The 55,161-nt window shown below is 72.8% G+C and carries 51 protein-coding genes and 1 pseudogene (2 of these 52 running past the window's edge); 23 read left to right on the top strand and 29 right to left on the bottom strand.

The features are described 5' to 3' along the window. Nucleotides 1-39: the 5' portion of a cold-shock protein gene (locus AB0G20_RS25025; RefSeq protein ID WP_014670069.1), read on the bottom strand. Its footprint begins 165 nt before the window's first position; 39 of the gene's 204 nt are visible here — the first part of the coding sequence; it begins with the start codon at nucleotides 37-39; its stop codon lies beyond the left edge, outside the window. An 832-nt stretch (nucleotides 40-871) separates the two neighbouring features. Continuing rightward, nucleotides 872-1,837 carry a pirin family protein gene (locus AB0G20_RS25020; protein WP_361306152.1) on the bottom strand — a complete coding sequence of 322 codons (966 nt, stop codon included), beginning with the start codon at nucleotides 1,835-1,837 and terminating at the stop codon, nucleotides 872-874. A 112-nt stretch (nucleotides 1,838-1,949) separates the two neighbouring features. Here AB0G20_RS25020 and AB0G20_RS25015 point away from each other — a divergent pair, with 112 nt between their 5' ends. From AB0G20_RS25015 to AB0G20_RS25005, 3 genes are all read left to right on the top strand, one after another. Then, complete coding sequence (locus AB0G20_RS25015) at nucleotides 1,950-2,432, top strand: MarR family transcriptional regulator (RefSeq protein WP_361306150.1); 483 nt, start codon at nucleotides 1,950-1,952, stop codon at nucleotides 2,430-2,432. Then, nucleotides 2,429-2,875 (top strand): MarR family transcriptional regulator, encoded by a 447-nt coding sequence (locus tag AB0G20_RS25010; protein ID WP_361306148.1) that lies wholly within the window; start codon nucleotides 2,429-2,431, stop codon nucleotides 2,873-2,875. The genes AB0G20_RS25015 and AB0G20_RS25010 overlap by 4 nt, the downstream gene beginning before the upstream one ends. 79 nt (nucleotides 2,876-2,954) lie before the next feature. Continuing rightward, nucleotides 2,955-3,314 carry a tetratricopeptide repeat protein gene (locus AB0G20_RS25005; RefSeq protein ID WP_361306146.1) on the top strand — a complete coding sequence of 120 codons (360 nt, stop codon included), beginning with the start codon at nucleotides 2,955-2,957 and terminating at the stop codon, nucleotides 3,312-3,314. Between the two features lie 66 nt (nucleotides 3,315-3,380). Here AB0G20_RS25005 and AB0G20_RS25000 read toward each other — a convergent pair whose 3' ends face one another. Further along, nucleotides 3,381-4,784: a PepSY domain-containing protein gene (locus tag AB0G20_RS25000; RefSeq protein WP_361306144.1), complete on the bottom strand. Its 1,404-nt coding sequence runs from the start codon at nucleotides 4,782-4,784 to the stop codon at nucleotides 3,381-3,383. A gap of 153 nt (nucleotides 4,785-4,937) precedes the next feature. On the opposite strand from AB0G20_RS25000, the gene AB0G20_RS24995 reads away from it, so the two are divergent. Further along, complete coding sequence (locus AB0G20_RS24995; protein ID WP_361306142.1) at nucleotides 4,938-5,582, top strand: peptide deformylase; 645 nt, start codon at nucleotides 4,938-4,940, stop codon at nucleotides 5,580-5,582. A 123-nt stretch (nucleotides 5,583-5,705) separates the two neighbouring features. Here the strand turns inward: AB0G20_RS24995 and AB0G20_RS24990 are convergent, their stop codons facing one another. Further along, complete coding sequence (locus tag AB0G20_RS24990; RefSeq protein ID WP_361306140.1) at nucleotides 5,706-5,885, bottom strand: hypothetical protein; 180 nt, start codon at nucleotides 5,883-5,885, stop codon at nucleotides 5,706-5,708. A gap of 19 nt (nucleotides 5,886-5,904) precedes the next feature. Between AB0G20_RS24990 and AB0G20_RS24985 the strand changes: the two genes are divergently transcribed. Then, on the top strand, nucleotides 5,905-6,813 hold the full coding sequence (locus tag AB0G20_RS24985; RefSeq protein ID WP_361306138.1) for a hypothetical protein: 909 nt from the start codon (nucleotides 5,905-5,907) through the stop codon (nucleotides 6,811-6,813). A 111-nt stretch (nucleotides 6,814-6,924) separates the two neighbouring features. Here the strand turns inward: AB0G20_RS24985 and AB0G20_RS24980 are convergent, their stop codons facing one another. Further along, complete coding sequence (locus tag AB0G20_RS24980) at nucleotides 6,925-8,946, bottom strand: cell wall-binding repeat-containing protein (protein WP_361306136.1); 2,022 nt, start codon at nucleotides 8,944-8,946, stop codon at nucleotides 6,925-6,927. Nucleotides 8,947-9,528: 582 nt separating this feature from the next. Here AB0G20_RS24980 and AB0G20_RS24975 point away from each other — a divergent pair. Then, nucleotides 9,529-9,798 carry a hypothetical protein gene (locus AB0G20_RS24975; protein ID WP_361306134.1) on the top strand — a complete coding sequence of 90 codons (270 nt, stop codon included), beginning with the start codon at nucleotides 9,529-9,531 and terminating at the stop codon, nucleotides 9,796-9,798. A gap of 285 nt (nucleotides 9,799-10,083) precedes the next feature. On the opposite strand, the gene AB0G20_RS24970 is transcribed toward AB0G20_RS24975, so the two are convergent. Continuing rightward, nucleotides 10,084-11,514: an NAD(P)/FAD-dependent oxidoreductase gene (locus AB0G20_RS24970; protein ID WP_361306132.1), complete on the bottom strand. Its 1,431-nt coding sequence runs from the start codon at nucleotides 11,512-11,514 to the stop codon at nucleotides 10,084-10,086. A 119-nt stretch (nucleotides 11,515-11,633) separates the two neighbouring features. Here AB0G20_RS24970 and trxA point away from each other — a divergent pair, with 119 nt between their 5' ends. Beyond that, nucleotides 11,634-12,014 (top strand): thioredoxin, encoded by a 381-nt coding sequence (trxA, locus tag AB0G20_RS24965; RefSeq protein WP_053673779.1) that lies wholly within the window; start codon nucleotides 11,634-11,636, stop codon nucleotides 12,012-12,014. Nucleotides 12,015-12,071: 57 nt separating this feature from the next. On the opposite strand, the gene AB0G20_RS24960 is transcribed toward trxA, so the two are convergent. The 3 genes from AB0G20_RS24960 to AB0G20_RS24950 all read right to left on the bottom strand — a co-directional run bounded on the left by AB0G20_RS24960 (nucleotide 12,072) and on the right by AB0G20_RS24950 (nucleotide 15,534). Further along, nucleotides 12,072-13,508, bottom strand: coding sequence for a benzaldehyde dehydrogenase (locus tag AB0G20_RS24960; protein ID WP_361306130.1), 1,437 nt, complete (start codon nucleotides 13,506-13,508; stop codon nucleotides 12,072-12,074). A gap of 227 nt (nucleotides 13,509-13,735) precedes the next feature. After that, a complete protein-coding gene (locus AB0G20_RS24955; protein WP_361306128.1) occupies nucleotides 13,736-14,773 on the bottom strand; it encodes a LacI family DNA-binding transcriptional regulator in 1,038 nt (345 codons plus the stop codon). Nucleotides 14,774-14,844: 71 nt separating this feature from the next. After that, entirely contained in the window at nucleotides 14,845-15,534 is a 690-nt protein-coding gene (locus AB0G20_RS24950) for a helix-turn-helix domain-containing protein (RefSeq protein ID WP_361306126.1), read from the bottom strand. Between the two features lie 127 nt (nucleotides 15,535-15,661). On the opposite strand from AB0G20_RS24950, the gene AB0G20_RS24945 reads away from it, so the two are divergent. Beyond that, nucleotides 15,662-16,225 (top strand): NAD(P)H-dependent oxidoreductase, encoded by a 564-nt coding sequence (locus tag AB0G20_RS24945; protein ID WP_361306124.1) that lies wholly within the window; start codon nucleotides 15,662-15,664, stop codon nucleotides 16,223-16,225. A gap of 557 nt (nucleotides 16,226-16,782) precedes the next feature. Here the strand turns inward: AB0G20_RS24945 and AB0G20_RS24940 are convergent. The 4 genes from AB0G20_RS24940 to AB0G20_RS24925 are packed head-to-tail and all read right to left on the bottom strand — an operon-like array spanning nucleotide 16,783 to nucleotide 21,554. Beyond that, on the bottom strand, nucleotides 16,783-17,913 hold the full coding sequence (locus AB0G20_RS24940; RefSeq protein WP_361306122.1) for an XdhC/CoxI family protein: 1,131 nt from the start codon (nucleotides 17,911-17,913) through the stop codon (nucleotides 16,783-16,785). Beyond that, a complete protein-coding gene (locus tag AB0G20_RS24935) occupies nucleotides 17,906-20,023 on the bottom strand; it encodes a xanthine dehydrogenase family protein molybdopterin-binding subunit (protein WP_361306120.1) in 2,118 nt (705 codons plus the stop codon). Before AB0G20_RS24935 ends, AB0G20_RS24940 begins: the two co-directional genes overlap by 8 nt. Then, nucleotides 20,020-21,012, bottom strand: a complete 993-nt coding sequence (locus AB0G20_RS24930) for a xanthine dehydrogenase family protein subunit M (RefSeq protein WP_361306118.1) — start codon at nucleotides 21,010-21,012, stop codon at nucleotides 20,020-20,022. Before AB0G20_RS24930 ends, AB0G20_RS24935 begins: the two co-directional genes overlap by 4 nt. Beyond that, nucleotides 21,009-21,554, bottom strand: a complete 546-nt coding sequence (locus AB0G20_RS24925; protein WP_361306116.1) for a 2Fe-2S iron-sulfur cluster-binding protein — start codon at nucleotides 21,552-21,554, stop codon at nucleotides 21,009-21,011. Before AB0G20_RS24925 ends, AB0G20_RS24930 begins: the two co-directional genes overlap by 4 nt. 243 nt (nucleotides 21,555-21,797) lie before the next feature. Here AB0G20_RS24925 and AB0G20_RS24920 point away from each other — a divergent pair, with 243 nt between their 5' ends. Then, on the top strand, nucleotides 21,798-22,376 hold the full coding sequence (locus AB0G20_RS24920; RefSeq protein ID WP_361306114.1) for a TetR/AcrR family transcriptional regulator: 579 nt from the start codon (nucleotides 21,798-21,800) through the stop codon (nucleotides 22,374-22,376). 353 nt (nucleotides 22,377-22,729) lie between these two features. Here AB0G20_RS24920 and AB0G20_RS24915 read toward each other — a convergent pair whose 3' ends face one another. Continuing rightward, a complete protein-coding gene (locus AB0G20_RS24915) occupies nucleotides 22,730-23,635 on the bottom strand; it encodes a LysR family transcriptional regulator (protein WP_361306112.1) in 906 nt (301 codons plus the stop codon). A gap of 115 nt (nucleotides 23,636-23,750) precedes the next feature. Between AB0G20_RS24915 and AB0G20_RS24910 the strand changes: the two genes are divergently transcribed. After that, nucleotides 23,751-23,966, top strand: a complete 216-nt coding sequence (locus AB0G20_RS24910; RefSeq protein WP_361306110.1) for a hypothetical protein — start codon at nucleotides 23,751-23,753, stop codon at nucleotides 23,964-23,966. 139 nt (nucleotides 23,967-24,105) lie between these two features. Here AB0G20_RS24910 and AB0G20_RS24905 read toward each other — a convergent pair whose 3' ends face one another. From AB0G20_RS24905 to AB0G20_RS24895, 3 genes are all read right to left on the bottom strand, one after another. Continuing rightward, a complete protein-coding gene (locus AB0G20_RS24905) occupies nucleotides 24,106-24,807 on the bottom strand; it encodes a hypothetical protein (RefSeq protein ID WP_361306108.1) in 702 nt (233 codons plus the stop codon). Then, nucleotides 24,804-26,453, bottom strand: coding sequence for a protein kinase (locus tag AB0G20_RS24900; RefSeq protein ID WP_361306106.1), 1,650 nt, complete (start codon nucleotides 26,451-26,453; stop codon nucleotides 24,804-24,806). The genes AB0G20_RS24905 and AB0G20_RS24900 overlap by 4 nt, the downstream gene beginning before the upstream one ends. Nucleotides 26,454-26,830: 377 nt before the next feature. Further along, the gene (locus AB0G20_RS24895) at nucleotides 26,831-29,314 is read right to left on the bottom strand and encodes a SpoIIE family protein phosphatase (RefSeq protein WP_361306104.1); all 2,484 of its coding nucleotides are present in this window, start codon (nucleotides 29,312-29,314) and stop codon (nucleotides 26,831-26,833) included. 342 nt (nucleotides 29,315-29,656) lie between these two features. On the opposite strand from AB0G20_RS24895, the gene AB0G20_RS24890 reads away from it, so the two are divergent. From AB0G20_RS24890 to AB0G20_RS24880, 3 genes are all read left to right on the top strand, one after another. After that, a complete protein-coding gene (locus AB0G20_RS24890; protein ID WP_361306102.1) occupies nucleotides 29,657-30,628 on the top strand; it encodes an alpha/beta hydrolase in 972 nt (323 codons plus the stop codon). An 81-nt stretch (nucleotides 30,629-30,709) separates the two neighbouring features. Beyond that, nucleotides 30,710-32,236 carry a helix-turn-helix domain-containing protein gene (locus AB0G20_RS24885; RefSeq protein ID WP_361306100.1) on the top strand — a complete coding sequence of 509 codons (1,527 nt, stop codon included), beginning with the start codon at nucleotides 30,710-30,712 and terminating at the stop codon, nucleotides 32,234-32,236. Nucleotides 32,237-32,436: 200 nt separating this feature from the next. After that, a complete protein-coding gene (locus tag AB0G20_RS24880) occupies nucleotides 32,437-33,627 on the top strand; it encodes a CaiB/BaiF CoA-transferase family protein (protein WP_361306098.1) in 1,191 nt (396 codons plus the stop codon). Nucleotides 33,628-33,649: 22 nt separating this feature from the next. On the opposite strand, the gene AB0G20_RS24875 is transcribed toward AB0G20_RS24880, so the two are convergent. The 3 genes from AB0G20_RS24875 to AB0G20_RS24865 all read right to left on the bottom strand — a co-directional run bounded on the left by AB0G20_RS24875 (nucleotide 33,650) and on the right by AB0G20_RS24865 (nucleotide 36,120). Continuing rightward, nucleotides 33,650-34,630, bottom strand: a complete 981-nt coding sequence (locus AB0G20_RS24875) for a TerC family protein (RefSeq protein ID WP_361306096.1) — start codon at nucleotides 34,628-34,630, stop codon at nucleotides 33,650-33,652. A gap of 84 nt (nucleotides 34,631-34,714) precedes the next feature. Continuing rightward, complete coding sequence (locus AB0G20_RS24870; RefSeq protein WP_361306094.1) at nucleotides 34,715-35,359, bottom strand: phosphoribosyltransferase family protein; 645 nt, start codon at nucleotides 35,357-35,359, stop codon at nucleotides 34,715-34,717. A 101-nt stretch (nucleotides 35,360-35,460) separates the two neighbouring features. After that, nucleotides 35,461-36,120 carry an alpha/beta family hydrolase gene (locus AB0G20_RS24865; RefSeq protein WP_361306092.1) on the bottom strand — a complete coding sequence of 220 codons (660 nt, stop codon included), beginning with the start codon at nucleotides 36,118-36,120 and terminating at the stop codon, nucleotides 35,461-35,463. Nucleotides 36,121-36,238: 118 nt separating this feature from the next. On the opposite strand from AB0G20_RS24865, the gene AB0G20_RS24860 reads away from it, so the two are divergent. From AB0G20_RS24860 to AB0G20_RS24845, 4 genes are read left to right on the top strand one after another with little or no spacing between them, the layout of a single operon-like run. Then, nucleotides 36,239-37,219, top strand: a complete 981-nt coding sequence (locus AB0G20_RS24860) for a DJ-1/PfpI family protein (RefSeq protein WP_361306090.1) — start codon at nucleotides 36,239-36,241, stop codon at nucleotides 37,217-37,219. Nucleotides 37,220-37,224: 5 nt separating this feature from the next. Continuing rightward, nucleotides 37,225-37,827 (top strand): DJ-1/PfpI family protein, encoded by a 603-nt coding sequence (locus AB0G20_RS24855; protein ID WP_361306088.1) that lies wholly within the window; start codon nucleotides 37,225-37,227, stop codon nucleotides 37,825-37,827. Nucleotides 37,828-37,882: 55 nt separating this feature from the next. Continuing rightward, nucleotides 37,883-38,338, top strand: a complete 456-nt coding sequence (locus tag AB0G20_RS24850; protein ID WP_361306086.1) for an archease — start codon at nucleotides 37,883-37,885, stop codon at nucleotides 38,336-38,338. A gap of 33 nt (nucleotides 38,339-38,371) precedes the next feature. Then, nucleotides 38,372-39,475 (top strand): CapA family protein, encoded by a 1,104-nt coding sequence (locus AB0G20_RS24845; protein ID WP_361306084.1) that lies wholly within the window; start codon nucleotides 38,372-38,374, stop codon nucleotides 39,473-39,475. A gap of 19 nt (nucleotides 39,476-39,494) precedes the next feature. On the opposite strand, the gene AB0G20_RS24840 is transcribed toward AB0G20_RS24845, so the two are convergent. Next, nucleotides 39,495-40,514, bottom strand: coding sequence for a sigma-70 family RNA polymerase sigma factor (locus tag AB0G20_RS24840; RefSeq protein ID WP_361306082.1), 1,020 nt, complete (start codon nucleotides 40,512-40,514; stop codon nucleotides 39,495-39,497). A gap of 107 nt (nucleotides 40,515-40,621) precedes the next feature. Here AB0G20_RS24840 and AB0G20_RS24835 point away from each other — a divergent pair, with 107 nt between their 5' ends. After that, nucleotides 40,622-41,074, top strand: coding sequence for a YbhB/YbcL family Raf kinase inhibitor-like protein (locus AB0G20_RS24835; RefSeq protein ID WP_361306080.1), 453 nt, complete (start codon nucleotides 40,622-40,624; stop codon nucleotides 41,072-41,074). Nucleotides 41,075-41,216: 142 nt separating this feature from the next. Beyond that, entirely contained in the window at nucleotides 41,217-42,476 is a 1,260-nt protein-coding gene (locus AB0G20_RS24830) for an MFS transporter (RefSeq protein ID WP_361306078.1), read from the top strand. 74 nt (nucleotides 42,477-42,550) lie between these two features. On the opposite strand, the gene AB0G20_RS24825 is transcribed toward AB0G20_RS24830, so the two are convergent. Beyond that, a complete protein-coding gene (locus AB0G20_RS24825) occupies nucleotides 42,551-42,979 on the bottom strand; it encodes a VOC family protein (RefSeq protein ID WP_361306076.1) in 429 nt (142 codons plus the stop codon). A gap of 322 nt (nucleotides 42,980-43,301) precedes the next feature. Here AB0G20_RS24825 and AB0G20_RS24820 point away from each other — a divergent pair, with 322 nt between their 5' ends. Further along, entirely contained in the window at nucleotides 43,302-43,679 is a 378-nt protein-coding gene (locus AB0G20_RS24820) for a peptidase M23 (RefSeq protein ID WP_361306074.1), read from the top strand. Between the two features lie 233 nt (nucleotides 43,680-43,912). Then, nucleotides 43,913-45,094: a hypothetical protein gene (locus AB0G20_RS24815; RefSeq protein WP_361306072.1), complete on the top strand. Its 1,182-nt coding sequence runs from the start codon at nucleotides 43,913-43,915 to the stop codon at nucleotides 45,092-45,094. Nucleotides 45,095-45,166: 72 nt separating this feature from the next. Here the strand turns inward: AB0G20_RS24815 and AB0G20_RS24810 are convergent, their stop codons facing one another. The 4 genes and pseudogenes from AB0G20_RS24810 to AB0G20_RS24795 all read right to left on the bottom strand — a co-directional run bounded on the left by AB0G20_RS24810 (nucleotide 45,167) and on the right by AB0G20_RS24795 (nucleotide 49,161). Beyond that, nucleotides 45,167-46,720, bottom strand: a complete 1,554-nt coding sequence (locus AB0G20_RS24810; RefSeq protein ID WP_361306070.1) for a serine/threonine-protein kinase — start codon at nucleotides 46,718-46,720, stop codon at nucleotides 45,167-45,169. Beyond that, nucleotides 46,717-47,514, bottom strand: coding sequence for a serine/threonine protein kinase (locus tag AB0G20_RS24805; RefSeq protein WP_361306068.1), 798 nt, complete (start codon nucleotides 47,512-47,514; stop codon nucleotides 46,717-46,719). Before AB0G20_RS24805 ends, AB0G20_RS24810 begins: the two co-directional genes overlap by 4 nt. 87 nt (nucleotides 47,515-47,601) lie before the next feature. Further along, a pseudogene (locus tag AB0G20_RS24800) lies at nucleotides 47,602-48,218 on the bottom strand (class I SAM-dependent methyltransferase). 7 nt (nucleotides 48,219-48,225) lie between these two features. Further along, nucleotides 48,226-49,161, bottom strand: coding sequence for a hypothetical protein (locus tag AB0G20_RS24795; RefSeq protein ID WP_361306066.1), 936 nt, complete (start codon nucleotides 49,159-49,161; stop codon nucleotides 48,226-48,228). Between the two features lie 347 nt (nucleotides 49,162-49,508). Between AB0G20_RS24795 and AB0G20_RS24790 the strand changes: the two genes are divergently transcribed. Beyond that, nucleotides 49,509-49,958, top strand: a complete 450-nt coding sequence (locus AB0G20_RS24790; protein ID WP_361306064.1) for a spore-associated protein — start codon at nucleotides 49,509-49,511, stop codon at nucleotides 49,956-49,958. A 199-nt stretch (nucleotides 49,959-50,157) separates the two neighbouring features. Further along, complete coding sequence (locus AB0G20_RS24785) at nucleotides 50,158-51,924, top strand: FAD-dependent oxidoreductase (RefSeq protein WP_361306062.1); 1,767 nt, start codon at nucleotides 50,158-50,160, stop codon at nucleotides 51,922-51,924. Between the two features lie 80 nt (nucleotides 51,925-52,004). Here AB0G20_RS24785 and AB0G20_RS24780 read toward each other — a convergent pair whose 3' ends face one another. The 3 genes from AB0G20_RS24780 to AB0G20_RS24770 all read right to left on the bottom strand — a co-directional run. Further along, complete coding sequence (locus AB0G20_RS24780) at nucleotides 52,005-53,069, bottom strand: zinc-binding dehydrogenase (protein WP_361306060.1); 1,065 nt, start codon at nucleotides 53,067-53,069, stop codon at nucleotides 52,005-52,007. 391 nt (nucleotides 53,070-53,460) lie between these two features. Further along, on the bottom strand, nucleotides 53,461-54,591 hold the full coding sequence (locus tag AB0G20_RS24775) for a HAMP domain-containing sensor histidine kinase (RefSeq protein WP_361306058.1): 1,131 nt from the start codon (nucleotides 54,589-54,591) through the stop codon (nucleotides 53,461-53,463). A 23-nt stretch (nucleotides 54,592-54,614) separates the two neighbouring features. Next, on the bottom strand, nucleotides 54,615-55,161 hold the 3' portion of the coding sequence (locus AB0G20_RS24770; RefSeq protein WP_361306056.1) for a response regulator transcription factor. The gene runs 158 nt beyond the window's last position; the window shows 547 of its 705 coding nt (coding positions 159-705); its start codon lies beyond the right edge, outside the window; it ends in the stop codon at nucleotides 54,615-54,617.

Raw genomic sequence — 55,161 nt, 5'->3', positions numbered from 1 at the left:
CTTCTCGCTGTTGAACCACTTCACTGTGCCCTTGGCCATGACTGTCTCCTTTGAGGGAAACCGGGCACGCACCCTGCGCGTCCGGGAGGTGATCGCCCTGGTCCGGAGAGGCGCTGAACAGCAAGAACGCCCGTGATGGCGATCACGGGCGAACGGAACTTCGGAACCACGACTGCTGATCACAACGTTATAACGGCATGACGGAAGCCGCCAGCGAAAACGCGCCAGCATCCGGCCCGGAACGAAGGGCTGGATCGCCCGTGAGGCTCGGCTGATGTTGATCAAGCAGTTTCACGCCCTTCTTCTACACAAGGCGGCGAGGCACGGCCTCCCCACCGCCGACTGTTTCCGGGCGGCCTCACCGTTCATGTATGACTGGCCCGGTCGCCGGCGCGGGTGCGGGGCTTCTCGTCGCACGCCGCTCTCACACGCCTATCACCGACTGCGTCGACTCGCCCGGACCAGAATGCGCTGACCTGGCATTACGCGCTCATCTTGGACTTGCCTGGACGCCCACGGGCGGTTTCTACAACGTGTGCCATGTGATACCGCGCGGCCCACTCGCTAGCACCACGTACCACTCATCAAGATCCGGACCAGGTGCGGACCGAATCAGCCTGGCACGCGACGTTTCCACTCTTTGTCGCAGGTCAGGAGCGAGGTCAGGCGTGTACCACCAGCAGACGAAGCACCCGCTCGTCACTCTCCGGCGCAGCGCTTCTCGGACCGGACCCGAGCGGCACTGCTGACAGACCGCACCGGCCAGAGCCAGCCGGCTGTTCCGACGTGTTGCGGAGGGCAGGTGGAAGATGGTGAGAATCACGCGACGGCCTTCCGCCCGGCGCCACCAACGCTGACACGTTTCCGCAGGTCAGCGCACCCTTCCCCGTGGTTTCAATGGCACCGGCGGCAGTTCCGGTGCGGGCAGCGGATCCCCGTCGTACCCCTTCACCTCGCCGAACCGTGTCCCCTCCATCCAGTCCTGACGAGCCTGCTCGATTTCCCCCTGCGTCCGCCCGATCCAGTTCCAGAACATGATCAATTCCTCCTCGAACGGTTCGCCGCCCAGGAGCATCAGGCCCGCGTCCGACTCCGCCCGCAGGGGCAGTTCGCTGCGGCCGCAGCCGAGGTAGAGCATCGAGCCGGGGAGGACGGGCACGCCGTCGACGTGGGCCTCTCCGGACATGGACAGGACGGCGTACTCGAAGTCCGGTTCCAGAGGGAGGCGTACGTCGGCGCCTCGGGTCAGGGCCAGGTCGGCGCCGACGATCGGGGTGTACGCCGTGCCGGGTGAGGTCGCGCCGTCGAGGTCGCCGAGGATCAGCGTGGCCGTGAGACCGGGTGCCGTAACGACCGGCAAGTCGGCGTGGTGTTCGAAGCGCGGGTCGGTGTGACGGTGACCGTCGGGGAGGGCGACCCACAACTGAGCGCCGTGCAGGAAGCGGGCGTGCGAGCGCGGGCTCTCCTCCGAGTGGCTGATGGCCCGGCCGGAGGTCATCAGGCCGAGTTCGCGCGGGCGGATCGTCTGGAGGCTGCCGGTGGAGTCGCGGTGCAGCACCTCCCCCTCGTGCAGCCAGCTCACGGTCTGCAGACCCATGTGGGGGTGCGGCGGCACCTGCATTCCGGGCTCGTCGGCGATGTCGTCGGGACCGTAGTGGTCGACGAAGCACCAGGCCCCGACCATACGGCGACCGAGGTTGGGCAGCAGCCGGCGGACCTCGCTGGACTCGCCCAGCTTCACCCGGCGCGGGCTGAGGAGTTCACGCACCGGCTCCGCCACCACGAAGCCACGGCCACCGCACAGGGAGGGGGTCGCCTCGCGCTCAAGATTGCTCATGGCGCACAACCTAGTCCGGCACAAGGGCTTGCGTCAGCGTCGGGTTCGGGCCGCGCCGCAGACACCTCCAAAACAGTAGCCATGTACATAGTAGCCATGTACTGTATCCGTTGTGAGCAACGGTTCCGAAGGCGCGACGCCCGGGTTCCTGGTGTGGCGGCTGTCGATGAAGTGGCGGGTCGCGGTCGACCGTGCGGTGGCCCCGCTGGGACTCACCCATGCGCAGTACTCGCTGGTGGCGTCACTGCACGGCATGCAGCGCTCCGGCGAACGGCCCAGCCAACGCCGCCTCGCCGACCACACCGGACTGGAGCCGCTCTACGTGTCGAAGCTGGCCCGCGCCCTGGAGGCGGCCGGTCTCCTGGAGCGCACCAGGGACCCGCGCGACCCGCGCGCGGTGCAGCTCGCCCTCACCGAGCAGGGCCGCGAAGTCACCCGGCGGGCGATCGAGGTCGTCCAGGGACTCCTCCAGCAGCTCCTCGATCCGCTCGGCGGCCTCGACAGCGCGCGCACCCGAGAGTTCGAGCGCGACCTCACGGCCCTGCTCGACGCACCGCTTGATCCCTTCAGCGAGAACGAGACGGAGCAGTCATGACCACCACCACAACCCTCGTCGACCCACGTGTCATCGCCCTGGCCCACTACGCCGGGCGCGCCCTCCTCGAGAACGTGCTGGCCCGGCACGGCATCACCTTCCAGCAGTCCGTCACCCTCCGGCTCGCCGCCCTCGCCGACGGTCCGGTCGGGCGCGAGCAGCTCGTCGACGGTGTCACCGGCGCACTGAAGGTCGACGCCGCGGAGGTGCACGGCGTGCTCGACGAGCTGATCACCGCGGGGTGGCTGACCCCGGCCGGGGCGTCGGGCGTACGGATCACGGACGCCGGGCGCGAGCTGTACGCCACGACCTCCGGCGAGACGGCACCCATCACCGCCCGGATCTACGACGGCATCCCGGTGGAGGACCTGGCCGTCACGGGCCGCGTGCTGAGCCTGATCACCGAGCGGGCCGGTGCCGAACTGGCCGCCCTGACCCGATAGTCCCGGCGCCGCACCCCTGGCCCGACCAGGGGAATAGTGAACCGGCAGGCTCGGTTGTCGCCCCCGAAGGAGGCCCCGAGTGAACACGACCCACGACACGTCGTACTACGCCCACGGAACCCCGGCCGAGCGCTGGGAGCGCGCGCAGCTGTTCTTCGACGCCAAGGACTACGCCGCCGCCGCGCGCGTCCTGACCGGGCTGGTCGAGGAGGTGCCCGAGCAGACCGGGCCCCGGCTGCTCCTGGCGCGCTCCTACTACCACTCGGCCCAACTGCGTCGTGCCGAGGGCGAGTTGCGGACGATCGTCGAGCGGGATCCCGTGGAGCACTACGCCCGGCTGATGCTCGGCCGCACACTGCAGCGGCAGAACCGGCACGAGGAGGCGGAGTCGCACCTGCGGATCGCCTCGGCGCTCGCGGGTGACTTCGAGCAGCGCTGACCCGCCCCCGCACATGAGGATGCCCGGCTCCGTGGGGAGCCGGGCATCCGTGCGTCTGCGCGTCCGCTACGCGGCCGGTGTCCCGTACGACCGCCGCCCCCGCCGGTGGGCGATCTCCCCCAGCAGGATGTCGACGGCGAGGAAGGCCGCCAGAGGAATGCCGAACAGGGGCAGGAAATACCCGAGTACGGCGATGCCGGCCAGCAGCGGCACCAGGATCTGGGGCGGGACCTGCTGCCAGGCGCCGCGTGGGATCGGACGGCCGAAGGCGGTGCCGCGGCCACGCTGCCACCACATGCGGTAGCCCCACACGATCAGCAGGATCAGGGCGAGCGCGAGCAGCATCAGGGCGATCTGGTTGGCCAGGCCGAAGAGGACGCCGGTGTGCAGGTCGATGCCCCACCGGGTGAGCTTCGCGAGTACCGGGTGGTCCGCGAAGCGCAGCACGTCCATGACCTGGCCGTCGGCCGGGTCGATCGCGACGGCGTCCTGCTTGGTGGGCCAGCCGCGCTGCACCTGCTTGACGACGTACGCCGAGTTCGCGTCGGCGGGCGGCACGATCTCCACCGGGTCGCCCAGCCCCTCGGCCCGCGCCGCCGCCAGGACCTTGTCCAGGCCCACGCCGTGCGCGGCGTCACCCCCCTGTCCGGCGGCGGAGCCGTGGCCGGCGTGTTCACCGCCGGCAGCCGCCGACACCGAGGGGGTGGCCTGGCCCAGCGAGGTCCGCAGCTCGTCGATGGTGGCCCCGGCGTAGGTCGACCAGGTCAGGCCGGTCGCCGAGAGGAAGAAGAAGCCGGCCGCCGCCCACACGCCGACACTGCCGTGCAGTCCGAGGGTGCGGCGCCGCCCCTTCGTCCCCCGCACCTTGCGCAGGGCCCGGCGCCGGGAGAACCACAGCACCAGGCCGGCCGCCGAGATCACCCACAGCCAGCTGGCCGCCAGTTCGCTGTACAGCCGCCCCGGCTCCCCCAGGTGCAGGTCCCGGTGGAACTCGTCGATCCAGGTGCGCAGCGGCAGGGCACCGGTCGAGCCGTACTGTTCGAGGGAGCCGCGCACCTTCGCGCTGTACGGGTCGACGAACACGGCGAGCGTGTGGCCCTCGTCGACGCCCGGGACGCCGGACAGCATCACCCTGGTCGTCGCGTCGGCCTCCGGTGAGGGGCGTACGGCCGAGATCGTGCCCTCGGGGTGGGCCTTGCGCGCGGCGGCCACCTGCTCGCTGATCGGCAGCTTCTCCTCGCCTGCGGGGACGGTCAGTTCGTGGTCGTACACGAGCTTCTCGGCCTGGAAGGATCCGGCGTACAGCAGGCCGGTGACGGCCGCGACGAGGAGGAACGGCGCCACCAGCACCCCGGCGTAGAAGTGCAGGCGGAGGATCAGCGGGCGCAGGGGGGCCCAACTGCTCTTCGACGGTGCCGGGGCGGCTGGCTGCGGGGCCTCGTCCGTGGTGGTCGAGGGAGCGGTGGTCATCGGCGGGCTTCTCCGGGGACGTCTTCTGGGCCGTTGCGGTGTTGGCGGTGGCCGTTGCGGTGCAGTAGTCGGGGCGGCGGGGCGTTCAGTTCCCGGAGAACACGTGTGACGTGCGTCACGCGGCGGTGCGGGGTGCCGTGCCATCCTGACGCGATGGGAACACCGAGCGATCGCGCACACCTGGCCGAACGGGTCGAACAACTCCTCGGCCAGGGCCTCCCGTTGACCATCGTCGCGGCCGGCGACCCGGTGCTGCGGCACGGCGCCCAGCCCTACGACGGTCAGCTGGAGCCCGCCCTGCTGGCCCGGTTCGTCGAGGCCCTGCGGGTCACCATGCGCGCGGCGCCCGGGGTCGGTCTGGCGGCGCCGCAGGTCGGTGTGCCGCTCAGGATCGCGGTGATCGAGGATCCGGCGCCGGTGCCGGAGGAGGTGCGTCTCGCGCGCGGGCGGGTTCCGCAGCCGTTCCGCGTGCTGGTCAATCCCGCCTACGAGCCGGTCGGAGACGCGCGGGCCGCGTTCTTCGAAGGCTGCCTCAGCGTGCCGGGCTGGCAGGCGGTGGTGGCGCGGCACGCCGAGGTGCGGCTGACCGGCCAGGACGAGCACGGGCGGGCCCTGGACGAGGTGTTCACGGGCTGGCCGGCACGGATCGTGCAGCACGAGACGGACCACCTCGACGGCGTCCTGTACCTGGACCGCGCCGAGTCGCGTTCGCTGTCGTCCAACCAGGCCATGGCGGAGCGCTGGGCTCAGCCGACACCGGAGGAGGCGGCGCGGGCGCTCGGCTTCGAGCTGCCGTAGCGCATCGCGACCGGCTGCGCTGACGCATCGCGACCGGCCGCGCTGAGCCTCCCGGCCGAAATTCGGAGGCGCCCGCCGGGGCACCTCCGTTACCCGTGACCGTATGTCTACGCCCCGGATTTCCTAGCCGAGGACCCACTCCCACGCCACCCGTGTGTCCTCGTGAACGCGCTCGGCCGGCACTCCGAAGATGGCCTCGTGTGCCGGGTTCCCGTACTCGTACGGCCCGTCGACTGGGGGCCTGCTCGTCCCGGCCGCGTACGTCGGCACCTCGATGGGCTCGCCGCGGTGAGGCCGTTTCACATGTTCATCGGGAGGATCTGTGCGTTCGGCGCTGGTATGGCTCGTACGGCTGTGCTCGCTCGCGGCGTGGGTCGCGGCCGGCGTCGCCTGCATGTGGCTGTTGGGGGCCACCGCCATGGCCCGGCCCTGGCACGAACCCTTCGTGTGGGGTGCCGTCGCCGTAGGGTGTGCGGCGGTGCGGGTCGTGGCGCTGTGGGTGCTGCGCGGCGAGCCCAAGGACGACGGGTTCACGGACGAGTTCTGGGTCAAGCTTCGCACCGGTGTCCTCTGGGTCCTCGTCGCGTTCTCCTCCGCCGTGTTCGCCGTCGCTCTCCTTACCTCGTCCAACGCGGGCGACAAGCTCGACGCCCTGCGAGACGCGGGCGCGGAGGTGAGCACCGCGGCGGTCGTGGAACGGCAGTCGACACGACAGGAGTTGAGCGAGGGTGCCGTGAAGGGATACGTGTCACGGCTCGTGGTCTCCGTGCCCGGCGGTGCCGAACGGCTCACCGTGCGGGGTGCTTTCACGCGCGACAAGCCCGGCAAAGGAACCGAGGTCGACGTCCTGTGGGCCCGGTCGGACCCCGGTCTCGGCGGTTACGTCAATGAGAGCAAGGACCTGCCCACGCTCGCCGAGAACCGCTGGAAGGCCTTCCAGGACGACGAGTTGGGCGTGGGCTCGTTGATCGCCTTCATCGTCGTCGCGCTCATCGGCGCGATCCTGACCCCGGTGTTCGCCCTCGTGCCCGACGCCGACAACCTTCAGGAGGTGGCCTGGTCGGCGCCACTCCAGACCGTGCGCACGGCGCTGACCGTGCTGGTGTTCTGGGGCTGGAGTCCCCTGATGCTGGGGAGCCAGCCGAGCCTTCCGCAGATGCTCGTCGCCGTCGGCAGCTGCGGCCTCGTCCTGCTGGGGTACGTCGCCACCTCGCTCCGCGGCTTCGGCTGATGTACGACGACGCCCTTTCGAATGAGGCGAGCCCACCAGTACCACCCCGAAGACGGCTGAGATGCAGGGCCCCGACCGGCTGACCGGTCGGGGCCCTGAAGTCCGCGAGGGCTACTTCGTGGCCGTCACCCGCAGTGGCGCGAGATCCGGGCTGGGCGCGGACCCGGTGCCGCCGGACAGCGGCTGCGCGGTCGTGGTCTGCGGCGCCGCGCCCTTGTAGTACGGCGTGTAGGCGTAGTGGGTGCCCACGCCGATCGCCGCACCGATCTTGGGGATGACGGAGGCGTCGACCGATCCCGAGCCGCCGAAGACGGCCACGTGGTACATGCTCGAGGACATCCGCATCAGGTACCGCTTGGTGTCGTACGGCAGCGAGGTGACGTCGGTCCACAGCAGCGGGCCGTAGGTCGTCATCGCCGAGGACGCGGAGACACCGCCCCGCCAGCTCCCCACGGAGGCCACGGCGGCGTTCGACGGCAGCGACCACCACAGGTTGGCGAGCTGTATGGCGTTCGACTGCGGCGTAGAGCCGGCGACCCGGTAGTAGCTGTACGAGCCGGGCCAGTTCGGCATCTTCCCGGCCTTGTACGCCTTGGTCAGCGCCGACTCGGCGTCGGTCCCCACCGTGATGATCTTCGTCGTGCCGGGACTGTACTTGTTGAGGTACCCGTAGACCGACGCGGTCATGGTCGAACCGTCGGTCAGCAGGACGGTCGCTGTACCGGCGGAGCCCATGGAACCGGCGGCGCAACTCGCCGCGAGGGCGTTGTGGTAGTCGGTGCCGGTGGCGAGGAAGACGTACTTCGGCGTGCTGGTGACGGTCTTGGCCACGGCCACCGAGGTCGAGTAGCGCGAGACGTCGGACAGCCGCTTGGCCACGTACCCGAGCGAGGTCACCTTGGACGCCACCGCGCTGCTGAGGATCTTGGTGCCGCCGACCAAGTACACCGTCCTGCCCTTGGGCAGCATGCGCTTGAGCTCCGTCTGCACCGAGGAGTCCAGGCCCGTCCCGGAGGTCATCAGCACCGGACCCCGCTTCTTGCCGGCCAGCGATGTCGCGGTGGTGGCGTAGGCCGCGTCGGACTTGCTGATGAGCACGGCCGCGTTCGCGTTCGGCAGGCCGGTCGCACCGGCGCCGACCGTGTTCCAGGTCCACTTGGACGACGCGATGTTGGTGTCGTAGGTGTCGGAGCCGTAGACCCGGGAGATCGCGTTGTCCCTGAGCGGCTGCCAGGCCACGTCGGTGCCGGTGCCCTGGGGCACCTGCTCTTGCGTGCCCGTGCCGAGGTCGTGGATCCACACCTGGGGTCCGCTGGGGACGTCGGGGTCGCCGGAGACGAAGACGTCGTACGCGATCCGGTTGCCCTGCGGCGACCAGGCGGGCCGGTTGTGGTCCACGGCGTCCGTGGTGAGCTGGGTGAGCCCGGTGCCGTCGGTGTTGACCTTGAAGAGCTGCCGGTGCCCGTCGACCGACCGTGTGAAGGCCACCGACCTGCCGTCCGGGGAGACGCTCGGGTCCTTCGCGTCGTCGGCCAGCTTGGTGAACGCCCCGGAGCGGCCGTTGTAGACCCAGACGGCCGGGGCGCCCGCGGTCCCGCAGCTCGTGCCCGTGCGTACGAAGGCCAGCATGCCGTTCACCGCGCCGCTGGGCTCGGAGTCGCAGCCGTCGACATCGGTGCCGAACAGGGCCTTCGGTGTGCGGGTGCCGTCGGCCGCGGTCAGCCGCAGCCGGCCGCCGGCCGTGAAGACGATGTCACCGCCGCCGTACCAGAAGGTCGGATCGGCAGGATGCCAGCCACTGCCCGAGGGCATGGCGATGTCGGCGCCGGTGGTCTCGGAGTCGGCCCATGCCGTGCGGATGTGGTCGTCGTAGTGGTTCACGAAGGCGACCTGGCTGCCGTCGGCGGACCAGGCGCCCTGGTCTCCGGTCGGGTGGAACTGGGACCACGACGACCCGTCGGGACGGACGAACGCCATCTGACCGCCGACGTCCGTGTAGAGCAGCTTCCCGTCGGTGGCCGGCCAGTTGCCGGGAACGGCGGCGACCGACCCGGGAAGCGCGGCGATGAGGCCCGCCGCGAGCGCGGCGGCAGTGGTGAGCGCCGCGGATCTGCGGCGCGTACGCAGGTTCAATGTGCCCCCACAGTGAATGGATGGCTGCCGATCCCCTCCCCCAAGGCGAATGGACGGCTTCACGTTCGTCCGCACGACAGCGGCGAAACAGTAGCCGCAGGTCACAACCGCTGTGAAGGCAGGGGCTCCCGGCTTTACCGGCCGGTGATCAAGCGGCAGGAACCTGCGGTCGGCCGGCGATGCGTGTCGCCACCTCGCTCCGCGGCTTCGGCTGACGTACGACGACACCCTTTCGAATGAGACGAGGTGCGTCTCGCCTTGGCAGTCAGGGAGGCCGAGGACACTGACCTGCTTACCCGCCGCGCTCGCGGCGACCGGCACTCTCCAAGCCCTCGTTCGAGGAACTCCTGGACGCCGAAGGGCCCTCCCAGGTGAACCCCGAGGCGACCCGTGAGGAGCAACTGGCCAACATCCGGGGCATCTATCACGCCCGGGAGCCTTTCCGCGTTCCGGGCCCGTCGACGACCGCGGGTGCGTAACGCAGTCCTGCCATCTGATGAGATCAGCCGTCATGGCGGTCAGAACGGCCGCCCACCAGCCCGGAAGGCGATGCAAGTGCGTTCCCGGAAGGGGCCGCCGGAGGTGTGGGACGCCGAGCCGCCCGTGCAGGATTCTTCGCCGTGGGACGAGCAGGCTGAGGCCGACTTCGAGTCGACCAGTGGTGAAGTGGCCGTGTGGTCCATGGGCTTGGGGCGCGCCGATGACGTGATCACGCTTGCCGATTCGGGGGGGTCCTGGCGAGTGCGGGTGAGCTGTGCTGGGCGCAGCGAAGCTGCGGCACTGTCGGGACAGGAGGGTACGGGCGAAGGCGTGGAGAAGTACCTCGTGCAGTTCTGGCCCGTGACGGCCTGACACGGACAAGGGCGGGGGCGCCGGCGACGCCCCGCCGTCGGCACGTCAGCGCGTAGTTGGCGCCCCGATATCGCTTGCGCCGGCTTCGTGAACCCTCGGTGTTGTTGTCCGCGGACAACAACACCGAAGGCGAGCGAGGTCTCACGTCCCTCGCCGACTGCCGACAACCTGGACCCGGCCTCCCGCGCCGAGGTCACCTGTGGGACGACGACTACCGGGAGCTGGTGGTGCCCGCGCACGCGTGTCGACACCGTCGGCCGTGCCGCGACGCCGGCTGAGCGGAGGTCACGCGTCGCGGTGTGCCTCCAGCAACCGCAGCCACACCTCGCTGATCGTCGGGTACGACGGGACGGCGTGCCACAGGCGGCTGATCGGGACCTGGCCGGCGACCGCGATGGTCGCGGAGTGGATGAGTTCGCCGACGCCGGGGCCGACGAGGGTGACGCCGCGCAGGATCTCGTCCTCGAGGTCGACCACCATGCGGGCGCGGCCTCGGTAGCCGTCGGCGTAGAGGCCCGCCCCGGCGACGGTGGACAGGTCCACGTCCACGGCCTTCACCCGGTGCCCGGCCTGTTCCGCCTCGGCCAGGGACAGGCCGACGGCCGCGGCCTCCGGGTCGGTGAAGACGACCTGCGGGACGGCGGCGTGGTCGGCGGTCGCGGCGTGGGCGCCCCAGGGCTCTGCGAGGAGGGTCTCCCCGGTGGCCCGCGCGGCGATGGCGGCGCCCGCGACGCGGGCCTGGTACTTGCCCTGGTGGGTGAGGAGGGCGCGGTGGTTCACGTCGCCGACCGCGTACAGCCAGTCGTGGCCGCTCACGCGGAGGCTGTCGTCGACCGGCAGCCAGGAGCCGGGGTCGAGGCCGATCGTCTCCAGGCCGATGTCGTCGGTGCGCGGGGCACGGCCGGTGGCGAAGAGGATCTCGTCGGCCTCGATGCGGTCGCCCGTGTCGGTGACTGCCACGACCGTCCCGTTCTCCCGGGTCACCGACTCCACCGAGGTGCCCGTACGGACGTCCGCGCCGGCCTCCTTGAGCGCCTCGGCGATCAGCTCTCCGGCGAAGGGCTCCATCCGGGGAAGCAGGCCCTTGCCGCGGACCAGCAGGGTGACCTGCGAGCCGAGGGCCTGCCAGACCGTGGCCATCTCGGTGGCGACCACGCCGCCGCCGATCACGATCAGCCGGCCGGGCACGGTCTTGGAGCTGGTGGCCTCCCGGCTCGTCCACGGCTTGACGGCGTCGAGCCCGGGCAGGCCGGGCAGGGCGGCGCGGCTGCCGGTGCAGACGGCGACGGCGTGCCGGGCGGTCAGGACGCGCTCGCCGCCGTCCGGACCGGTGACCGTCACCGTGCGGGGGCCGGTGAGGCGCCCGTGGCCGCGGTACAGGTCGGCGCCGATGGAGTCGAGCCACCCGACCTGACCGTCGTCCTTCCAGTGGGAGGTGTAGTAGTCCCGGTGGGCGAGGACCGCGGAGGCGTCGAGGAGGCCCTGCACCGACTGGCGCAGGCCGGGCACGCGGCGGGCGTCCGCGCGGGCGATGACCGGCCGCAGCAGGGCCTTGCTGGGCATGCAGGCCCAGTAGGAACACTCGCCGCCGACCAGCTCGCTCTCCACGACCGCGGTGGTCAGTCCGGCGGCGCGGGTGCGGTCGGCGACGTTCTCCCCCACGGGCCCGGCCCCGAGCACCACGACGTCGTACGCGTTGGTTTCCGTTTCCGTCATGGGGTCAGTCTGGTGGGTGGTGTGCGCCCTGGCCACATGGGTAGGGGCGCGGAATACGTGTCCGGTCGGCCGTGTTGTGCCGACGGCTTGACCCCACACCAGGAAGAGGGATTTACGCCATGAGCAGCACCGTGGAGCTCACCAAGGAGAACTTCGACCAGACGGTCACGGACAACGAGTTCGTCCTGATCGACTTCTGGGCCGACTGGTGCGGGCCGTGCAAGCAGTTCGCCCCGGTGTACGAGAAGGCGGCGGGGGAGAACCCGGACCTGGTGTTCGGCAAGGTGGACACCGAGGCGCAGCCCGAGCTGGCCGCGGCCTTCGGTATCCAGTCCATCCCCACGCTGATGATCGTCCGTGACCAGGTAGCCGTGTTCGCACAGCCGGGCGCCCTGCCCGAGGCCGCTCTCACCGACGTCATCGGGCAGGCCCGCAACCTCGACATGGACGAGGTCCGCAAGGCGGTTGCCGAGCAGCAGGCCCAGCAGCCGGCCGAGTGACCCGCTCCGAGGGCCCGGGAGCCCGGGCCCTCGGGTACGGGGGCTCTAGAGGGGGCTCTAGAAGGGGTACGGAGCGACGTCTCCGCGTACCGTCGTCCAGCGCAGTTCGGTGAACGCCTCCAGATTGGCCTCACCGCCGAAGCGGGCGCCGGTGCCCGAGGCGGCGACTCCGCCGAAGGGCGCCACAGCCTCGTCGTTCACGGTCTGGTCGTTGATGTGGACGATGCCGGTCGGGATGCGCTCGGCGAGGTCCAGGCCGCGGGCCGGGTCCCTGGTGACGATGCCCAGGGAGAGGCCGTACGGGCTCTGCGCGGCCAGAGCCGCCGCCTCGTCGGCGGTGGTGAAGGAACGGACGGGCGCCACGGGGCCGAAGACCTCCTCCGCGTACGCGGGGGTGCGGTCGTCGACGTGGGCGAGGACCGTCGGCCGGTAGAAGAGCCGGTCGTGGGTGCCGCCGGCGGCGAGCTTGGCGCCCGCGGCGGTGCTGGCCTCGACCAGGCCCCTGATCTTGGTGAGCTGGCCAGAGTCGATGATGGGGCCCAGGTGGACCTGGTCCCGGTGCGGGTCGCCGACGGCGAGTGAGTCCGCCTTGGCGGCCAGCCGCTCGACGTACTCGTCGTAGAGGGACGCGTGCACCAGATGGCGTCCGGTGGTCATGCAGATCTGGCCCTGGTGGAAGAACGAGCCCCAGGCGGCCGTGGAGATCACCGCGTCGAGGTCGGCGTCCTCCAGCACGATCATGGCGGAGTTGCCGCCCAGTTCCAGGTGGGCCCGCTTGAGGTGACGTCCGGCGGCCTCGCCCACGGCCCGTCCCGCGGCGGTGGAGCCGGTGAAGGAGAGGACCGGCACGCGCGGGTCGGCGACCAGGGCCTGTCCGACTTCCGGGCCGCCGGGGAGCACATGCAGCAGGTCCTCCGGCAGGCCGGCGGCGGCGAAGACCGCGGCGAGGGACAGGCCTCCGCAGACGGCCGTGCGCGGGTCCGGCTTCAGCAGGACCGCGTTGCCCAGCGCCAGGGCCGGTGCGACGGAGCGGATGGACAGGATCAGCGGGGCGTTGAACGGCGAGATGACGCCCACCACGCCGGCCGGGACGCGGCGCGTGTACGACAGGCGCGGTGCTTCGCTGGGCAGGACCTGGCCGGCCGGGCGGGAGGCGAGCGCGGCGGCCTCGTAGCACTCCTGGGCGGCGACGTGCAGTTCGAAGTCGGCCTTGCCGGGGACGGAGCCCGATTCACGGACGAGCCATTCGCGCAGTTCGGCGGCGTGCTCGGTGAACAGGTCGCCGGCCTTGCGGAGCACGGCGGCACGGGCGAAGTGCGGGGTGCGTGCCCACGCGCGCTGGGCTGCCTCGGCTCGCTCGGCGGCGGACCCGACGTCCTCGGGGGTGGCGAGGGCGAGGGTGCCGAGGGCTTGGCCGGTGGCGGGCTCGGTGACGGTGTACCCGGGCCCCGTGAGGCGGCGGGGCTGCCAGCTCCTGGTGTCGAGCAACGGCATGACGGCTCTCCGATCGATCGGTCACCGGCTGACGGGGTGGGCGAACTCCCGTGCGTGCGCGGCCGGTTCGGCGGTCACATGGCGGGGCGCGCCGAGCGGGCGCAGCGGCGTGCGCCGCGGCTCGCGCAGGAACGCGCCCCCGTTTTGTTGAGCATGCAACATCCTAGCCGTGCCGCGGCACGAACGCCGGGCGGTGACCCCCAGCCGGGGAGTCGCGCCCCGCCGGATCAACTCGATTCGCGGTGCAGCACCGTCGCCCCCAGCGCCTTGTGCGTCTCGGGCTCCGAGCTGGGCCTGCGCACTGCGCGGTCGACCAGTTCGGCGAGTTCACGGCCGCAGGGCAGCTCCAGCTGGACCGTGCTCAGCCGGGGCCGCAGCAGCCGCCCGAGCATCAGGTCGTCGGCGCCGATCACGGCCGTCTCCTCGGGGATGCGGATGCCCTCGTCCAGCAGCGCCCGCATCAGCAGCATCGCGTACTCGTCGTTGTAGGTGAACACGGCGTCCAGGCCGAGGGTCCGCCAGCGGGCGGCGAGGCGGGCCGCGGCCTGTTCGTCGTAGGCGAGGGGCAGTTCGGTCACGGTGGCGTCCGTGCCGCGCACCGACTGGCGCACGCCGTCGAGGCGGGGTGCGGAGAACGCCTCGAGACCGCGATCCTGCGGGACGACGACGCCGATCCGGCGCCGGCCGCGGTCGTAGAGGTGGGCGCCGGCGCTGTGGCCGACGACGTCGTGGTCCATGAGCAGCGCGTGCGCGCCCTCGATGGTCTCGGGGCCGAGGGTGACCACGGCCCGCGCCCCCGATCGCTTGAGCACCGCCACCCCGCGCGGGCCGAGCCCGGAGCCGGGCACAAGCACGGCCACGGGTCGTAACTCGGCCCAGGCGCGGGCGGCTTCGTCGCTGTGCGGGCTGCCGGTGCCGTACTGCACGACCGTGTAGTCCAGGCTGCCGAGCGATCCCTGGAGGTCGGTGAGGAACCGGTTGTAGAGCGGGCCTACGGGGAAGGTCGGCGCGGGGATCAGGACCATCCGGCTGTGCCCGGCGCGCAGGCTGCGGGCGGCCGCGTGCGGCACGTACCCGAGTTCCCTCGCGGCCTCGTGCACACGGCGGCGGGTGGGTTCGCTGATCCGTACGGCGCTGGTGTTGTTGAGGACGTAGGAGACGGTCGCGCGCGAGACGCCGGCCAGGCGGGCCACATCGGCGCTCGTGGGCACGGAGCGCGACGGTGCGGGGGACGGGGGCGCGGGCGTTTTCGGTATCTGCACCATGACGTACGGCATCTTGGCAGAAGCCCCAATGCGCGCTTCCGGCGGGGGAGTTGTGAGGAACCCGTGAGCGCTCACGGGTGGGGCGGAGGGGTCTCAGCGGGCGCGCCCGTGCCCGTCACCCGGTCGACCAGGTCGGTCCAGGCGACCTCGAGGCGGGACAGCGGCAGGCCGCGCTGCCTGGTCAGGTGGTGCACGAGGGCCGGGTCGAGCTGGCCCATCAGCGCGTGGGAGAGCAGTTCGCAGTCCGCTTCGGGGACGGCCTGCCGCAGCAGCATCTCCATGTGGTGCCGCAGCACACGACGGGCGGGGGCGACATAGCGGCGGCTCGCGCCGGGCTCGGCCGCCAGCTGCAGCTCCAGTTCGTCGGCCGAGCGGCGCAGCATCGCGCAGCCGAACGCCCGCAGCCGCTCCACGGGCGGCGCTCCGGGTCCGAGCGGCGGCGGGCCGCCGAGGAACGCGGCCTGGAACTTCTTCTCGGAGTGGTCGAGCAGCGCCGTCAGCAGGCCGGTACGGTCGCCGAACCTGCGGAAGACCGTGCCCTTGCCGACACAGGCCTCCGCGGCCACGGCCTCCATCGTGACGGCCTCCGCGCCGCGCTCCGCCACCAGCCGCCCGGCGGCCTCCAGCAGCCGGGCGCGGTTGCGCGCGGCGTCAGCCCGCAGGCAGGGCTCGTCGTCCTCCAGGGCGGTGCCGAGCTGAAGCAGCTCGGGGTGGTCGACGGGCTCCTGGGGCGTCGGGAAGGGGGGCGGGGCGGCGGACATGAAGCCAGCGTAAAGCATCGGGAACAAAACTGGACCGCGGTCCGGTTAGATGCTACAACGTTAAACGGACCCCGGTCCGGATCCTCAGCAGTCTTTCAGAGCAGTGCCTCAGAATGTGGGAGTCAGCATGTCCGTTCGTATCCTCGCCCTCGTCGGCAGCCTTCGCGCCGGTTCGCACAACCGCCAGCTCGCCGAGGCGGCCGTCAAGCTCGCGCCCGAAGGTGCCGAGGTGGACCTGTTCGAGGGTCTGGCCGAGATCCCCTTCTACAACGAGGACATCGACGTGGAGGGCAGCGTCCCGGCCGCCGCCGCGCGGCTGCGTGAGGCCGCGAACGCCGCCGACGGCCTGATCCTCTTCACCCCCGAGTACAACGGCACCATCCCGGCCGTCCTGAAGAACGCCATCGACTGGCTGTCCCGCCCGTACGGTGCCGGTGCCCTCAGCGGCAAGCCGGTCGCCGTGGTCGGCACCGCGTTCGGCCAGTACGGCGGTGTCTGGGCGCACGACGAGACCCGCAAGTCCGTGGGTGTGGCCGGCGGCAAGGTCCTGGAGGACGTCAAGCTGTCCATTCCCGGCTCGATGACCCGCTTCGCCGAGACCCACCCGGCCGACGACGCCGAGGTCGCCGAGCAGCTGACCGAGGTCATCGCCCGTCTGCACGGTCACGCCTCGGAGCCCACCGCGGCCTGACCGTCCTCACCTCGCGCCCACGGAGGGGCCGCGGCCGGCAACGGCCCCGGCCCTTCCGTCATGCCGGCAGTGTCTCCGCCGACCGGGCCGAGAGCGGGCTCGGGGCACGGACGGGGGGTAGTGCGGCGGGGCCCGGGAGAGCTCCGGCCCGGGGCCGGACAGGCCCGCGGCCATGCGCCGGGCGCCCGACCGGCCCCGGGGATACGCGGGCCCCCCGGACAAACACCCGACCAGCCTCGGGACAGGCGCACGACCCCGGGCAACACCCGATCCCGCCCCGGGCAATCGACCGCCCCGGGACAGGCGCGCGGCCCCGGGCAACCACCCGACCAGCCTCGGGACAGACGCACGGCCCCGGGCAACACCCGACCGCCCCGGGACAGCCACACGTCACCCCGGGCAACCCGACCGCCCCCGGAACAATCGCGCGGCCCCCGGACACCACCCGCCCAGCCTCGGGACAGCCACACGGCTCCCGGACAACACCCGACCGGCCCCGGGGCAGCCGCACGGCCCCCGGGCAACACCCGTCCCCGACCGCCCGCCGGGGACGGTCGTCAGGCCGGTTGCGGGTATGCCTCCCGCCAGGCCCTGTGGATCGGTGTGGCCGAATCGGTGAGTGGTGTTCCCGTCCCGCCGTGCCGTGTCGCGATGATCTCCGCCGCGATGGACACCGCGGTCTCCTCGGGCGTACGGGCCCCCAGGTCGAGGCCGATCGGCGACCTGAGCCGGGTCAGCTCGCGCTCGCTCACGCCCGCTTCACGCAGCCGGCGGTTGCGGTCCTCGTGGGTGCGGCGGGAGCCCATGGCGCCGACGTAGGCGACGGGCAGTCGCAGCGCCTCGGTCAGCAGCGGGATGTCGAACTTCGCGTCGTGAGTGAGCACGCACAGCACCGTGCGCCCGTCGGTCTCGGTGCGCCGGAGGTAGCGGTCCGGCCAGTCGACGACGATCTCGTCGGCCTCCGGGAAGCGGGCCCGGGTCGCGAACACGGGGCGGGCGTCGCACACGGTGACGTGGTAGCCGAGGAAACTGCCCGCCCGGACCAGGGCCGCCGCGAAGTCGATCGCACCGAAGACGATCATGCGGGGCGGCGGCACGGCCGCCTCGACGAGCAGGGTGAGACCCCCGGGGCAGTGCGACCCGTCCTCGGAGAGCTCCACCGTCCCGGTGCGGCCCGTGCCGAGCAGGGCGCGGGCCCGGTCGAGCGCCGTGCGGTCCAGGCCCGGGTCGCCGCCGAGGCCACCGTCGTACGAGCCGTCGGGGCGGACGACGAGGGCCTGGCCGAGGAGGCCGGCCGGGCCCCGCACCACCCGGGCCAGGGCCACGGGTTCGTCCCGGGCGGCAGCCGCCAGCGCGGCCTCCTCGACCGCACGACCGCCCGCGAACGGGGTGATCATGACGTCGATCGTCCCGCCGCAGGTCAGCCCCACCGCGAAGGCGTCCTCGTCGCTGTAGCCGAACCGTTCGACCAGTGTCTCGCCGTCCTGGAGAGACTGAAGGCACAGGTCGTACACGGCTCCTTCCACACAGCCCCCGGAGACCGAGCCGATGGCCGTGCCGTCGGCGGCGACTGCCAGCGCGGCGCCGGGAGGGCGCGGGGCGCTGCCGCCGACGGCGACGACCGTGGCGACGGCGAAGTCCCGGCCCTCCTCGATCCACTCGCGCAGGGGCCCTGCGAGATCAAGCATCGCCGCCCGCCAGCAGCACGCGGTCGGGCCGGATCGGCAGGTTCCGGTGGCGTACGCCGGTCGCGTGCCACACGGCGTTGGCGACCGCCGCGGCCGCGCCCACGATGCCGACCTCGCCGATGCCCTTGATGCCGACCGGGTCGTCCGGGTCGGGGTCGTCGACCCAGTCGGCCTCGATGTGCGGTACGTCGGCGTGCGCCGCGACGTGGTAGCCGGCGAGGTCGGCACCGTAGAGGCCACCGCTCGCCCGGTCCCGGACGGCTTCCTCGTGCAAGGCCATGGAGATGCCCCAGACCATGCCGCCGACGAACTGGTTTCGGGCGGTGAGCGGGTTGACGATCCGGCCGGCCGCGAAGATGCCCAGCATGCGGCGTACGCGGACCTCGCCGGTGGCGGGGTCGACGGCGACCTCCGCGAACTGCGCCCCGAACGAGTGCCGCTCCTTCTGGGCGAGCGCGCCGATGGCCTCGGCCGTGTTCGACCGTACGGTGATGCCCTCCGGCGGGATGTCGGCGCCCGGCGTGAGGCTCTGGCGCAGTTCCTCGGCGGCGGCGGTGACGGCCCAGCCCCAGGAGCGGGTGCCCGCCGAACCGCCGGCGATCATCGCGGGGCCGAGGTCGCTGTCCCCGATCCGCACCCGGACGCGGTCCGCAGGGACCTCCAGGGCGTCGGCGGCGACCAGGGTGAGCGCGGTCCTGGCGCCGGTGCCGATGTCCGCGGCGTTGACCCCCACCGTGAAGGTGCCGTCCGCCTCCGCGGTCACGGCCGCCGTGGACGGCATGGCCATCGCAGGGAAGGAGGCGGCCGCGGTGCCCGTGCCGAGCAGCCAGCGGCCCTCCCGGCGCACTCCGGGCCGTGGATCCCGCTCCGCCCAGCCGAACCTGCGGGCGCCTTCCCGGAAGCAGGCGATCAGGTTGCGGCCGCTGAACGGCAGCCCGGAGACCGGACCCACCGCGGGCTCGTTGCGGACCCGCAGCTCGATGGGGTCGATGCCGCACCGCTCGGCGAGCTCGTCGAGCGCCGACTCCAGTGCGAACGAGCCCGGCGCCTCACCCGGGGCGCGCATCCAGGTCGGGGTGGGGACGTCGAGCTTCACGAGCCGGCTGGCCGTGTGGTGGGCGTCGGCGGCGTACATCGACCGGCTCGCCGCCGCGCTCGGCTCGACGAAGTCGTGGACGGTCGAGGTCTGGTTCAGCGACCGGTGCTCCAGGGCGCGCAGCCGCCCGTCCGCGTCGGCGCCGAGCCGGACCCGCTGGGCGGTGGGGCTGCGGTGGCCGGCGAGGGAGAACATCTGCCGCCGGGTCATGACGACCCGGACCGGGCGCCGCAGCACGGTCGCGGCCATCACTGCGGCCACCTGGTGCGCGCGGGCGCCCTTGCTGCCGAATCCGCCGCCGACGTGCTCGGAGCGGACCCGCACGGAGGCCGGGTCGAGGGAGAACAGGTTCGCGAGCTCACCGGCGACCCAGTTGGTGCCCTGGTTGGAGTCGACGACCTCCAGTCGGCCGCCCTCCCACCGGGCCGTCGCCGCGTGCGGCTCCATCGGGTTGTGGTGCTCCTCCGGGGTGGTGTACTCCGCGTCCACCACGACGGCGGACGCCGCGAGTCCGGCCTCCAGATCGCCCTTCTCCACCACGGCCGGCACGTGTCCGTCGAGCGCATACGCCTCGGCCTCGCGCTCTGCCGAGAACGCGACGTCGTGGGGCTCCCGGTCGTAGTGCACCACGAGCGCCTCGGCGGCCTCCCTGGCCTGCTCGGAGGTCTCGGCGACGACCAGGGCCACGGGCCAGCCCGCGTGGGAGACCCGGTCGTGCTGGAAGAGCCCGACGCTCGGGTCCGGTGAGGTGCCCATCATGCCGATGTAGCCGGTGTCGACGCGCGGGGCGTTGTGGTGGTGGAGCACGGTGAGGACGCCGGGCATCCCGAGCACGGCCTCGGTGTCCATGGCACGGATGCGGCCGCGGGCGACGGTGGACAGCACCAGCCAGCCGTGGGCGAGTCGGGCGAAGGGGACCTCGCCGGCGTAGCGGGCCGCTCCGGTGACCTTGTCGCGGCCCTCCACGCGCGTGTGCGCGGTGCCGACGGCTCCCCTGGTGGCGGCGGTGGTCATCGGGCGGCCTCCTCGGCGAGTTCGCTCAGCACGGCCACGACGAGGTTGCGCATCAGGGTCACCTTGTATCCGTTGTGGGGCAGGGGCCTGGCGGCCGCCAGTTCGGCGTCCGCCGCGGCCGCGAAGTTCCCGGCGTCGGCCGGGGCGCCGGTCAGGACGCGCTCGGCCGCTCGGGCGCGCCAGGGGCGGGAGGCGACCGCGCCGAAGGCGAGGCGCACGTCGTGGACGAGGCCCTCCCGTACGTCGAGCGCGGCGGCGACGGAGCCGATGGCGAAGGCGTACGAGGCCCGCTCGCGCACCTTGCGGTAGCGGGAGTTGGCCGCCGTGGCGGTGGGCGGCAGGGTGACGCCGGTGATCAGCGCGCCCGGCGGCAGAGCCGTCTCCCGGTGCGGGGTCTCCCCCACCGGCAGGTAGAGGTCGGCGAGCGGCAACTCCCCCGGCCCGGCGGCTGTTTCGTACGTCACGCGGCCGTCGAAGGCGGCCAGGGCCACGCCCATGTCGGAGGGGTGGGTGGCCACGCAGTGGCCGGAGGCGCCCAGGATGGCGTGATTGTGGTGCTCGCCGGCGATCGCGGGGCAGCCGCTGCCGGGAGCGCGCTTGTTGCAGGGGGAGGTGACGTCGGTGAAGTAGCCGCAGCGGGTGCGCTGGAGCAGGTTGCCGCCGACGGTGGCCATGTTGCGCAGCTGTCCGGAGGCACCGGCCAGCACCGCCTGTGCGAGAGCCGGGTAGCGGCGCCGGACCTCGGGGTGGGCGGCGAGGTCGCTGTTGGTGACGGTCGCCCCGATGCGCAGCCCGCCGTCCTCGGCCGGCTCGACGCGGTTCAGGGGAAGTTCGCGTACGTCGACGAGCCGGGCGGGCCGCTCGACGCCGGTCTTCATCAGGTCGACGAGGTTGGTACCGCCGCCCAGGAAACGGGCTTCCCCGTCGCCGTCGAGCAGCGTCACCGCGCCGGAGACGTCGTACGCCCGCTGGTAGCCGAACTCCCTCATGCCGCCGCTCCCTTCGTCTCCTCGGCGGCCCGGGCCACGGCCTGGACGATCGACACGTACGCGCCGCAGCGGCACAGGTTGCCGCTCATGCGTTCGCGGATCTCCTCCGGGGTCAGCGGGGGTGGTCCCGCCTCGGGCCGGACGTCGCCGGTGACCGCGCTCGGCCAGCCGGCCGCGTGCTCCTCGATCACGGCGATGGCCGAGCAGATCTGGCCCGGGGTGCAGTAGCCGCACTGGAAGCCGTCCAGGTCGAGGAACGCCTGCTGCACCGGGTGCAGTTGCTCGCCCTCGGCCACGCCTTCGATGGTGGTGATCTCGCGCCCTTCGGCCGCGACCGCCAGTTGCAGACAGGCCACGCTCCGGCGGCCGTCGACCAGGACCGTGCAGGCGCCGCACTGACCCTGGTCGCAGCCCTTCTTGGTGCCGGTCATGTCCAGGCGCTCGCGCAGGGCGTCGAGCAGGGTGGTGCGGTGGTCGACGGTCAGCGTGTACTTCTCGCCGTTGACGGACAGGATGAGGTCGCTGGACGTCGATGGGGGCATGGAAGCCTTCTCTCTCACATCGCGAGGTCGGGGGGAGGGGCTCAGCGGGTGGCGATACCGGTACGCGACCGCGCGGGATGCGGGGCGGGCCCGGTCCGGGGCACGGCCGCCGCGGGCTGTCCGCACGGACGGCACGCCGATACGATGAGGCAAGCGGACAGTTGTCCGTTACTCGGAAAACGTAACGGACAACTGTCCGCTTAACAAGGGTCGGGTTTCGGCCACGGCCCGCGAGGAGGGCGAGTGCGGCAGAAGAGGGATGCTCCCCTGCGCTCGGACGCGCAGCGCAACCGCGAGCGCATCCTGGAAGTGGCGCTGGAGGAACTGACGCGTTCGGCGGACGCCCCGCTGAGCTCGATCGCCAAGAAGGCGGGTGTCGGGCAGGGCACCTTCTACCGCCACTTCCCCACCCGTGAGGCACTCGTCCTGGAGATCTACCGGCACGAGATGCAGCAGGTCGCCGACACCGCGGCGCCGCTGCTCGAGAGCCGGGAGCCCGACCGGGCCCTGCGCGAGTGGATGGACCGGCTGGCACGGTTCGCCATGGCCAAGGCGGGTCTGGCCGACGCCATCCGCCAGGCCACCAGCGCACCCGGGCAGCCGGCGAAGCCCGGGCACACCCCGGTGACCGAGGCGGCCGAACTCCTGCTCCGGTCCGCCGAGGAGGCCGGCGTCATCCGCCCCGGGATCACGGCGGACGACCTCTTTCTCGCCATCGGCGGCCTGTGGACGATGGACCCCCACACCGACTGGCAGCCGCGCGCCACCCGCCTACTGGACTTCGTCATGGACGGGCTGCGCGTGGGGGCGCCTGGGGGGTGACGCGCAGGGGCCCTGGGGGCGCGCGCCCGGGGATGACGCGCGGGCACTTCGGGCCGGCCGGGGCCTGCGGTCGGGTAAGGGCCTCGGACTACGAGACGGTCACTGGGACGGGACAGGCTCTCAGGCCGCTCGCGCCCATCGCTCGGGACGGGTCGCCGGACCGGCCGGGACATCGGACAGGGCGGGGCCTCGGACAGCCCAAGGCCCTCGCCCTCGGGCCGTACAGCCCCTGGGAACCACCCAGGCCCCTCGGACGAGTCAGGCCCCCGGGCCGGCCGCGCCTCCGGACAGGGGCTGGTCCTCGGACCGTTCGGGCACCTCGGGCGGAGGCAGGGCCTCGGGTCGTCGGTCCTTCAAGCCACCGCCGTGGGCGCCAGGGACCGTAGTTCCTCGAGTGCCGCCGCCACCGCGGGTCGGGGGTGGACGCCGCCCCGGGTGCAGGTCAGGAGCTTGCGGTGGGGGTTGCCGGTGCAGCGGACGCGGGTGATCGGCAGGTGTGGGGTCAGGTGGGCCAGGCGCGGGACGAGGGCGACGCCGAGGCGGTGGGCCACAAGGTGGGCGCAGACGTTCCAGTCGAGGGCGTGATGGACGACCTCGGGGGTGAACCCGGCCGCGCCGCACGCGGAGAGGACGTGCGGACGGCAGGGGCTGTCCTCCACCGGCGCGATCCACGCCTCCCGCGCCGCCTCGGCGAGATCGACCCGGGCCCGCCCCGCCAGCCGGTGCCCTTCCGGTACGACGAGGTCGAACGGGTCGTCGAGGAGCGGCTGCTGGTCGAACCGCGCGTCGCTCAGCGGCGGGTTGTGCGGCGTCGCCTCGACGATCGCCAGGTCGTTATCGCCTTCGAAGAGCAGGTCGAAGCTCTCCGGGACACCCGCCTCGGTGATCCGGACGGACAACCGCTGATGCCGCTCCCCCAGTCGGGCCGCCATCGGCGCCAGCAGCACCGAGACGGCCACCGGGAATCCGGTCACCCGCAGCACCCCGGAAGGCGCCCCGTGGTCGGCCCGTAGATCCAGTTCGGCCTGGTCCCAGCGGGCCTGGATGGCGTCGGCGTGCGCGAGCAGGCTCTCGGCGGCCGGAGTGAGACGCACCCCGCGCCCCTGCGGCTCCAGCAGGTCGACCCCCAGGTCCCGGGCGAGCTGCCGGACCTGCTGGGAGGCGGCGGACGGCGTGAAGTGCAGGGCCCGGGCGGCCGCGGTGACCGTGCCGTAGTGGGCCACCGCCCTCAGGACGTGCAGTCGGCGCAGGTCAATCATGAAGCCCAGGCTTCACAGTGACGTCCACAAAGTCAACCTGGACGTGTACGGATCCTTCGACGCACCCTGGCTGTGTCGCGACGGTCAACCAGCCACGACGTACGAGGAGTCAGTCATGACCAGCACGGATGCCACCGCCTGCCCGCACTGCGGCTGGCCGGACCGGGGCGAGCCGTTCCAGGTGCTGTCGCGGCACACCACCGCGACGGGCCGCACGGAGTGGACGCGTTGCGGGTGCGGCTCGCTGCAGGTCCGGGTCGCCGACGGGTGCGGGACGCGCGTGGTCTCCCGCAGCCGGCCGGCGGTCCGGTCGGGTACCGCGAGCCATTGAGCCCGGATCCAGGTTCACGCAACCGGCGTGGCCGTCGGCACGCCTGGTGCCGGTATGCCCTGCCGTACGAATGTACGGATCCGGGTCATGACAGAGCGACCGGCACGGAGGGGGTGCCGTGCTTCGGCGCGGTGACCGGTCAGGGGCAGTCGTACGCGAAGCGGGCGGTGACCGTGCGCGGAGTGCCGGAGAGGATGCGCAGTTCGGCCTGTGCCGTGCGGTGCCCCGTGCCCTGGAAGGTCCAGCGCAGGTGAAGGCGTGCCTGCCGCTGGCCCCGGACCAGCACTTCCCTCAGCACGCCCGAGGCGGTGCCGTCGCTTCGGATCCAGCGGTAGGACAGCGTGCCCGGGCGGCCGTTCGTGGTGACGAGGCCGACGAGGTCTGCGGTGCCGTCGCACCCCAGAGCCGTCGGCCGGGCCGTGACCGTCACCGCCGTCACCGCCAGGGGCGGTCCGAGGCGCTGCCAGGCGAGGAACGCCAGGACGCAGACCACGACCAGCGCGGGCAGGGCGTGCCTGCGCAGCCGCCGGCCCGGGGGCGCGAGGGGCGACGGTACGGCGGGGAGCGTCCGGTGGGTGCGATGGGCGAGCGCGGCGGTCACGCCCGGGCCGAACCGCAGCACGGTGCCCTCGACGCGATCGGGCTGCGTCGGGCGGGTCTTCGTCCAGGACTGCTCGACGAGGGTCTCGTCCGGTTCGGGCCGCTGGACCCAGTGGTCGGCCAGCACGGTGGCGCTGTACTCGGCGTCGTGGCCGGCGGAGCGGGGCTCCTCGGCGGGTGGCGGCACCTCGGTGCGCTCGCCGGCGGGCGTGGGGACGCGGTCGTCGTCGCGGGCGGTCATCGCAGGGAGCACCGTCTGGTCAGGATCTGCTGCGAGGCGCCGCCGTCGGCGGCGGCCGGGGTGGTCGTGGCCTGCACCGTCCAGTAGCAGCCGGGGTTCTGGAAGGTGTGGTCGACGGTGAGCGTGTACTGGGTGGCTCCGCTGCGCTCGAAGGTCTGGGACGCGCCGTCCGGGCTGCCCGGCTGTCCGGCCGTGTCGCCCGTGAACCAGGAGACGGTGAGGGAGAGCGGGCCGGTGCCGTCCGTGGTGATGTCGACGGTCGCGGTGGCGGTCGAGGGGCCCGTCTGCCGGAAGGCCGACACGGCGACGTCCTTGACGGTGGCACCGGCAGGTGAGGTGGGGGCAGCGGTCGTGGGTATCGCCGCGGTGCTCGCCGCGCCGGGCGCCGACGTCTCCTGGCCGGCCGCCGAGGTGGCGGCGGCCGGCGACTCGCCGGTGCCGGTGGGCGCCGGGCCCGTGGCGGACACGGTGGGCGACGGCGACAGGCCGGCCGCGGCGGGCGTGGAGGACGGTGAGGGGGACGAGCCGGTAGGGGCGGCGGGCGCCGGCGGCTCGGCGCCGGGCCGGGCACCGGTGGTGGCCAGGGCCTGCGCCGTTCGCTGCGCCGCGGCCCCCGGGTCGTACGGGAGGCCGTAGGTCAGGAGGGCAGCGAGGAGTACGGCGGCGCCGGAGACGAGCAGTCCTGGTCGGCCGGGCAGCCACGACCGCGCCCCGCCGGGTCCCGGGTTCCGGCTCAGCACCGTGCGCGCGGTGTCCGTGTGGCTCCGGGTGGCGTTGCGGGCCGAGGGCAGGAGCAGCGGCAGCAGTGCCACCAGTGCGGCGAGCCGGCCCCGGCCGCGTTCCTCCCAGTCGGGGCCGTAGGCGGCGCCGGCAGCGGCTTCCAGTTCTCCGACGAACGCCTCGGCCTGTGCGGGCCGTTCCCGCGGGTCCTTGGCCAGACCACGGCGGATCAGCTCCCGCACCGCCTCGGGGGCCTGATCGGCGGGGACGGGTGCGTCGACGTGCTGCAGCGCGAGCTCCGCGATGTTGTCGCCCGCGAACGGCTTGTGACCCGTCAGGCACTCGAAGAAGGTGGCCGTGGCCGCGTACACGTCCGCTGCGGGCGAGGCGGGGGCGCCGGTCCACTGCTCGGGGGCCATGTAGGAGGGAGTTCCCGCCACACCCGCGCTGCTGCCCGTGTCCACGGCGATGCCGAAGTCGACGAGCTTGGAGGACCCGTCCGGCACGACCAGGACGTTCTCCGGCTTGTAGTCGCGGTGGACGACGCCGACGCGGTGCGCGTCGGCCAGGCCGAGCAACGAGCCCTTGAGGACGGCGAGCGCGGCCTCGGGGCCGAGCGGGCCCTCCCGCTTCAGCAGCGCCCGCAGCGAGACGCCGTCGACCAGCTCCATCACGATGGCGGCGCCGTCCGGGCTCTCCACGTACTCGTACAACCCGGCGACGTACGGGCTCTCGAGGCCGCCGAGCAGCCGCGCCTCCGCCCGGAAGTCGTGCACGAAGCCCGGCCGGCCGCGCAGGGTCTCGCTGAGGTACTTCACGGCCACGGGCACGCCGGTCTCCTCGTGCACGGCGAGTACGACCCGCCCGCTCGCCCCCGACCCGAGTTCGAGCGACTCCGTGTATCCGGGCACTGCCCATGTGTTCATTCCAGCCCCCCAGGCCGCCTCGCCACCGCGGCCCCGCCATCGGCGAAGCGGCCCGGTCGCGCGTTGAGAGACACATTTTCGGCCACTGCGGTTGCGGTGGACCAGCCCTCGGTCGGCGGCAGTGCCGTGGGGCGGGTCACGGCGATCGGCCCGTGTACGGGGGATCGGATGCCGGTGGAGTGGCGCGCGGTCGGAGACGTGCGACAGATGCGGCGCCGGCGCACATCGCGGACCCGGCGGCGTCGACGGCCAGTCCGCCTCGCGGCCGGAGGCCGGCCCGGCCGGTCAGCCGCCCACCGGCCGGTGCGCGGAGCGCGGCGCGCACGGGGCCGCGGCGGGCGCCGCCCGTCCGGAGACTGCACGGCGGGGGCCGGCGATCAGCCGTCGGCGCCGTCCGCGGCCGGCCCTGGGACACCGATCACGAGCAACGTCACGTCGTCGTCATAGGCGGCCGTGTCCGCGATGAGGGTCCTGATCAGCCGGTCCGCCGCCCGGTCGAGGGTGCCCGGGTCGTCGACGGGAGCGCCCTTCAGCGCGACGTCGACGGTGTGGATCAGGACATCGATCTGGGCCTCGATGTCGGTTCCGGGCCTTTCGACCAGCCCGTCGGTGTAGAGCACGAGGGCGCTGCCCGGCGGCAGCGCCCTGGTGGCCTCCTCGAACGGCATCCCGTATCCGGCGTCGTTGACGCCCAGCGGCACACCGACCGGCACCCCCAGCCGGCAGGCGGGCCCGTCGGGCGGCAGGGCGATGACGGGCAGGTGCCCCGCCGAGCACAGGGTGACCTCGTGCCTGCCCTGGTCCAGGATCAGATAGAGGCAGGTGACCATCTGATCCGGCAGGTCGCCGACGAACGCGTCGAGGGCGGTCATGAGCCCGCTGGGCGTGGCACCCGTGCGGGCCAGGGCGTGGGAGGCGGCGCGCAACTGCCCCATGACGGCCGCGGCCTCCAGGCCCCGGCCCATCACGTCGCCGACGAGGACGCCGGTGCGGCGCTCGTCGAGTGGAATGACGTCGAACCAGTCGCCTCCGACTCCGGGGCCCTGGACGGACGCCAGGTACCGGTAGGCGCTGGGCAGGTACGCCAGGTGGGGCGGCTCCCCCATGAGGCTGTGCTGCAGGGTGAGGGCGATCCGCCGCTGCTGCTCGTAGCGCTCGGCGCGTTCGGCCTCCAGCCGTCTGCGCTCGGTGATGTCCCGGACGGTCAGGACCACCAGGGTCTCCTGCTCGGACCGAAGACTGCTGACGCTCACCTCGACGGGGAACTCGGAACCGTCGCCGCGCAGCCCGTACAGGCCCTTGTCCACAACCGCCGGCCGCGGATCACGCCGGCGGAGATAGGCATCGAGGAGTGCGCCGTGCCGTCGGCGCCGAGCGGCGGGCACCAGGCAGACCACCTCGGTGCCGACGAGATCGCCCGGCGCACGGCCGAAGAGGTGATTCACCTGCGGGTTGGCCATGACGACGGTGCCGTCGCCGTCCGTGATCAGGGTGGCGTCGGGAGCGGACTCCAGCAGCGCGAGGAACCGCCGGTGGGACCGCTGGACCTCGCGCTGGGCCGCGACGCGCTCGGTGATGTCGGTGACCACGCCGCACACGGCGTAGGGCGTACCGGAGGCGTCGTTGAGGGGGAAGAGGGTGGAGAGGAACTCCCGCGGGCCTCCCGGCACGGCGAGCCGTTCCTCTCGCTGCACGGGCTTGCCCTCCGCCAGCATCGCGAGGTCGGCGGCCCGCGCCTGACGCGCGAGGTCGGACGGCATGACGTCCAGGTCCCGGCGCCCCAGGACCTGGTCCCGGGGGAGGTTCAGGCTCCGCTCGAACGTCGTGTTGACCGCCAGGAAGCGGCCGTGCAGGTCCTTGATGAACACCACCGCGGGCGTGTGGTCCATGAAGTCCTGCAGCAGTGCGTTCTGGCGCACCTGCCACTCGAGACGGGCGTGCGCCACCTCGACCCGGCGGCCCACGGCCAGGGTCGCGAAGGTCACCGTCGTGAACACGGCCACGAGACCGCAGACGAGCAGCGCGGTGCCCAGCCGCGCCCCGAACACCCCCGCGTCCTCACCCGCCAGGACCGCCCATCCCAGCAGCGGCGGCACGATCACGACGGTGACGAACAGCCATCGCCCCAGCGCCCCGGTCGTGCCCGCGTTCGTCAGCAGCCCTGCGGGGCCCTCGCGCGGACGGGCCAGGAAGAGGGCCGTGCCCAGCAGCACCAGAGCCAGTGCGGTGGGCACGGCCATGCCGGTGTAGGCGCCGAACCGCTCCAGTTCGGGCACCGCGTAGGCGGCCCCGTACAGCCGCAGCATGCCGAGCGCTCCGACGGCCAGGCCCGGGATCTGACTCACCCAGGCGGGGATCCGGGACACACCGGCGCACAGGGAGGCCGCCCCCGCGAGCAGCAGCGCCGCGGCCGTGTTCGGCGCCATCCGGCCCGGCGTCCCCGCATCGCCGGTGTCGTCCTGGAAGAGCAGCTCGTCGATCCCCAGGCTTGCCCCGGTCAGGTACTCCGCGAGGGTGAGCGTGCCGACCAGGGCGGCCAGGGCCGCCGCCGCACGGGCCGCGGCGAGCGTCCGCGGGCGGATCTGACCGCGGGTGGTCACGGACAACGAGAGGCCGAGCGCTACGAGGGCCACCGCGGTGTTGGACTTCATGGACACCACGGCACCGGGCCCGCTCGTCAGCGCTTCGGCCTCGAAGATCCATCCGGCCAGGCCCACCAGGCCCAGCAGAGCTGCCGCCAGGGCCGCAGTCCCGGCCACCGTGCGCGCGGCACCGAGAACGGGTGCGTGGAACGGCAGACCGTCGGCCTGCTCCGGGCGGTGTGCGCCGGGCAGCCCCGGCATCTGCTGCTCCCTCGTCACCGCATTCTCATCCCTGCCGGGTGACTGCCAACCAGCATCGATCAGCCTAAGTAGTACGAAAGGGTATAGCCGTGGCGGGCAGCGGACCCTGCGAGACGACGACGCCTCGGGGCCACGGGAGCCGGTGGCTCCCGCCGTGCGGGGGCGTCGGGCCGCTACCCTGACCGCCGAGCCCGCGCAGCAGACGTGCGCACGCGGCGCCGCGCTCACCTCGGTTCCCTCGCCCGGCAGCACCACCCGCCGAACGGCGGGCAGCTTCCGCCGCCCGGCGGCGTCCACGGACCGGGTCCTGGGACCGACCATGGCCGCACGAGCCGCCGCGACCTCGCGTGAGGAGACGCCATGACGCACGTTCCGCCCCCGTTCGACCCCGAACTCGCCGCCGCCCTGGAGCTGATCAAGGACATGATCAGTCCGGGGCTCACGCCGGACGAGATCGAAGAGGTGCGCCAGGGCCCGGGCATCCAGATGCTGGCCGAGCTGGACCTGACGATGGGCGGGGCGTTCGAGGTGGAGGACCGGCGGGTGCCGGGGCCGCAGGGCGAGCCGGACATCTCCCTGCTGATCTGCCGCCCGGCCGGGCCGGAAGCCGGGCCGCGCCCCGTGATCTACCACGTGCACGGCGGCGGCATGATCATCGGGAACAACCGGGTCGGGGTGGACGTCCCGCTGGCGTGGGCGCAGGCGCTGGACGCGGTCGTGGTGTCCGTGGAGTACCGGCTGGCGCCGGAGCATCCGCACCCCGCGCCGGTCGAGGACGTCTACGCGGGGCTGCTGTGGACGGCGGATCACGCCGCCGAACTCGGTGCCGACCCCGAGCGGATCGTCCTCGCGGGCGCGAGCGCCGGCGGCGGGCTGTGCGCGGCCCTGGCCCTGCTCGCCCGGGACCGCAAGGGCCCGCAGCCGATCGGGCAGGTGCTGATGTGCCCGATGCTCGACGACCGCAACGACACGCCCTCGAGCCACCAGATGGCGGGGCTCGGGGTGTGGGACCGCACCGCGAACGAGACCGGCTGGACCGCGCTGCTGGGCTCGCGCCGCGGCGGCCCCGACGTGTCGGCGTACGCGGCGCCGGCCCGGGCCGAGGACCTGACGGGGCTGCCTCCGGCCTTCCTCGACGTCGGCTCGGCGGAGACCTTCCGCGATGAGGTCGTCGCCTATGCGTCGCGTATCTGGCAGGCCGGCGGGGTGGCCGAGCTGCATGTGTGGCCGGGCGGCTTCCATGGTTTCGACGGGTTCGCACCGCAGGCGGCCCTGTCGCAGGCCGCTCGGGGCGCGCAGGTGGCCTGGCTGCGGAGACTGTTGGCGGTGTGAGGCGCCGAGAGCGGCGGGCCCCGGTGAAACCGTCGAACGCCGACGGCCCGCAAACGCGGCCGCATACCGCACCATGGGCCTATGAAAGAGCTGGCCGGGCGGCTGACCGCCCTCGACCCGGATGCCGGTGCGGCGGTCCGGGTCATCGCCTACTTCGACCGCCTGGCCGAGTCCAGGGCCGGAGTGGAGGCGCTCGTGCGCGGCGCCGCGGTCCTGGCCGGCTGCCCGGCCCGGCTGGTGGATCCGGAGCGACGCGTGCACGTCCGGGTGGAGACCGACGGCACGCGGCGTGACACCGGAGCCCCACCGGACCCCGCCTGGCCCTCCGCGCGATTGAGCCCGGACAGTGCGGCGGTGTTGTGGCTGGAGCGGGGGCGAGGCGACGCCGAGCCCAGCGGCCCCGCGGCGCAACAGGGCGACACGCGGCCCGCCGCGCCCCGGAAGGGCGACGCGCAGCACGTGGAGGTAGTCCCCAGCGTCGTCGACGCCGTGATCCTGGAACGGGCAGCCGGTGCCGTACGGCTCGTTCTCGACCGCACCCGCGGCCGGGCCCCGGCCGACGATCCGGCGCTGATCGAGACCCTCCTCGACGCCACGGCCCCCGAACAGGCCCGTCTGCACGCCGCCCGCCGCCTCGGCCTGGACCCGACTGCCCCGGCCCGGGCTCTCGCCCCGCTGAACGGCGGGCCACGGGTGATACCCGCCGGCACGGAGGCCGTTCCCGATGCAGGCCGAACGGCCGCGGAAGCCACCGCCCGGCCATGGACCGGCCTCACGAGCCCGGCAGACGCTCCACGCCCCACCGCCGCGCGCGGCACGGCGGACACCGCGACCGCTGCCACCGCAGAGCAGCCCCACGCCGGGGCGGCCCCTTCCCGGCCCGACCGCGCGGGCGGCGCCACGCCCTCACGGACCGACGGCCCCGCACACCCGGCGGCTGCCCGGGGCACGCGTCCCCGCGACGGCGCGGAGGCGTTCCCTCCCGAAGCTCGACCCGCACACCCGGCCGCCGCCCGGACCGCGCCCGGCTCCCGTTCCCACGCGGGGACGCCCACCCTCGAAGCTCACCCCTTCACCACCGCGCAGGCCGCACCCCGTCCCCGGACCGGACCGGCCGCCGCCCCGGCCGCGACCGTCACCGGCCGCCGGCCCCTGCCCCCGGATCCCCGTCTCCCTTCCGGGCGCCTCGGTGTCGGATCCGCCGTCGCTGTGCTCGACCTGCCCCGCTCCTGGGCCGAGGCCCGTACCGCGCTGCGGTTCACCGCCGAGGGCACCCCTCAGGACCCCGGGCCCCGAGTCGTGTACGCCGACGAGCTGGGCGGTATCGCCCTCCTCGCCGATCTCGTCGCGCCGGGCTCCGAGCCGCCACCCGACGTCCGTGCGCTGGAGAACGCCGCGGCGACCGCCCCCTGGTTGCCGGCCACCCTGCACGCGGTCGCGTCCACGACGAGCCTGCGGGCGGCCGCCACCGGGATCAACGTCCACCACTCCACGCTCCAGGACCGCCTGGCCCACGCCGAGCACCTCCTCGGCTGGCCGATCCGCACCCCACAGGGCCGGCTTCGGCTGCAACTGGCTCTGACGATGCGCCAGTTGGCCAGGCCCTGAAGGTCACAGGCCCGGGCCGTGCCCGCCGCACGCCGGCCCTGCGCTGCGTCGCGCCGCCGAAAGCCGCACCCCACCGGCGCCGCCGCCCGCGAAACCACCGACCGGCGTGATCCGGATCGCGTCGGCGGCCCGCCCCTGTGGCCTCCCCCTGCGGCAGACTGTCCGAGCGCCCTCCGTACCACGATTCAGGAGCTTGAGGCATGAGCGTGCAGCGGTATCCCCTGGCCGGGGTCACGGTGGTCAGCCTGGAGCAGGCCGTGGCCGCGCCCTACGCCACACGGCAGCTCGCCGACCTCGGAGCCCGGGTGATCAAGGTGGAGCGGCCGGGCGGCGGCGACTTCGCCCGCCGGTACGACACGACCGTGCACGGTCATTCCAGCTACTTCGTCTGGCTCAACCGCTCCAAGGAATCCCTCACGCTGGATCTGAAGGACCCCCGGGGCCACGAGATCCTGCACGACCTCCTCGACGGCGCCGACGTCTTCGTGCAGAACCTCGCCCCGGGCGCCGCCGCCCGGCTCGGTCTGGACGCCGCGACCGTCACCGGCCGCCGCCCGAACCTGATCCCGTGCACGATATCCGGCTGGGGCACCACCGGCCCCTGGGCCGACCGCAAGGCCTACGACCTGCTCGTGCAGTGCCAGACCGGGCTGGTGTCACTGACCGGAACCCCCGAGGGGACCGCCCGGACCGGGATCTCCGTCGCCGACATCGCCGCCGGGATGTACGCCTACAGCGGCGTCCTCACCGCCCTGTACACCCGCGCCACCACCGGCGAGGCCCACCCCGTGGAGGTGTCACTGTTCGAGGCGCTCGCGGAGTGGATGGGCCAGCCCGCCTACTACACCCGGTACGGCGGCGCGCAGCCCCCGCGCCTGGGCACCCAGCACGCGACCATCGCGCCGTACGGGACGTACACCGCCGCCGACGGCAAGGAGGTGCTGTTCTCCATCCAGAACGAGCGGGAATGGGTGGCCCTGTGCGCCGAGTTCCTCGGCCGTCCGGAGCTGGTCGACGATCCGCGCTTCGCCACGGGCTCCGACCGTGTCGCCCACCGCGAGGAGCTCAACACCGTCGTCGCCGAGCGTTTCGCCCGCTCCGGCTCGGACGAGATCCTCAAGGACCTGGAGCGCATCGGCATCGCCTGCGCCGGGGTCAACGACGTCGCCGCCTTCCTGGACCACCCCGTGCTCGCCGCCCGTGGCCGCTGGAGCGAGGTCGAGGTGCCGGGCGCCACCGTGGAGGCCCTGCTGCCGCCCGCCGACCTCGCGGGCCTGTCCGCGCGCATGGACCCCGTGCCGGCGGTGGGCGAGCACACCGAGGCGATCCTCACCGAACTGGGCCGCACCGCCGAGGAGGTGGCGGCCCTGCGCGCGGACGGCGTCGTCTGACGGCGGATCCTCCCCCGGCTGCCTAGCGGGACTCCGCGCCGGGCTGTGCCGCCGCCTCGGTCTCCTGCTTCTTCGACGCCCGCAGGCTCGTGAACGTCGTCACCGCCAGGACGAGCACGATGAAGCCCAGGGAGAAGGGGATGCCGATCTCGGGGACGTGCACGCCCGACTCGTGCAGCGCGTGCAGCACCAGCTTCACGCCGATGAAGCCGAGGATGATCGACAGGCCGTAGGAGAGGTGGACCAGCTTCTTCAGCAGGCCGCCGATGAGGAAGTACAGCTGGCGCAGACCCATCAGGGCGAACGCGTTGGCCGTGAAGACGATGTACGGGTCCTGCGTCAGCCCGTAGATGGCCGGGATGGAGTCGAGGGCGAACAGCACATCGGTGGAGCCGATCGCGAGCATCACGACCAGCATCGGCGTCATGATGCGCTTGCCGTTCTCGGTGATGAACAGCTTGGTGCCGTGATAGCGGTCGGCCACGCCGAAGCGCTGCTCCGCCATCTTCAGCAGCTTGTTCTCCTGGTACTCCTCCTCGTGGTCCTGGGTGCGGGCGTCCTGGACCAGCTTCCAGGCGGTCCAGATCAGGAAGGCGCCGAAGAGGTAGAAGACCCAGGAGAAGGTGGAGATGATCGCCGCGCCGGCCGCGATGAACACGGCCCGCAGCACCAGGGCCATCAGGACGCCGACCATCAGCACCCGCTGCTGGTACTGCGACGGCACCGCGAACTTCCCCATGATCAGGACGAAGACGAAGAGGTTGTCGACGCTGAGCGACTTCTCGGTGATGTACCCGGCGAAGAACTCGCCCGTGGGCCCGCTCCCACCGAAGTACCACAGCCCCACCCCGAACAGCACGGCCAGGACGATCCACGCCACCGTCCAGGTCCCGGCTTCTCTGATGGACACGTCGTGCGGCTTGCGGCCGACGAAGAAGTCGACGGCGACGAGCACGCACAGGGCTGCCACGGTCAGCAGCCACACGGACAGCGAGACGTTCACTTGTTGCTCCTGTTGCAGGTGTGGGGAAGGGACATCGTTGTCCGGTGGGCTTATTTCCGCCATACCTGCCAGGTGAACAATGGGTCAAAGCTGTACCTGGAGCGCCTCCAGGACGTCCTGGTCCGTCAGCTGGTCGAAGTTCTCGTACCACAGGCCCACGGCCATGAACGCGGCCGGGCAGTGCAGACAGATCACCTCGTCGGCCTCGGCGCGCATCAGCTCGGCCCCCTCCGGGGAGCACACGGGCGCGGCCAGCAGCAGCTTCCCGGGCGCCTGACGGCGTACGGAGCGCAGCGCGGCGCGGGCCGTGGAGCCGGTCGCCAGGCCGTCGTCGACGACGATCACGGTCCGTCCGCGCAGGTCCGGCGCGGGGCGGCCCTGCCGGTACAGCCGCTCGCGGCGCCGCAGTTCGGCGCGCTCCCGCTCGATGACGGGGGCGAGGGCGGCCTCGCCGAGACCGAGGTGGCGCAGGGCGTCCTCGTCGAGGAGCGGCACCTCGTCCCCGGCCATCGCGCCGACGCCGAGCTCCTCCTGGTGGGGCGCCCCGATCTTCCGTACGACGAGCACGTCGAGCGGGGCGTCCAGCGCGGCGGCGACCTCGCGCGCCACGGCGACACCGCCGCGGGGCAGGGCGAGGACGAGGGGATCGGGCAGGGCCCCCTCGCGCTGCCGGGTGCGCAGTGTTTCGGCCAGTTCCTCACCGGCCTGCCGGCGATCACGGAACCGCATGACGGTCACCTCTGCTTCCCGCACGGAGAGGACCCTCGGCCGGTCCGGCTCCCGCGTACCCCCGCACCCGCCGGACGATGCACGCCTCCCGGACCCGGCCCTCATCGGCCGGTGCCGGCCCGCACCTGCTCGTCGCACCACTGGCGGGCCGCCTCGGTGACCTGGTCGAGTGCGCCCGGCTCCTCGAACAGATGGGTGGCGCCGGGCACGACGTGCAGGGTGTGCGGGGCGGGCAGCCGCCGAGCCGCCTCCTCGTTGAGCCGCAGCACGTGCGTGTCCCGGCCGCCCACGATCAGCAGCACCGGGGCCCGTACGGCGTCCAGGGCGTCACCCGCCAGGTCGGGCCGTCCGCCGCGCGAGACGACCGCCCGTACCCGTTCGGGACGCTGCGCGGCGGCGACCAGGGCCGCGCCCGCGCCGGTACTGGCCCCGAAGAGAACGACGGGCAGGTCCGAGGTACCGGGCTCCCGCGCCAGCCAGTCGAGGGCGGCCACCAGCCGGCGGCCCAGCAGGGGGATGTCGAAGCGGAGTTCGGCGGTGACCGCGTCCTGCCGTTCCTCCTCCTCGCTGAGCAGGTCGATCAGCAGGGTGCCGAGCCCGGCGGTGCGCAGGCCCGCGGCGACCTCGCGGTTGCGGGGACTGTGCCGGGAGCTGCCGCTGCCGTGCGCGAACAGCACGACCGCGCGGGCGTCCGGCGGCACGGTCAGGTCGCCGGTGAGGTCCGCGCCGGCCGCGGGCAGGGTGACCGTCCGGGAGATCATCGTCAGCCTCCTCTCCCCTGGTTCCCGTGGTACCCACGCTGCGCCGGACGTCCCATGGCGCGATCTGTGGGGTGCGTGTCGTTGACGCCATGCCGCGGGCCGATGGAGCGTGAGGGGCGTGACCGATCGCCGTATCGTCTTCGTCGTCTTCGACGGCTTCCAGCCGCTCGATCTCACCGGACCGCACGAGGTGTTCCACAGCGCGGGCGAGTACGCCTGTGAGGTCGTGGCGACCCGGGCGGGGCCGGTCCGGTCGGTGAGCGGGCTGGTCATGCATGCCGCCCACGGCGTGGCGGACCTCGACCCGGCCGGGACGGACACCCTCGTGGTGGTCGGTGGCCAGGGCGTGGACCGGGCCCGGGAGGACGAGGCACTCGTCGCCTGGGTCGCCGCCGCGGCGGCCGGTGCCCGGCGGGTGGCCTCGGTGTGCAGCGGGGTGTTCCTGCTGGCGGCGGCGGGGCTGCTGGACGGGCGGCGGGTCACCACGCACTGGGCCCGTGCGGAGCAGCTGGCCCGCGAGCATCCCGAGGCGCGCGTGGACTGCGACCCGATCTTCGTCCGGGACGGGCGGGTGTGGACGTCGGCCGGAGTGACGGCCGGGATGGATCTGGCGCTCGCCCTGGTGGAGGACGACCTCGGCCGGGACGTCGCGCACGAGGTGGCCCGACGGCTGGTGCTGTTCCTGCGCCGTCCGGGCGGCCAGTCGCAGTTCAGCGTGGCGCTGTGGTCGCGGCAGCCGTCGACGGACCCGGTGCGGGCCGCCGTCACCGCGATCCACTGCGACCCGGGCGCCCGGCACGACATCGCCGGCCTCGCCGCGCACGCCGGGCTGAGCCCGCGTCACCTGCAGCGCCGCTTCACCGCCGAACTCGGCGCGCCGCCGGCGGCGTACGTCGAGCGAGTGCGCGTCGAGGCGGCCCGGCGCGCGCTCACGGACGGGGACGAACCGGTCGAGGCCATCGCCCGCCGCTACGGCTTCGCCACCGCCGAGACCTTGCGCCGCACGTTCCACCGCCGGCTCGGTGTCGCGCCGTCGGACTACCGCGCCAGGTTCCGCTCCACCACAGGGCCCCTGGCGGATCCCGCAGAGGAAGGATGAAGCGCATGACGACCTACGGCCTGCTGGTCTTCGAGGACGCCGAGGAGCTCGACTTCGTGGGGCCCTGGGAGGTCTTCACCGTCTCCGCCCGGCTCCGGGACAGCGCCGACACGGCCGTGCTCGTCGCCGAGCACCCCGGGCCCGTGCGGTGCAACAAGGGCCTGCGCGTCCTGCCCGACCACACCCTCGACGACCATCCGCCGCTGGACGTGCTGCATGTACCGGGCGGGCTGGGCGCGCGTGAGGCCCAGCTGCACAACCCGGTGGTGACCGACTGGATCGGCAGGACCGCGGAGCGGGCCGCGTGGGTGCACGGCGTGTGCACCGGCACGTTCCTGCTGCACGCCGCCGGGCCCGCCCGGGGACGCCGGGTGGCCACGCACTGGAGCCAGGAGGACACCTTGGAGGCGCTGGGGGACGTGACCGTGGTCCGGGACGCCCGCTATGTGGTCGACGGCCACCTGGTCACCAGCCAGGGCGTCTCGGCCGGGATCGACAGTGCGTTGTGGCTGGTCGGGCGCCTGCACGGCCGGGAGCACGCGCGGGCGGTACGGCGCCGCATCCAGTACGACCCGGCGCCGCCGTACCTCGCCGACGAGCCCGTCTGATCCACGCACCGGATCCGGGCGGCATGGGCGGGCGAGCCTCGGGCAGGCGATGTAGATGGGCGGCGACACGGGCTACGGCGGGCAAGGGCGGCAGCCGGGCGAGTGCGGGCACCGGGCGGTGCCGCATCCCGGCGACATCCGGATCGAGGCGTGGGCGGCGTGCAGAGAGCATTGTCTGGCCGAGGCCGTCCTGGCGATGGTGGAGTGTTTCGCGGACCTCTCCGGGGTGCGGCCCACCGCCGTGGACCGGGTGCAGCTGGCCGAGGCCAGCGACGACGACCTGCTCGCCTCGCTGCTGGACGAGATCATCTTCCGGCTGGAGGAGTACGGCCAGGTGCCCGTGGACGTGGAGGCGGACGAGGCCGACGGCGGCCTGGACGTGCGGCTGGCGGTCACCGGCATCACGGACGTGGAGATCACGGGGTCGGTCCCGACGGCGGTGGCGTGGAACGAGCTGCGGATCGGGCCGGACCCGTACGGCTGGTCGTGTGCGGTGACGGTCGACGCCTGACCCCGGCGGTGGGAGTACGCCTATCGTGGAGGGATGGGCGGCGGCGTCGTGACGCTGTTCCTGTGCGGTGACGTGATGCTCGGGCGCGGCGTCGACCAGATCCTCGCGCACCCCGGCGATCCGGCACTGCGGGAGGCGTACGTCGCGGACGCCCGGTCCTACGTCCGGCTGGCGGAGTCGGTGCACGGACCGGTGCCCGTGCCCGTGGCCGCGTCGTGGCCGTGGGGTGAGGCGCTGCGGGTGCTGGACGAGGCCGACCCGGACGCCCGGATCGTGAACCTGGAGACGTCGGTGACGCGCGGCGGCACCTTCGCCCCCGGCAAGGAGGTCCACTACCGGATGCACCCGGCGAACCTGCCGGCCCTGGCCGTGGCCCGGCCCGACGTGACCGTCCTCGCCAACAACCACGTCCTGGACTTCGGCCGCCCGGGCCTGCTGGAGACCCTGGAGGCGCTGGCCCTGGCGGGCCTGCGGACGGCGGGCGCGGGACGCGACGCCGAGGAGGCGTACGCACCCGCGGTGGTCCCGCTCCCCGGCGGCCGCCGGCTGCGGGTGTTCGCCCTCGGGGCGCGCTCCAGCGGTATCCCGTCCGGCTGGGCGGCGACGGCGGACCGGCCGGGTGTGGCGTACGTGCCCGACTACTCGCCGGGCGCGGCCGAGGCCGTGCTACGGCGGCTGGGACGGGCCGGTGGCCTCGCCGTGGTGTCCGTGCACTGGGGCTCGAACTGGGGGTATCGCGTCCCCGGGGAGCAGGTCCGCTTCGCGCACGCCCTGATCGACGGTGGTGCCGACGTCGTCCACGGGCACTCCTCACACCATCCCCGCCCGCTGGAGGTGTACCGGGACCGGCTGATCCTCTACGGCTGCGGGGACTTCGTCGACGACTACGAGGGCATCTCCGGATACGAGGAGTACCGCGACGACCTGCGGCTCGCCTTCCTCGTCTCGGTCGCGGCGGACAGCGGACGGCTGGCGGGCCTGCGCATGATGCCGTTCCGGGCGCGGCGGATGCGGCTGGAGCCCGCGTCCGGGGAGGACCGTGCCTGGCTGTGCGACACGCTGGACCGGATCAGCGGTGGGGTGGGGATGCGGCAGGCGGCCGACGGTTCGCTGGTCGTTCCGGCGCCGGCCGCGTGACGTGGGAGGACGTGGGAGGTCAGCCCGCCCAGGCCACCAGCCGTTCGCGGTTGCCCGGCTCCCGCAGCCGGGCGAGCGACTCCTTCTCGAGCCGGCGGACCCGCTCACGGGTCAGTCCGACCCGCCGCGCGACCTCGTTCAGGGTGCGGGTGTGGCCGTCGTGCAGCCCGTAGCGCAGGCTGAGGATCATGGCCTCGCGGGGCGCGAGCGTGCCGACGGCCTCGCGGAGTTCCTCGGCGAGCGCCCGGAACTCGGCCACCTCCGGGGCTTGGAGCACCTCCGTGTCGGGGATGAGGTCGCCGACCACGGTCTCGCCCTTCTCGTCCACCGGCGTGTCCAGGCTGACGGCGTCCCGTCCGACGTGGCGCAGCCAGCCGATCCTGTCCTCGGCGACGCCGCTCTCCCGGGCCACCTCCTCGACGCTCGGCTCACGCTCCAGGTCGAGGCGCAGCCGCCGCTCGACCTTGGCGATCTTCTGCAGCTGCTCCACGACGTGCATCGGCAGCCGGACGGAGCGCGCGTGCGCGGCCAGGCCCCGCTCGATCGCCTGGCGGATCCACCAGGTCGCGTACGTGGAGAACTTGAAGCCCTTGGTGTGGTCGAACTTCTCCACGGCCCGGATCAGCCCCAGGTTCCCCTCCTGGATGACGTCCAGCAGGGGCAGACCGCGGTGGGCGTGCCGCTTGGCCATCGACACCACGAGCCGGAGGTTGGCCCGGACCATGTGGTCCTTGGCCGCCTGCCCGTCGCGGACGGCCGCCTCCAGTTCCCGGCGGTGCTTCGCCGTGAGGTCGCTTCCACCGGCGTCGGCCAGGTCCAGTTCCTCCAGCGCCCGCAGGCCGGTCTGCATCCGCCGGGCCAGCCGCACCTCGTCCTCCGCGGTGAGCAGCGGGGTCGCGGAGATCTGCCCGAGGTACTGGCCGAGAAGGTCCGGTTCCTCGTCGGGCTCGGGGATGCGGCTGCGCAGCCGGGCGGTGCGGGCGGGGGCGCGCCGGTCCTCCCGCGCGCTCGCCGCGGGGTCTTCTGTCAGGGGAGACATCGTCGGGTTCCTCCCTCCCCCGCCTCGTTCCGGCTCGCCCGGGCGGGTACCCGGGGAATCGGCCCCGAACCGTGTGCCCCTGGGCCCTCGGGGGTACCCCGGGGCACATGACCGGCATCGAACTCAGCAGCAACGCGTTCAACGACCACTCCTTCATCGCGCGCCGGTACTCGTACGAGGGACCGAACGTCTCCCCGCCGCTGACCTGGAGCGGTGTACCGGACGACGCGGCCGAACTGGTTCTGCTGTGCGAGGATCCCGACGCCCCGTCGGGCACCTTCGCCCACTGGGTCGTGGTCGGCATCGACCCGCACAGCGACGGCGTCGAGGCCGGGCAGAGCCCGCCGGGCGGCACGGAACTCGTCAACGGCTACGGCCAGCACGGCTGGGGCGGCCCTCATCCCCCGCCGGGGGACGACGCCCACCACTACTTCTTCCGGCTCTACGCCCTGTCCGAACCGTGTGTCCTGCCCGACGCGCCGCGCGCGGAGCAGGTGCACGAGGAGGTCGAGAAGCGCCGCCTCGCGGACGGGACGCTGGTGGGGCTGTACCAGCGCTGAGACTCCACCTCGGACCACCGCGCGCCACAACGGTTGGTTGTGGCGCGGGTGACCGCTGGTTGTTTGCCCGGCCAGCCCCCTGCTCGCTTGGATGACTCCCTGACAACACCGGGTTGTCCACGAGAGCGGGGAGTGCGCCGGGATGGCGGGCAGACGGTCGCTGGGGCGGCGGTTCGGGTGGCTGTGGGGCGCGTACGCGGTCAGCACGGCCGGCACATGGCTCGCGTTCGACGCGTTCGCCCTGATCGCGGTCCTGGCGCTGGACGCCGGGCCGGCGCAGGTGTCGCTGCTGGCCGCGGTGGGACCGGCGGTCGGCGCGGCGGTGTCGGTGCCCCTCGGGCCGTGGGTGGAGATCCGCCGCAAACGGCCGGTGATGATGGCGACGGACCTGGTCCGGTGCGCGGTGCTGCTGAGCATCCCCGTGGCGTTCGCCCTCGGCGGGCTGAGCTTCGGCCAGTTGCTGCTGGTGTCGGTGGCCGTCGCGGCGGCCGACATCACCTTCAACGCGGCGGCCGGGGCGTTCCTGAAGGACCTGCTGCCGCGGCAGGACCTGCTCGTGGCGAGCGGACGGTTCGAGGCGACGACCTGGACCGCCAGCATGGTCGGTCCGCCGCTGGGCGGCGCCGCGATCGGCCTGTTCGGTCCGGTGACGACGGTGGTGGCCGACGCGGTGAGCTATCTGCTCTCGGCGATCGGCATCCGGGCGATCGGCGACGCCGAGAAGCTCCCGCCGCGACCGGGACCCGCGCTGACCCGGGCCGGGGACCTGCTGGAAGGCTGGCGCCACATCCTGGCCGATCCGGCACTGCGCCCGCTGTTCTTCAACACGCTCCTGGCGAACTCCCTGATCATGGCCGCGTCCCCGCCGCTCCTGATCCTGATGGTCGACGACCTGCACTTCGCGCCCTGGCAGTACGCCCTCGCCTTCGCGGTGCCGTGCACCGGCGGCCTGCTCGGCTCCCGCCTGGCCCCACCACTCGTGGCGCGCCACGGCCGGCACCGGGTCCTGCTCGCCGCCGGGACGCTCCGGGCCTGCTGGCCGATCGGGCTGGCCTGCACCGGCCCCGGCGCGTCCGGCCTGGCCCTGGTCATGGTGGTCGAGTTCGGCCTGATCACCTGCTGCGCCGTGTTCAATCCGGTCCTCGCCACACTCCGTCTCGACCGCACCCCGACGGGCCGGGTCACCCGCACCCTGTCCGCCTGGTCGGCCACCGGCAAGGCCGCCACCGCGGCGGCCACCGCCCTCTGGGGCGTACTGGCCGCATGGACGGGCCCCCGCGCGGCCATCGCACTGGCCGGTGCGCTGCTCCTCGTCTCGCCGCTGCTGCTCCCCCGCCGGGATCGCACGGCGGGGGCCGGCCCTGAACGGGCTCCCGTGGCAGCGGAGTCGGACGGCGGCTGACCGCCACCGCCCGCCCACTCGCTCGGTCCGGGGCGGAAGCGGCATCACTCCCGCCCCGGACCGACCGGTACCGGCTAGACCGCCCCGGGCACGTCCTCCGTGACCCCGTTCAACTCCGAGGCCGGATCCGTGCCGTACGGGCGGGTGAGGATCTCCAGGCCGTGGCCCGCCGGGTCGAGGAAGTAGACGCCCCGGCCACCGTCGTTGCGGTTGATGCGGCGGGGGTGGTTGCCGTGCGGGTCGGCCTGGATGGGTACGCGGGCCTTGACGAGACGGGCCAGGGCCGCGTCGAACTCGTCCTCGGAGACGAGGAACGCGTAGTGCTGCATGGGGATGTCGGCGTCGATGGTGAGGAAGTCCAGCGTGACGCCGTTGGCGGTCGTCACCGGAAGGAACACCCCGGTCGGTGCCCCGACCTCCAGTCCCAGGATCTCCGCGAGGAAGTGAGCGGACTTCTCCCGGTCTCGGGACAGGACGATGGTGTGATTGAACTCGACTGACACGGTTGAATGCCTCCACGGGCATCTCCGCGGCGCCTCCATGCCTCACCCGGCCGGTGACCGGCACGCGATGCCGCGCGGTGGATCGTAGACAGGGGCCACGGGAGTCGTCGAGCGGTTTTCGGCCGTGTTCGAGGGCCGCCGGCCGGGCTCTCCCACCTCTGCCGGCCCAGCCGGTCCTGACAATTGTCAGGACCGTGTGGCCGGGGGCGTCCCTACAGTTCTGACGTCGGCAGGCTGCCCGTCCCGGTGCACCGCCGAGGCCGGAACAGGACCACTTCCGACCACACCATTTGCTCGCCTTCGTCCTTCGGGGGACAGACACATGAAGCGACTGATCAGCCGTACCGCCATGGGCCTCGCGGTGACCGCGCTCGCCGTCGGCGGCCTCGCCACCACGGCCCAGGCGGCGCCGGCCGCCGGGGCCAACGGCGGCGACCCGACCCTGACCGACGTCTACATCTGGGCGACCGACGTCAACCTGCGCCAGCAGCCGACCACCGATTCCCCGCGGCTCGCGGTCCGTTCGCAGTGGTGGGCGGACGCCCTGTGCCAGAAGCAGGGCCAGACCGTGCACGACCCGGCCGTCGGCACCAACAACTGGTGGACCGCCGTCATGGAGTTCTCGGGCAGCGACATCGCCTGGGTGAACAACCTGTACATCCGGGGCGGCGAGAAGATCGCCGGGGTTCCGGACTGCTGACGCACCGTCCCCTCCACACGCCTGCGGCGGGCCACCGATCTCCCGGTGGCCCGCCGCAGGCGTGTGGCGTGTGGCGCGGCTCGGACCAGCAGCACTTCAGGGCCATGCCCTCGGCGTACTCGGTGGCCCGGAGCCCTGACATTCGTCAGGACCGCCCGCCCCGCCCCGGCTCCTATCGTGGCGGCGCGGGCCAACGGCCCGTCGGACAACCGGGCGATCCAGGAAGGGCAACCATGCGCATGCTCCTGCGCGGCGCGGCCGCGCTCGCGGCCGTCTTCACGGTCGCGTCACTCACGAGCGGTGCGGCGGCACAACCCCGGGCGGACAAGCCCGCCGGGACCGTCCAGATTTCCGAAGCCGCCCAGATCCCGCCCGGCGTCACCGCCGGCGTGGCCGTCTACGACCGCCAGACAGGCACCTTCACCGAACAGGTCGACGAGAGCGCGCAGTTCCGGTCCGCCTCGGTCGTCAAGCTCCTGCTGGCGCTGGACTTCCTGTGGGACCGCGGGCCCGACTACACCATCCCACCGGCCGACCGCGCCCGGCTGGAGCCGATGCTGCGCGGCAGCGACGACGACGCCGCGAACCACTACTGGTCGACGTACGGCGGCTCGGCGATCATCAAGCGGATGATCGACCGGCCCTCGCTCGGTCTGCGCGACACGGCGCCGCCGCCCGCCGAGTACGCGGGCTTCTGGGGCTACACCGCGCTCTCGGCCCGGGACACGGTGGCGATCTACCGGTACATCCTGGAGAAGGCGCCCGCGCCCGTCCGTGACTTCATCATGGACAACCTGCGCCGCTCCACTCGCTGCTCCGCCACCGACGCCTTCGACCAGCACTTCGGCATCGCCGGGTCGTTCGACCGGCCCTGGGCGGTGAAGCAGGGCTGGGCCGGGAAGTACGCGAAGGGCACATGCGGCTCTCGGACCGCGTCCTCGGGGACTCCGGCGGAGTCGGCCGCCCCGGCTCCCCGCGCCGCCGCGGCCGTGGACCTCACCCGCCCCGCGCTGCACACCACCGGCACGGTCGGCGCGGACGACCGGGCGATCGTGGCCGTGCTGACGCTGCACCCGGTCGGCACGTCATACGGCAAGGCGTACACCGATATCGGCCGGCTGACCCGTTCACTGAACGTGCCGGGGGCGAAGCGGCCCGCCGGGACCTGGTTCGGCACCTGGGGCGAGTTCGTGAACGTCCGCAGGGGGCCGGCCACGGGCGGTGACCGGATGACGCAGCTCCCCGCCGGGGTCGAGGTGCTGGTGGGCTGCCAGACCCGGGGCGAGATGGTCAGTGTGCCGCCGTACACCAACGACTGGTGGGCCTATCTGCCCCAGTACGGCGGCTACATCTCCAACATCTACATCAGTTCGCCGGACAATCGGCTGCCGAACGTCCCGGAGTGCGCCGCGTAGCGGCCGTGCCGGGAACGGGGGACGAGCGGTGGGCGGGGCTGCGGCCCGGCCCACCGCTCGCGTGTGTGCCGCTCAGCGCTCGTACTCGGCGAGGTAGCGCATCACCTTGTCCACGTGCGGCCTGACCCGCTCCGGTACGCCCCGCTCCTCGATGACCGTGCGGTCACTGGTGCGGTAGCCGGCCGCGACGAGCGCGGGCAGGTCCTTCTTCGGCAGCCCGGCCTGCTTGAAGCGCTGGTCGAGCCAGCACACGTACAGGCTCATGGTGGAGATCGCGTCCGGTGGCGACATGTGGTCCTTGTCGCCGTCTCCGTCCCCGTCCACCGCCCAGGCCCGGAACACCGACGGCGTCCACATGGCGATGCCGTACTCCTCGCTCTCCGGGCGGGAGGCCTTCGCGTCGAAGTTGCTCTCCGCTTTGATCAGCGCGGCGAGCAGGGCGGGGGTGATCTCCTCGTCGGTGCAGCGGTGGGCCGCGCGGGCGATGACGGGGCGCAGCGCCTCCGGTACGTCGGAGTTCTCGGGGATCTCACCGGCCGGCGGGCTGGGCGTACCGGTGACGGTGGGGGTGTCGCGGTCGCTGTCGTCGTCCCGGGTGCCGACGCCTCCGCCGAGCAGGGCCGCCCCGGCGACGGCGGCGGCGGTCAGGACGACGAGCCCGGCCGCGGCAGCGGGCACCAGGCGTCTTCGGCGGCGGGGCGGGTCGCCGGTGATGGCCTCGACCCGGGCGGCGATGCCGCGGGCCGTGTGCGGGAGGCGGGCGGCGTGGTCCGGGGCGAGGCAGTCGGCGATCAGCCGGCGCATGTCCTCGTCTAGGCCGGCGTCGAGCCGCAGGGGCGCGGTGCCGCGTGCGTAGGTCTGGGCGGCGAGCGAGCGGGCCCGGGCCGTCGCGCCCGGGAAGGGGTGGAGGCCGCCGGTGTGCACCTGGTGGGCGAGGACGCCGAAGGCCCAGATGTCGGCGGTGGGCCGGACGACGGCGCCCTGGGTGCCGGTGCGCTGGGACCACCACTCGGGCGGCAGGTGGTCGAGGGTTCCGAGCGGGGGCAAGTGCGCGTGGGTGCCGTCGAGTTCGGTGGTCAGGCCGAAGTCCGCCAGCCACACCTGACCGCCCGGGCCCAGCAGGACGTTGGCGGGTTTGAGGTCGCCGTGCACCCATCCGGCGTCGTGCATGTGGGCGAGCCCGGCGGCGACTCCGCGCAGGACACGGTCGGCGTCCGCGATCGGCCCGCCCGTCCCGGCGGCGTCCAGTACGTCCTTCAGGCTGGCCTCGGCCCGGTCCATGACCAGCGCGATCGCGCCGTCCAGGGCGGGCAGTTCCGGTGCCTCGACGGTGCACACCGCGTGGGTGCGGACGAGGTGGGGGTGGTCGGCCTCCGCGCTGAACCGGACCTCGCGCGCCACGAGTTCACCGAGCGCCGCGCGCTGCCCGGGCCCGAGGGCGCCGGTCGGGAGCACCTTCACGGCGACGGGCGTGCCGTCGGCGACCGCACGGGCCTCGTACACCGTCCCCCAGCCGCCGGAGCCGATGACCGCGCCCACTTCCCAGCCCTCGATGCGGAAGCCCTCCGGGAGGCCGGGCGGGCGGGGCGCTTCCAGTTCCTCGTCCCGTTCCTCGGGCGTGGTCATGCGCCGGCCTCCTGCGGGTCGGTGAGGCGGCCGGCACCGCGGGACGGCAGCAGGCCGAGGTGTTCCTCGCGGACCAGGCCGAAGCGCAGGGCGACGGAGGCGAGCCGGGTGCGCTTGGCGCCGGTGCGGCCGCCGTCGGCCGCGGTCGTGGCCTCCTCGCCGAGATCCAGGCGCAGTTTGGCGAAGGCGAGGTAGTCGATGTGGTAGTTGACCGCGGAGCGCGTCAGATCCCGGCAGGACTCCAGCGGCCGCAGCCGCTCCACGATCTGCCCGACGCCGGGCAGTGCCGAGTCGGAGGGGTCGCGCAGCCGGGGTTCGCACAGGGCCACCAGGACGAGGAAGTACTTCGACGTCGGGTCCAGGGCGAAGGGGTGGACGGTCTGTTCGCCGCCGCCCGGCACGGACTGCTCGCCGAGATAGGCGTGCTGGGGTGCGAACACCTTGAACGTGGCGGTGCCGGACAGGGCGGGCAGCACCACGCGGGAGAACTCGAAGGGTACGGGCGCCCCGAGCCGCCCGGGAGCGACGGTGAGGTACTCGCCGGCCCCCTCCAGGTTCTCCACCACGTAGGACACGCTGCGGCTGAAGTTGGACAGCCGCCAGTAGTCCCCCGCGGCTTCCAGTTGCCCGGCGCGGCGGGAGATCCCGGGGTCGGTCAGGACGATGCGGACCCCCGCCCCGCCGCGTCCGAAGTCTGCGATGTCCCCCGGCCCCAGATGGATCAGTTCGGGACTGCCCTTCTCGTCCGCCCCCCACTGGGCGGTACCGGGCAACTGCACGATGATCGTTTCCACGCGGACTCCCCCGCTGATGTCGCCCCCGATTTGGTCGCGAGGATTGTACGGTCGGCTCCCGCATGCCGCGGAGTCGGCGGGGCCGCCTCAGGGGCCGGTTTCCGGGCGTCGTGCGACGAACACGAACTCCCGGCCCGGCCGGTCGGGCAGCGTCGAGTCCGACCTCAGCGTCTGCCCGTCCGCCGCGAACACATAGGTCCACCCGAACGTCACCATCGGTCCGCTCACGTCGAGCAGTTCGACCCAGGTCTCGACGACGCCGACGCCGGGCACGTCCGTCGCGCCGTACGTGGCTTCGCGGTTCCACTCCTCCCAGGCGCGGCGGGCCGGTATCCGCGTCTCGAACACCGGGCGTCCGCCCGGCCGCAGTGCCGCACGGGCCCCGCACAGGGTCCTGCGCCACTCCTGCGGGTCGACGATCTCCTGGGCGGCGTTGCCGGTGATCGTCGCGAGGCCGGCGGCGAGCGGCGGCAGGCTCGTCGCGGCGCCGTGGATCCACCGCACCCGCCCGCCGCCCGGCTTGCCCCGCGCCACGTCCAGGGACGCCGCGGCGGGACGACGCCGACGACCTCGATGCCGCGTTCGGCAAGCGTCGGCGCGAGCACCCCTGTCCCGCAGCCGATGTCGAGGACCTGCCGCGCCTTGCTCTCCTCCGCCATGCGCGGCCACCGGTTTCGGCGGCCGCGTGCCCTCGGTGCAGGCAGTTGCCTCTCAGCCCAGGCAGATGACGAGCAGGCAGAGTTCCTTCGACTTCGAGTCGGAGGGAGGCGTCTCGGGGGAAGTGGTCGCCGCGGGCGGGGGTGTCGAGGGGGACGTCGGCTGCTGTGCGTCCGAGCCGGACCCGGCGGCAGGCGGTGTCGTCGGCTCGGTCGTGTTCGACCCGGACGAACCGGCGTTGCCGGTTGTCGTGCCGACGGTGTCCGTGACGGTCTTCCGCTGGGGCGCGGTCGTCAGCGGCAGCTCGCGGGGCTTGGCGGCCGAGTCCGTCCGCGTGTCCGTCGGCGTGGTGCGGGGGTCGGCGGCCCGGGACCGCTGGTGGCGCGAGGCGCGGTCGGCGTGCGACGGAGTCGTGGGAGTGGCCGCGGAGCGCGGGGTGTCGTCCTGGCCCGACGTCGGTTCGGTGTACGTCGGCGCCTCCCCCGCGGCGCCGCCCATGGTCGTGTCCTCCGGCGTCGCCGCCGCCTGCACTCCGGGCTTCGCGTTCCCGTTCATCGCGGCGACGGTCAGACCGCCTCCGACGAGCGCGACCGCCGTCGCCACCACGGCCCGGCGCTGGTTCTTCTTCCAGCGGGCCATCTGACGGCGCCGGGCTGCCCGCCCCGGCGGCCGGGCTTCGTAGCCCTCGGCCGTGTCGGTGCCGGTCTCCGTGTCCGTGTCCGTGTCCGGGGAGTCGTAGCCGTCGGTCGAGGCGGAGCCGGGGCTCTGCTGTGTACGCGCCGGGGCCTCGTCCCACACGGTCCCGTCGTGCCAGGTGCCGGTGGCGGCCGGGTACTCCCAGGCTGCTCCGCCCGGGGCCATGGCGGGCGCGGGGGCCGGGCCGCCGCGGTCGCCGACGGCGCAGGGGTCGATGTCCGGGGCGTAGGCGCCGCACCCCGGGCAGACCAAGGCGCCGTTGAGGTGCCGACGGCACGAGGAGCAGTAGTCCATGTGTGGTCTTCCCGATCTGGCTGTTCCGGCGGCTCGCCGGCCGCGGCCTGGTCACGTTCGCACGTGGGATCGAGCCGTAACGCTAACGAGACTTTGAAAGGGCGGTGTGCAGTCCGTGTGACACCCCTGCACAGATCCTCTGGATCTCGCGTGTGCCATAAGCGACTCGTGAGTAAAACGGCCGAAGCCTGGGAACGCTCGGGCACCCGCGGCCACGGGGCGCGGCCCCCGCTCGCACTCGCCCTCAACTCCCCCTGTTTTCCTGCGAACTGACGCACAACCCTTTGGATGCCCTGCGGGTCACACCATGCAGGAGCAACCACCTCGAAGAGTTGCAAGGGGGAAATATGCGATTCACCCGTTCCGTTCTGGCCGCGTCGGCCGTGGCGGCACTGTCCGTGGGGACCATGACCGCCCTGGCGTCGCCGGCCTCGGCCGCGCCCAACACCACACCGCAGAAGGTCTGTGGAAGTGGCTACAAGACGGTCAACTCGGCGTCCGTCGGCTCGTTGGGGACCGTCTACCTGACCTACAACTCCTCCAACGGCCAGAACTGCGTCACGACCATCCGCAACAACCCGGGCAAGGCCGTGCCCATGTCCGCCTGGGTCTCCGTCCCGGACACCGAGGAAAGCCACTACGACGAGGGCCTGTTCACGTCGTACGCCGGACCGACGTACGTCTACGGCAAGGGCCACTGCGTCGACTGGGGCGGCAGCATCGCCAACACGTACGTGCAGGTGTACGGCTCCAACTGCGGCTCCCTGAAGGAGCACCGGGTCACCTTCACCCGCTGACCCCCTCCAGCCGGGCCGCCACTTCCCCCGCGGGGGAAGTGGCGGCCCGGTCTCTTGCGCGCCGTCCACACCGGAGCGTGCGCCGTGACCGGTGCCGAGTGATGCGGCATCAAGCCAAAGTTGCGTCGGCCGTCTTCCGGGTTCGTTGCGTCGCCCATATCCTCGTGCGCCGATACGTTACCGACGGTAAGGGGTGGCGATGGGCGGCACGACGCGCAGAACTTTCCTGGGCACCGCCGCGGCCGCCGGCGGTGGCGGGGTCGTCCTCGGCATGCCCCAGCGGGCTTCGGCCGAGAACGGCGCGGCGCCGCAGACCGTGGCCGTACTCGGCGGGGGCGTCGCCGGGCTCACGGCCGCGCACGAACTCGCCGAGCGCGGCTTCCGGGTCACGGTCTACGAACGCAAGGCACTGGGCGGCAAGGCCCGCAGCATGGACGTACCGGACAGCGGCACGGGCGGCCGCCGCCCCCTGCCGGGGGAGCACGGCTTCCGCTTCATCCCCGGCATCTACCACAACCTGCCCGACACCATGCGGCGCATCCCGTTCCCCGGCAACCCGGGCGGTGTCCACGACAACCTCGTCGCTCCCAAGGAGATGCTGTTCGCCCGGTCGGGCGGCCGCGAGGACATCCGGATCCCGCTGCCCTGGCCCGGCAACACCCCGGCCGAACTCACCCCCGACGAGATCCGCCGCGCCCTCACCTCGATCCTGGACACGGCCTTCAACCTCCCCCTCCACGAGGCCCTCTACTTCGCCAACCGCTTCCTTGTCTTCCTCACCAGCTGCGACGAGCGCCGCGACGACACATGGGAGCGGACGCCGTGGTGGGAGTTCGTACGGGCCGGACGGATGTCCTACGACTACCAGCGGATCCTCGCGGTCGGCATCACCCGCAACATCGTGGCCACCAAGGCGGAGGAGGCCAGCACCCGTACGGTCGCCACCCTGCTGGAGGCCTTCGCCTTCAACCTCCTCGGGCGGGGCGCGGACGGACCACTGGACCGGATCCTCAACGCGCCCACCAACGAGGCCTGGATCGATCCCTGGGTGACGTACCTGAAGTCACTCGGGGTCGAGTTCCGCGTCGGCTGGACCGTGCGGGACCTGACCCTGGGCGGGGGTGTGATCACCGGGGCTGTCGTGGAGGACCCGGGCGGCGCACGCCGGACCGTCACCGCCGACCACTACATCTCCGCGATGCCGGTCGAGCACGCCCGCCGCACATGGAACTCCGCCGTACGCGCCGCCGACCCCCAACTGGCCGAGTGCGACCTGCTGGAGACGGACTGGATGACCGGCATACAGTTCTATCTGACCGAACGCACGCCGATCCTGCACGGCCACCTCGACCTCATCGACTCCCCTTGGTCGCTGACCGCGATCGCCCAGGCCCAGCACTGGCCGGGCCACGACTTCCCCGCCGACTTCGGCGACGGTACGGTCGCGGACTGCCTGTCCGTGGACGTCTCCGAGTGGGACCGCCCGGGCATCCTGTACGGCAAGACGGCCAAGCAATGCACCCGTACAGAAGTCGCCCGCGAGGTGTGGGCGCAGTTGAAGGCGGCGCTCAACGACAGCGGCCGCACGGTCCTGAAGGACTCCGTACTGCACTCCTGGTTCCTCGATCCGGCCGTGGACGGACTCGGCACGCCACAGCCTGTCAACGAGGAACAGCTGCTCATCCATCCGGTGGGGACCTTCCACCACCGCCCGCGGTCGGCCACGAAGATCCCCAACTTCTTCCTGGCCGGCGACTACGTGGCGGTGCCCATCGATCTCGCCACCATGGAGGGCGCCAACTCCTCGGCCCGGCAGGCCGTCAACGCCCTGCTGGAGCGCATCGGCTCGACCGCCGAGCGGTGCACCGTGACTCCCCTGTACCGGGCGCCCGAGTTGGAGGCACTCAAGCGGCACGACCGCACCCGTCACCTCCTCCGGCTGCCGAATGTCTTCGACGTCGGCTGAACGCAGTCGAGCATGAAACCAAGTCACTCGGCTTCACCCAACCTGGGGCAGTTCACCCGTTCGACAGGCGGCTTGGGGCGTTAGGGCAGGAGGAGTACTTTGCCGGTCTGCCGGTGGTTTTCGAGGTAGGCGTGGGCTTCGGCGGCTTCTTCCAGGGGGTAGGCGCGGTCGATGATCGGGTGGATCTTCTTGTCTGCCAGCAGTTCCAGGCAGAGTTGCTGGTCGCGCAGGGTGGCGCCGCGGACGCTGGCGATCCTCACCTGCCGGCCGATGAGGGCGAGTGCGTCCAGTTCGAGGCGGGAGCCCTGGCCGGTCGGTGTGCCCAGGACGATGACCGTGCCGCCGAGCCGTGTGCAGAAAAGGGAGAGCTGGAAGAAGGCGTTGCCCCCGACACAGTCCCAGACGGCGTCGGCGCCCAGACCATGCGTCAGCTCCCGCACGTGTGCGGGCAGTCGGGGATCGGTGGAGTGCAGGATGTGGTCGTAGCCGAGCTTGCTGAGAGCTTCGTCGCGGTCCGGCTTGGTGGTGGTGCCGATGACGGTGGCTCCCCTCAGCTTGGCCAGTTGTGCGCAGGCGATGGCCATCCCGCCGCTGGCGCCGGTGACGACCACCGTGTCGCCGGGACCGACGGGTGCCTGCCGCGCGCAGTTGAGGGGTGTGGTGTAGGTCCACATGGTGGCTGCGGCCGTCTCGAAGTCGACGCCGTCGGGGATGGGCAGGATCGCGTCCTGGCGACGCACGACGTACTGGGCGTATCCGCCGAAGACCTGGTGTCCGGGGTAGGCGGTGTCGACGCACAGGTTTTCCAGACCGCGTACGCACAGGGCGCAGTTACGGCACGGCGGGTGCGGGAGCTGCACCGCCCTGTCGCCGAGGTGCCACCGGGTGACGTTCTCGCCGGTGGCGACGATTTCACCGGCCGCGTCCCGGCCGAGCTGGAACGGCAGGGGCCACGGCGGCCGTCCCGGCAGAGGCTGCGGCAGGCTGCCCGCGCGGTAGCGCAGGTCCCAGCTGTTGACGGCCGTGGCGTGCACGCGCATCAAGACGTCGTCGGGGCCGACCTCGGGAATCGGCGCCTCGATGTACTTGAGCACCTCTGGCCCGCCATGTTCGAACAGGCGGACCGCCATCATGGTCTGTTCCACTCTCACGTTCCTTCGGATCATTGCGCGGTTCATCCAGGGCTTCGCGGAGCCGCCTGCGCATCGCCCGCCCTGGTGAGACCGTGAGGGAACGAGCCTCGGCCGTACGGCTCACCGGGGGTGGATCAGTAACTGAGCGGCCCGACGGTCGGCCGCTTGGCCTCGGGGCGGGTGAGCATCAGACGCTCAAGGCAGCCGGTGCTGCGGCGCCGGTCGGCAGTGGGCTGCGGAGCGGACCTGCGAGCAACCCCGCCACCAGCGGGATGAGGAGAGCCTGCATGACCGCCAGGCAACCGCCGCCTCATAAAGCACGTACCACTCGGCGTATGAAGCTCCCATGAAGCCGGCTCTCCACGCTCCCGTTGACGCCCGGGGCCATGACCTTCAGCCGGAGTCAGCGGGAGACCTGAGGCATGCCGTCCTCGGGGGCGGGTTCCTGCGGTAGGCGCAAGGTGAACGTTGCTCCCTTGCCCGGCCCGGAGGATTGCGCGGTGATGTCTCCGCCGTGGGCTCGGGCGATGCCCCGGGCGATGGTCAGGCCGATGCCGCTGCCGCCGGCGGCAGCGGGTCGGCCGGGATGATCAAGGCGTTCGAAGCGGTGGAAGATGCGTTCGAGATCGTGTTCGGCCATGCCGATGCCGTCGTCCATGACGCGGACGACCACATGGTCCGCGGGGGACGGTTCGGTGTGCACGGACAGTGTCACCTGCCCATGCCGATCGCACGCGGCCAGTGCGTTGCCGAGGAGGTTCACCAGGACCTGGGTGATCCGGTCCGGGTCGCAGAGGGCGCCGACGGATGTGCCTGCGTCCACGACGAGGGTCACCATCTGGTCGTCGTACTGGGGGCGCAGTCGCTCGGCCGTCGCCCGCGCCAGCGTGGCCACGTCGGTGGGCCTGCGGTGAAGATCGAAGGCGGCCTCCTCCGACCGGGACAGGCTGGAGAGGTCGCCCGCCAGGCGCTGCAACCGGTGAAGGTCGTCGGCGAGCGAGGCGAACATCGCCTCATCGGGGACGAAGATGCCGTCGGCCATGCCCTCGATCTGGCCGCGCAGGAGGGTGATGGGGGTGCGCATCTCGTGGGCCACCTCGGAGATCAGGCGGGCGCGGCGGCGTTGGGTGTCGGCCAGGGCTGCCGCCAGTGTGTTGACGTCTTCGACCAGCGCTGCCAAGCCCGGCTCGCTGGGGAGTTCAAGGACGTCGTCGTAGTGTCCTTCAGCGAGCCGGCGCGTGGCGGCGCGCACCCTGTCGAGCGGACGCAGCAGAAACCGGGACAGGGCGAGGGACACCGGGAAGGCCGCGGCCACTCCGAACAAGAGGCCGATCTGCAGGACCACGTCAGCTTCGATATCGGCAAACCCGAGCCACACCTCGATCAGCGCGCTGATCGCCGCCATGGCCAGCAGGGCCAGGAGGAGCACCATCACGTGCGAGAGCATCAGCCGGTTGCGCAGCGACAGCCGCTCCTGGATTCGGCGCAGCCGCGCACGGCACCCGTGGCAGCCCGGGATGCCGGAGGGAAGCATGGGCGGGGTGTCCTTCCTGGCCGCTAGGCGGGGCGCCCGACGAACCGGTAGCCGATGGTGCGGACGGTGCCCACGAAGCGGGGCGCGTTCGCGTCGTCGCCCAGCGCGCGCCGCAGCGTGCGGATGTGTACGTCCACGACGCGCTCGTCGCCGAAGAAGTCCTCGCCCCACACCTGGGTGAGCAGTCCGCGCCGGGTGAAGACCCGCCCGGGGGCCCGGGCCATCGCGAACAGCAGATCGAAGTCGAGAGCGGAAAGCTCCACCGTCCGGCCGGTGTCGACGAGGACGGTCCGTGTCTCGGGATCGACCGTCAGTCCGTCGAAGCGCAGCATGTCGTCCTCGTGGTCCGCTTCGGACCGGCTGTCGGTGCGCCGCAGGATGGCGCGCACCCGTAGTGCCAGTTCGCGGGGGCTGAACGGCTTGGTGACGTAGTCGTCGCTGCCGGTGGTGAAACCGATCAGCCGGTCGACCTCCTCGTGCCGGGCGGTGAGCATGATCACCGGGATCTGGCTCGCCTCCCGGATGCGGCGCAGGACCTGGAATCCGTCCAGCCCGGGGAGCATCACATCG

It is taken from the genome of Streptomyces sp. NPDC024017 (assembly GCF_040638895.1).
Classification (GTDB): domain Bacteria; phylum Actinomycetota; class Actinomycetes; order Streptomycetales; family Streptomycetaceae; genus Streptomyces.
The sequence above is the reverse complement of the archived record's forward strand: the minus strand, read 5'-3'. Positions and strand labels throughout refer to the sequence as shown.

Coding starts and splice junctions, on each gene's coding strand:
- AB0G20_RS25020 (WP_361306152.1), bottom strand. CDS start 1,837: ATGAGCAATCTTGAGCGCGAGGCGACCCCCTCCCTGTGCGGTGGCCGT.
- AB0G20_RS25010 (WP_361306148.1), top strand. CDS start 2,429: ATGACCACCACCACAACCCTCGTCGACCCACGTGTCATCGCCCTGGCC.
- AB0G20_RS25000 (WP_361306144.1), bottom strand. CDS start 4,784: ATGACCACCGCTCCCTCGACCACCACGGACGAGGCCCCGCAGCCAGCC.
- AB0G20_RS24995 (WP_361306142.1), top strand. CDS start 4,938: ATGGGAACACCGAGCGATCGCGCACACCTGGCCGAACGGGTCGAACAA.
- AB0G20_RS24970 (WP_361306132.1), bottom strand. CDS start 11,514: ATGACGGAAACGGAAACCAACGCGTACGACGTCGTGGTGCTCGGGGCC.
- trxA (WP_053673779.1), top strand. CDS start 11,634: ATGAGCAGCACCGTGGAGCTCACCAAGGAGAACTTCGACCAGACGGTC.
- AB0G20_RS24960 (WP_361306130.1), bottom strand. CDS start 13,508: ATGCCGTTGCTCGACACCAGGAGCTGGCAGCCCCGCCGCCTCACGGGG.
- AB0G20_RS24955 (WP_361306128.1), bottom strand. CDS start 14,773: ATGGTGCAGATACCGAAAACGCCCGCGCCCCCGTCCCCCGCACCGTCG.
- AB0G20_RS24950 (WP_361306126.1), bottom strand. CDS start 15,534: ATGTCCGCCGCCCCGCCCCCCTTCCCGACGCCCCAGGAGCCCGTCGAC.
- AB0G20_RS24945 (WP_361306124.1), top strand. CDS start 15,662: ATGTCCGTTCGTATCCTCGCCCTCGTCGGCAGCCTTCGCGCCGGTTCG.
- AB0G20_RS24940 (WP_361306122.1), bottom strand. CDS start 17,913: ATGCTTGATCTCGCAGGGCCCCTGCGCGAGTGGATCGAGGAGGGCCGG.
- AB0G20_RS24935 (WP_361306120.1), bottom strand. CDS start 20,023: ATGACCACCGCCGCCACCAGGGGAGCCGTCGGCACCGCGCACACGCGC.
- AB0G20_RS24930 (WP_361306118.1), bottom strand. CDS start 21,012: ATGAGGGAGTTCGGCTACCAGCGGGCGTACGACGTCTCCGGCGCGGTG.
- AB0G20_RS24925 (WP_361306116.1), bottom strand. CDS start 21,554: ATGCCCCCATCGACGTCCAGCGACCTCATCCTGTCCGTCAACGGCGAG.
- AB0G20_RS24915 (WP_361306112.1), bottom strand. CDS start 23,635: ATGATTGACCTGCGCCGACTGCACGTCCTGAGGGCGGTGGCCCACTAC.
- AB0G20_RS24910 (WP_361306110.1), top strand. CDS start 23,751: ATGACCAGCACGGATGCCACCGCCTGCCCGCACTGCGGCTGGCCGGAC.
- AB0G20_RS24905 (WP_361306108.1), bottom strand. CDS start 24,807: ATGACCGCCCGCGACGACGACCGCGTCCCCACGCCCGCCGGCGAGCGC.
- AB0G20_RS24900 (WP_361306106.1), bottom strand. CDS start 26,453: ATGAACACATGGGCAGTGCCCGGATACACGGAGTCGCTCGAACTCGGG.
- AB0G20_RS24890 (WP_361306102.1), top strand. CDS start 29,657: ATGACGCACGTTCCGCCCCCGTTCGACCCCGAACTCGCCGCCGCCCTG.
- AB0G20_RS24885 (WP_361306100.1), top strand. CDS start 30,710: ATGAAAGAGCTGGCCGGGCGGCTGACCGCCCTCGACCCGGATGCCGGT.
- AB0G20_RS24880 (WP_361306098.1), top strand. CDS start 32,437: ATGAGCGTGCAGCGGTATCCCCTGGCCGGGGTCACGGTGGTCAGCCTG.
- AB0G20_RS24870 (WP_361306094.1), bottom strand. CDS start 35,359: ATGCGGTTCCGTGATCGCCGGCAGGCCGGTGAGGAACTGGCCGAAACA.
- AB0G20_RS24865 (WP_361306092.1), bottom strand. CDS start 36,120: ATGATCTCCCGGACGGTCACCCTGCCCGCGGCCGGCGCGGACCTCACC.
- AB0G20_RS24855 (WP_361306088.1), top strand. CDS start 37,225: ATGACGACCTACGGCCTGCTGGTCTTCGAGGACGCCGAGGAGCTCGAC.
- AB0G20_RS24850 (WP_361306086.1), top strand. CDS start 37,883: ATGGGCGGCGACACGGGCTACGGCGGGCAAGGGCGGCAGCCGGGCGAG.
- AB0G20_RS24845 (WP_361306084.1), top strand. CDS start 38,372: ATGGGCGGCGGCGTCGTGACGCTGTTCCTGTGCGGTGACGTGATGCTC.
- AB0G20_RS24840 (WP_361306082.1), bottom strand. CDS start 40,514: ATGTCTCCCCTGACAGAAGACCCCGCGGCGAGCGCGCGGGAGGACCGG.
- AB0G20_RS24835 (WP_361306080.1), top strand. CDS start 40,622: ATGACCGGCATCGAACTCAGCAGCAACGCGTTCAACGACCACTCCTTC.
- AB0G20_RS24830 (WP_361306078.1), top strand. CDS start 41,217: ATGGCGGGCAGACGGTCGCTGGGGCGGCGGTTCGGGTGGCTGTGGGGC.
- AB0G20_RS24820 (WP_361306074.1), top strand. CDS start 43,302: ATGAAGCGACTGATCAGCCGTACCGCCATGGGCCTCGCGGTGACCGCG.
- AB0G20_RS24815 (WP_361306072.1), top strand. CDS start 43,913: ATGCGCATGCTCCTGCGCGGCGCGGCCGCGCTCGCGGCCGTCTTCACG.
- AB0G20_RS24810 (WP_361306070.1), bottom strand. CDS start 46,720: ATGACCACGCCCGAGGAACGGGACGAGGAACTGGAAGCGCCCCGCCCG.
- AB0G20_RS24795 (WP_361306066.1), bottom strand. CDS start 49,161: ATGGACTACTGCTCCTCGTGCCGTCGGCACCTCAACGGCGCCTTGGTC.
- AB0G20_RS24790 (WP_361306064.1), top strand. CDS start 49,509: ATGCGATTCACCCGTTCCGTTCTGGCCGCGTCGGCCGTGGCGGCACTG.
- AB0G20_RS24785 (WP_361306062.1), top strand. CDS start 50,158: ATGGGCGGCACGACGCGCAGAACTTTCCTGGGCACCGCCGCGGCCGCC.
- AB0G20_RS24775 (WP_361306058.1), bottom strand. CDS start 54,591: ATGCTTCCCTCCGGCATCCCGGGCTGCCACGGGTGCCGTGCGCGGCTG.